Source organism: Pseudomonas sp. FYR_7 (assembly GCF_043106155.1).
GTDB classification, from domain to species: Bacteria; Pseudomonadota; Gammaproteobacteria; order Pseudomonadales; family Pseudomonadaceae; genus Aquipseudomonas; species Aquipseudomonas parafulva_B.
Genome location: NZ_JBICMI010000014.1, coordinates 1 through 57671 on the forward strand (window position 1 = coordinate 1; position 57671 = coordinate 57671).

Sequence of the window (57671 nt, forward strand, 5' to 3'; positions counted from 1 at the left end):
ATAGTGGGGCTCCTTGAAGGCAGCGCCGTTCCTGTGGGAGCGGCCTTGTGCCGCGAAACGAGGGCGAAGCCCTCGCTGGTCAGGTCAGCATTGTCAGGTTACAGCGCTGCAATCCGCGCATGCTGCTCGGTGAAGTTCGCCAACGCCTGCTCGGACTCGGCCAGCTTGGCACGTTCCTTCTCGATGACGGCAGGCGGTGCCTTGTCGACAAATGCGGCGTTGGACAGCTTGCCACCCACGCGCGCCACTTCGCCTTGCAGGCGCTGGATTTCCTTGTTCAGGCGGGCCAGTTCGGCATTTTTGTCGATCAGCCCGGCCATCGGTACCAGCACCTGCAGGTCGCCCACCAACGCCGTGGCGGACAATGGCGCCTCGTCGTTGTCGCCCAGCACGGTGAACGATTCGACCTTGGCCAATTTCTTGAGCAAGGCTTCGTTTTCCTGCAGGCGACGCTGGTCGTCGGCGCTGGCGTTCTTCAGGTACAGCGGCAGGGGCTTGCCGGGGCCGATGTTCATTTCGGCGCGAATGTTGCGCAAGCCGACCATCAGCTCCTTGAGCCACTCGATGTCGCCTTCGGCAGCCACGTCGATGCGTGCATCATTGGCCTGGGGCCAGGGCTGCAGCATGATGGTCTTGCCTTCGACGCCGGCCAGGGGCGCGATGCGCTGCCAGATCTCTTCGGTGATGAACGGCATGAACGGGTGGGCCAGGCGCAATGCCACTTCCAGCACGCGAACCAAGGTACGGCGCGTGCCACGGGCGCGCTCCACAGGGGCCTGCTCGTCCCACAACACCGGCTTGGAAAGCTCCAGGTACCAGTCGCAGTACTGGTTCCAGATGAATTCGTACAGCGCCTGGCTGGCCAGGTCGAAGCGGAACTGCTCAAGCTGACGGGTCACTTCGGCTTCGGTGCGCTGCAGCTGCGAGATGATCCAGCGGTCGGCCAGCGACAGCTCGTAGGCTTCGCCGTTCTGGCCGCAGTCCTCACCCTTGTCCAGCACGTAGCGGGCAGCGTTCCAGATCTTGTTGCAGAAGTTGCGGTAGCCTTCGACGCGGCCCATGTCGAACTTGATGTCGCGACCGGTCGAGGCCAAGGAGCAGAACGTGAAGCGCAGGGCGTCGGTGCCGTAGCTGGCAATGCCCTCGGGGAACTCGGCCTTGGTCTGCTTGGCGATCTTCTCGGCCAGCTTGGGCTGCATCATGCCGCTGGTGCGTTTTTCCAGCAGGGCATCGAGGGTGATGCCGTCGACGATGTCCAGCGGGTCCAGCACGTTGCCCTTGGACTTGGACATCTTCTGGCCCTGGCCGTCACGCACCAGGCCGTGCACGTACACGGTCTTGAACGGAACCTGGGGCGTGCCGTCCTCGTTCTTGATCAGGTGCATGGTCAACATGATCATGCGCGCAACCCAGAAGAAGATGATGTCGAACCCGGTCACCAGTACATCGGTGGAGTGGAATTTCTTGAGGAACTCGGTTTGCTCCGGCCAGCCCAGGGTCGAGAAGGTCCACAGGCCCGAGCTGAACCAAGTATCGAGTACGTCGTCATCCTGACGCAGGTTCACGTCCGCGCCGAGGCCGTGCTTGCTGCGCACTTCCTCTTCGTTGCGCCCGACGTAGACCCGGCCCGCCTCGTCGTACCAGGCCGGGATACGATGGCCCCACCACAGCTGACGGCTGATGCACCAGTCCTGGATGTCGCGCATCCAGGAGAAGTACATGTTCTCGTACTGCTTGGGCACGAACTGGATACGACCATCTTCGACCGCAGCAATGGCAGGCTCGGCCAGTGGCTTGGTGGAAACGTACCACTGGTCGGTCAGCCACGGTTCGATGATGGTGCCCGAGCGGTCACCCTTGGGCACTTTCAAGGCATGGTCGTCGATGCCGACCAGCAGGCCCTGGGCTTCCAGGTCGGCAACGATCTGCTTGCGTGCAACGAAGCGATCAAGGCCGGCATACTGGGACGGCAGGGCGGTGTCTACCTGGTCATTGAGCGAACCATCGAGGTTGAACGCCTGAGCCGCCGGCAGCACCACGGCATTCTTGTCGAAAATGTTCAGCAGCGGCAGGTTGTGACGCTTGCCGACTTCATAGTCGTTGAAGTCGTGGGCCGGGGTGATCTTGACGCAACCGGTGCCGAACTCAGGGTCGCAGTAGTCATCGGCGACGATGGGGATGCGACGGCCAACCAGCGGCAACTCGACGAACTTGCCGATCAGGGCCTGGTAGCGTTCGTCGGTGGGGTTAACCGCGACGGCAGCGTCACCCAGCAGGGTTTCCGGACGCGTGGTGGCGACCACCAGGTAATCCAGCCCCTCGGCGGTGGTGGCACCGTCGGCCAGCGGGTAGCGCAGGTTCCACAGGTGGCCTTTCTCGTCGTGGCTTTCCACTTCCAGGTCGGAAATGGCGGTGTGCAGCTTGGTGTCCCAGTTGACCAGGCGCTTGCCCCGGTAGATCAGGCCGTCTTCGTGCAGGCGCACGAACGCTTCCTTGACCGCTTCGGACAGGCCATCGTCCATGGTGAAGCGCTCGCGGCTCCAGTCTACGGAGGAGCCAAGGCGACGAATCTGCCGGCTGATGTTGCCGCCCGACTGGTCCTTCCACTCCCAGATTTTTTCCAGGAACTGTTCGCGGCCCAGGTCATGACGGTTCAGGCCCTTGGCTTCAAGCTGGCGCTCGACCAGCATCTGCGTGGCGATGCCCGCGTGGTCGGTACCCGGCTGCCAGAGGGTGTCGCGACCCTGCATGCGACGGAAGCGGATCAGGGCGTCCATGATCGCGTTGTTGAAGCCATGACCCATGTGCAGGCTGCCGGTCACGTTTGGCGGCGGGATCATGATGGTGTAGGACTCGCCTGCACCTTGTGGGGCGAAATAGTTCTCGGCTTCCCAGGTGTTGTACCAGGAAGTTTCGATGGCGTGCGGCTGGTAGGTCTTATCCATGCGCGGCGGGACCCTGTGCATTTATTCGGGAAAGCCGGGAAGTATAACCAAGCCGAAGGGCGCAGGCGACAAGCGGCTGCTGGGTGGGCAAGCGGTCTTCATCGCAGTTGGCGTTAGCGATTGGCGCGTTGGAGCGGCCTCGTGCCGCGATGGGCCGCGAAGCGGCCCCAGTATTTGAATCACATCTTATAAAATAGGGCCGCTGCGCGGCCCATCGCGGCACGAGGCCGCTCCTACCAGAGGGGCGTAGCTTGCAGGGGTTGTAAAGGCCAGGTGCTCAGCAGCCCTTTCACTCCGAACGCTTGATCAACCGCTCGATGCGCGCATCGAGGCGACGCTTGATCTCGTTTTCGATGTGCGGGGTAAAGTCGTTGATCACATCCTGCATGATCATCTGCGCTGCAGCGCGCAGTTCGCTTTCAAGGTGCAGCAGGGTGTCCTGGCGACGTGCTTGCGGGTCATCAAGGGGGTTGTCGCTGGCAGCCGGGTCGGCAGCGCTGTCAACGGGCGAGGGCGCCTGTTCCACCGTGTCGGTGAGCAAAGGCGGTTGCAGGTCGGCATCGCCAAGCAGTTGGCGGATCGACTCGAGGTCGTCGAGCAGGTGGGTGGAGCCGGGCAGGGGAGCGTGCTTGTCCATCGTTATCAAAATCGCTGTAAGCGGTGGTCTTGCAGAGCATAGCCTTGTTCACGGTAGAAACGGAATCGCTCACGCGCTGATTGGCGGATGGCGGCCTCTTCAACCACGATCTCGGCAACCCGCTCGAACTGGCTGACAAAACCGGGAACATTGGCGCCCAGGTTGATCAACAAGTCCTGGTGCCCCTGTGCATGATCCCCGACACCAAGCGCCACGCGCGCATCGGCGTGGTCTTCGGCCAGGTCATGGGGCACGAAGGCTTCGCCCCTGAATGCCCACAAACGCCTGTCCAAGGCGGCACGCTGATCGTCATCCTGGCAATGCAGGTAGACGCGATGGCCTAGACGCCAGGCTTTGTCGCACAGCTTGCAGGCGAAATCCAGGCGCGCCTCCAGCGAATCGGTGGGCAGTATGTAGAAGTCGACTTTGCTCATGTGAGTTCCGTTGGCCGGCAGTGCCCGAGGCGCTGCCGGCGCTCGCCGTCAGGCGCCGGCACGGTCCAGCAGGTACTGGGTCAACAGGGGCACTGGCCGACCGGAGGCACCCTTGTCCTTGCCACCGCTGATCCAGGCGGTACCGGCAATATCCAGGTGCGCCCAGTCATAGGCCTTGGCGAATCGCGACAGGAAGCAACCGGCGGTGATGGTGCCGGCTTTCGGCCCGCCAATGTTGCCCATGTCGGCGAACGGACTGTCCAGTTGTTCCTGGTACTCATCGAACAGCGGCAATTGCCAGGCGCGGTCATCGGCGCGCTTGCCCGCTTCGAGCAGTTGGCTGACCAGCTCGTCGTTGTTGCCCATCAGGCCGCTGGTGTGGCTGCCCAGGGCGACGATGCAGGCGCCGGTGAGCGTGGCGATATCGATCACTGCCTGGGGCTTGAAACGCTCGGCGTAGGTGAGGGTATCGCACAGCACCAGGCGACCTTCGGCGTCGGTGTTGAGAATCTCCACGGTCTGGCCGCTCATGGTGGTGACGATGTCACCGGGGCGAGTGGCGCCGCCGCTGGGCATGTTCTCGGCACAGGCGAGCAGGCACACCAGGTTGATGGGCAGCTGCAGTTCCAGCACCGCACGCAGGGTACCGAACACGCTGGCTGCGCCGCACATGTCGTATTTCATCTCGTCCATGCCGGCACCGGGCTTGAGGCTGATGCCGCCGGTGTCGAAGGTGATGCCCTTGCCCACCAGCACGTAGGGCTTGTCACCTTTCTTGCCGCCTTGGTAGTTAAGCACGATCAGACGCGGAGGTTGATCGCTGCCCTGGCCGACGGCGTAGAACGCGCCCATGCCCAGGTCCTTGATCTTCTTCTCGTCCAGCACATCGACTTTCAGGCCCTTGTGCGCCTTGCCCAGCTCCTTGGCCTGCTCGGCCAGGTAGCTTGGATGGCACAGGTTGGGAGGCAGGTTGCCCAGGTCACGGGTATAGGCCATGCCGGTGGCAATGGCACTGGCGTGGCGCACGGCGCGCTCCACGTCGGCCTGGTTGAGTTTGGTGGTGAGCAGGGTGACTTTCTTCAGCGCCCGAGGCTCGGCCTTCTGGCTTTTGAAACGATCGAATACGTACTCGCCATCGAGTAGGGTTTCGCCCAGCAGGCGATATTTGCCGTAGCCTGTATCGCGGTTGCTCAGCGCAATGTCATCGAGTGCCAGAACGGCGTCGGCGCCGTTGAGGCCCTTGAGCACACCGGCAACGCTGGCCACCAGCTTGCGCCAGGTGCGATCACCCAGCGCCTCGTCCTTGCCGCTACCCACCAGCAGCACACGCTCGGCCTTCAGGCCCGCAACGGCGTGCAGCAGCAGCGTCTGGCCAGGCTTGCCGACCAGGTCGCCACGCTTGAGCGCAGCGCTGATGGCGCCCTCGCTTGCCAGGTCCACGGCCTGGGCCACGGTGCCCAAGGCACGTTTTTCACCGACTGGGATGACCAGCGTTGCGGTCTTGACCGATGCAGCGGCTACGCTTTTTACAACCAGTTCCATCTCAGGGTCCCCGAATGATCGATACGTGTGGCGCCGTGCTGGCCGGCGCTTGGAACGCGACTGGCTGCGCGGTGGCAGGCCAGTGGAAAAGCTGCCAGTTTGAGCCTGCGGCCGGCGTGCTGACAACCCCGGCGTGCTGTGCGATGTGCGGCCAAGTGACAGGCGCGGTCAATCACAGGATAATGCGCGCACTTTATATGGAGGTTCGCCTTGGGCGAACCAGCATTGGCCTTGGATGTACTAAGTCATCGTCTGGTGCCATCGATTGGCAGTCCGTGCTGACAACCCAGGAGTGTCTGGTTTGATCGTCTTTCGTTATCTATCCCGCGAGGTCCTGGTGACCTTGAGCGCCGTCAGCGCCGTGCTGCTGGTGATCATCATGAGCGGGCGCTTCATCAAATACCTGGCCCAGGCTGCACAGGGGGTGCTCGACCCTGGCGTCCTGTTCCTGATCATGGGGTTCCGCCTGCCGGGCTTCCTGCAACTGATCCTGCCGCTGGGGTTGTTCCTGGGTATTCTGCTGGCCTATGGCCGGCTGTACCTGGAAAGCGAAATGACCGTGCTGTCGGCCACCGGCATGAGCCAGCAGCGCCTGCTGGCCATGACCATGGCGCCCGCGGCACTGGTGGCGCTGCTGGTGGCGTGGCTGAGCCTGAGCCTGGCACCCCTGGGCGTGGCCCAGGTGCAGAAGATCATCAGCCAGCAGGATGCCCTGACCGAATTCGACACTTTGGTGCCGGGCCGCTTCCAGACCCTGCGCGATGGTTCGCGGGTGACCTACACCGAGCAGCTTTCCGATGACCGGGTAAACCTGGGCGGCGTGTTCATCTCGGAAAAACGCTTCAACCAGGACAAGACCAAGGACCGCGCCCCGTCGGTGCTGGTGGCCGAGCGCGGGCACCAGGAAATCCAGGCTGACGGCAACCGTTACCTGGTGCTCGAAAACGGCTACCGCTACGACGGCAACCCAGGCCAGGCCGACTACCGCGCCATCAAGTACGACACGTATGGCGTGTTGTTGCCCAAGCCTGAAGTCAGCGAGGAGGTCACCGAGCGCGAGGCGATCCCCACCACCGATCTGTTCGGTGCCCAGGATTTGCGAGAGCGCGCCGAACTGCAATGGCGCCTGTCCCTGCCGATCCTGGTGTTCATCGTGACCCTGCTTGCCGTGCCGCTGTCGCGGGCCAACCCCCGGCAGGGGCGGTTCCTCAAGCTGCTGCCAGCCATCCTCCTGTACATGGCGTACCTGACAATGCTGATTTCCGTGCGCGGTGCACTCGAGAAGGGCAAGTTGCCCATCGCCCTTGGCATGTGGTGGGTGCATGGGCTGTTCCTGCTCATCGGCTTGGGCCTGATGTACTGGGAACCCCTTCGCCTCAAGCGCGCAGCCCGTCGTGCGGAGGTGGCCCGTGGCTAAGCTCGATCGTTATATCGGCCAGAGCGTGCTGGTGGCTATCCTGGCTGTGCTGGGCATCATCCTGGGGCTGGCCTCGCTGTTTGCCTTCATCGACGAAATGGGCGACCTGAGCGATACCTACACGGTGCTCGAAGCAGGCAAGTATGTGCTACTTACCGCGCCGCGGCGGCTGTACGACATGCTGCCGATGGCGGCGCTGATCGGCTGCCTGATCGGCCTGGGTACGCTGGCCAGCAGCAGTGAGCTGACCATCATGCGCGCCGCTGGGGTGTCGATCGGTCGTATCGTCTGGGCGGTGATGAAACCGATGCTGGTGCTGATGCTGGTTGGTCTGCTGATCGGCGAATACGTGGCACCGGTCACCGAAAACAAAGCCCAGGCCGATCGCTCCCTGGCCCAGGGTGGCGGTGAAGCGCAAAGCTCCAAGCGTGGCATGTGGCACCGGCAGGGCGAGGAGTTCGTGCACATCAACTCCGTGCAGCCCAACGGCCTTCTGCTGGGTGTGACCCGCTACCGGTTCGACGACCAGCGCAAGATCATCAGCTCCAGCTTTGCGCGCCGGGCGCGTTACGAAAACGATCACTGGCTGCTGACCGATGTGCGCACCACACTGTTCCATGGCGACCGTACCGAAGTCGTGCAAAACCCTGAAGAACAATGGGATGTGTCGGTCACGCCGCAGTTGCTCAACACGGTGGTGCTGGCGCCTGAATCGCTGTCGATCACCGGCCTGTGGGACTACATCCACTACCTGTCCGACCAAGGGCTGAACAACGCCCGCTACTGGCTGGCCTTCTGGACCAAGGTCCTGCAACCGGCCATTACGGCAGCCCTGGTACTCATGGCCATTTCGTTCATTTTCGGGCCGCTGCGATCGGTGACGCTTGGCCAGCGTGTCTTCACCGGCGTGCTGGTGGGCTTCGTGTTCCGTATTGCCCAGGACCTGCTGGGCCCATCCAGCCAGGTGTTCGGCTTCCCGCCTTTGCTTGCGGTGGTGCTGCCAGCCGGCATCTGTGCTGTGGCAGGCTTGTGGTTGTTGCGCCGCGCTGGATAAACCCGCTGCGCAGCCGCATGGCTGCGTGCTTGACCCTAGGGGCCGCTATAGCGGCCCCTCGTGTTTCAGGGCCGCTGCCGCTTGAGTAGAGCGCTTCATTTCTTCGGCTTGGGGACTCGAACCAGTTGGCTCTCGGAGTAGATGTCGTGCCAGCTGCGTTTGCGCTTGTCGACCAGGGCCCAGAAGAAACCCAGCCCCAGGCATAGCCACGAGGCGATGGAAACGACAAACCGCAACAGCGCCTGCCAGAGCGTGATGGGCGAGCCATCGGCGTTCTGCACACGCACGCCCCAGACCTGCATGCCTAGTGTTTGCCCGCCATGGGTCCAGAACTTGGCGAAGAAACCGAATAGCACGAACAGCAGCACCGTGGACAGCAAAGGGTCGCCGTCCAGCGCGCCTGCTTCGGTGAGTTCGCGCATACGCTGCTGGCCGATGATCGCCATCTGGACCATCTTGTAGAGGCCTGCGGTGACGATCAGCAAGGCCGTGCACAGCAAAAAATCATAGAACACCGCAGCCAGACGCCTGCCGAGGCCGACCGGAGGGAAATCACCTTGGGGATGCAGCACAGGCTTGGACATGCAGAATAGCTCCATCACGCAAAGCCGCCATTCTACGGGCAAAAAAAAGCCCCTGCACTGAGCAGGGGCTTTTTTGGGGGTAACAAGGCTTATTCAGCTACCTGTACCTTGTCAGCCTGCATACCTTTCTGGCCTTGTACGGCTTCAAAAGTAACTTTCTGGCCTTCTTTCAGGCTCTTGAAGCCGTTGCCTTCGATGGCGCGGAAGTGCACGAAAAGATCAGCACCGCTTTCTGGGGTGATGAAGCCGAAACCTTTTTCGTCATTGAACCACTTGACGGTACCGTTCTGACGCTGAGACATGGTCTTATTTCCTATGAAACTTAGGTTTGGATGACAGTTTTCTTTCGCTTTCAAACAAGCAAAAGAGTACTGGGCTGGGTTGCAGGAAAGTAAGAGACGTCGAACGGGTTGTAGCAGATTGCGGCTACTGGCCCAGGTCACGAACTGTTGCGACCCATGCAAACACAGTGCGTTGACTCTACGCCAACTACCGAGCGAAAAACAAGCCTTGCAGCGGGTGTAAAAGTGACTGTTTTACAACCCTTGGTCAAATCGCCGAAAAGTGCATGGCGCCTGGCCTGGCGCCATGTTCGCAGTGGCGCGCGCCACGTTCGTAAACGAAGATACCGAGCACTGCCACGTCGTCGATGAAACTGCCTTAACCGCGATAGTAACGGGGCGCTACGAACGGCGTTTTACTGACTTTCAAGGCCACCTTCTTACCGCGCACAAGGGCATATAAAAGCGTGTCCAGGGCGGCATGTTCGGTGTCGACATACCCCATCGCCACAGGGGCGCTGAGTGTGGGCCCAAAGCCGCCACTGCAGATGGTGCCGACCAGGGTACCTTCTGCATCGACAATCTCGGCGCCTTCGCGCACAGGTGTGCGTTCCTGGGGCAGCAAACCAACCCGCTTGCGTTTTACACCCTCACGTTGCTGGCCGAAGATGGCCTGCGCGCCCGGAAAGCCGCCGGCACGGGCACCATCGGCCCGACGTGGCTTGGACATTGCCCACACCAGGTTGGCTTGCACGGGCGAGGTGTCGCTGCTCATGTCATGGCCATACAGGCACAGGCCAGCTTCCAGGCGCAACGAGTCACGGGCCCCTAGGCCGATCGGCTGGACCTCTGGCTGCTTGAGCAGCTCCCTGGCGAGCGTCTCTGCGCCCGCCACCGGCACGGAGATCTCATAACCATCCTCCCCGGTGTAACCCGACCGACTGACCCAGCACGGATGGCCCAGTAACGTGACAGGACGCACCTGCATGAACGTCATGTCAGCCACTTCATGCGCCAGACGCTGCAGAACCTTGACCGCTGCCGGCCCTTGCAAGGCGAGCAGGGCACGCTGGTCGAACAGCGGCTGGACCTCGCAACGTTGGCCGATATGCCGCTGCAGATGCGCCAGGTCCTGATCCTTGCAGGCGGCGTTCACCACCAGCAGCAGTGTTTCGTCACCCAGATTGGCGACCATCAGGTCGTCGAGGATGCCCCCGTGTTCGTTGGTGAACATGGCATAGCGCTGCATGCCAACGGGCAGGTCGATGATGTCGACCGGTACCAGCGTTTCCAGGGCACTGGCAGCGTCGCGACCTTTGAGCAGAACTTGCCCCATGTGCGAGACGTCGAACAACCCGGCTTGTTCACGGGTGTGCAGGTGCTCTTTGAGCACGCCCAGAGGGTACTGCACCGGCATGTCGTAGCCCGCGAAGGGCACCATGCGCGCACCCAGTTCCAGGTGCAGGGCATGCAGTGGGGTTTTGAGCAGTGTTTCGGACATCGATGACTCCTTGCATGGGTTTCGGTCAATGTCCGGGGACATTGACCGCCAGGCGAATGACACACTCAGGATCCGGCGCTGTCAGACGTCCTGGTAGCTTTCGATCGACGGGCAGGCACAGACCAGGTTGCGGTCGCCAAAGACGTTGTCGACCCGGCTCACAGGCGGCCAGTACTTGCTTTGCACCAGGCCAGGCAGCGGGTAGACCGCTTGCTCGCGGGAGTAGCCATGGGCCCATTCGCCCACCAGTTCCGCTGCGGTGTGCGGCGCGTTCTTGAGCGGGTTGTCGTCCTTGTCCAGCGTGCCGTCCTCTACCGCGCGGATTTCCTCGCGGATCTGGATCATGGCTTCGCAGAACCTGTCCAGCTCTTCCCGTGATTCGCTTTCGGTCGGCTCGATCATCAGTGTGCCTGCCACCGGGAACGACATGGTCGGGGCATGGAAGCCGTAGTCGATCAGGCGCTTGGCCACGTCGTCGACGCTGATGCCACTGCTGTCCTTGAGCGGGCGCAGGTCCAGGATGCACTCATGGGCGACCAGGCCATTGCTGCCGGTGTACAGCACCGGGTAGTGCTCCTCCAGGCGGCGAGCGATGTAGTTGGCATTGAGGATGGCCATCTGCGAAGCCCGCTTGAGCCCCGCGCCCCCCATCATGCGAATGTACATCCAGGTGATCGGCAGGATGCTGGCGCTGCCGAAGGGTGCGGCGCATACCGCGCCTTCGGCAGTGCCCAGGGCGGCATGGCCCGGCAGGAAGGGCGCCAGGTGCGATTTCACGCCGATCGGCCCTACGCCCGGCCCACCGCCGCCATGGGGAATGCAGAAGGTCTTGTGCAGGTTCAGGTGCGACACATCGCCCCCGAACTTGCCCGGCGCGCACAGGCCGACCATGGCGTTCATGTTGGCGCCGTCGATGTAAACCTGGCCGCCGTTGTCGTGGACGATGGCGCAAATCTCGCCGATCGCTTCCTCGAACACCCCATGGGTGGACGGGTAGGTGATCATCAGCGCCGCCAGGCGTTCGCGGTGCTCGATGGCCTTGGCACGCAGGTCGGCGACGTCAACGTTGCCGCGCGCGTCGCAGGCCGTGACCACCACCTGCATGCCGGCCATGTTGGCCGTTGCCGGGTTGGTGCCATGGGCTGAAGAAGGGATCAGGCAGATATCGCGATGCCCTTCGTTACGGCTGCGATGATAGGCGCGGATCGCCAATAGGCCCGCGTACTCGCCCTGAGAACCGGCGTTGGGTTGCAGCGATACGGCATCGTAGCCCGTGGCTGCGCAGAGCATGGCCTCCAACTCCGACGTCAATTGCAAGTAGCCCTGGCTCTGCTGCGCTGGGGCGAAGGGGTGCAGGTTGCCGAATTCTGCCCAGGTGACCGGGATCATTTCGCTGGCCGCGTTGAGCTTCATGGTGCACGAGCCCAGCGGGATCATGCTGCGGTCCAGGGCCAGGTCCTTGTCGGCCAGCTTGCGCAGGTAGCGCATCAACTCCGTTTCGCTGTGGTAGCGGTTGAACACGGGGTGTTCGAGGAACGTCGAACGACGCAGCAAGGCCTCGGGCAGTAGTGTACCGCTGCTGGCGGCCAGCGCCTGGAAGTCAGGCTGCGTTTGACCAGCGCCGAACAGCTGCCACAGCGCCTGCACATCGGCCGGAGTGGTGGTTTCGTCCAGCGATACACCTACATGGCCGGCATCGACCTGGCGCAGGTTGATGCCTTGGGCGCGCGCTTTCTCGTGCAGGCTGAGGGTGGCATCGCCGGTAGCCAGGGTCAGGGTATCGAATGCCGTGTCGCTCACGACCGGCACAGCCATTGCCCGCAGGCCCTGTGCCAGGATGGCGGTCAGGCTGTGGGTACGTTGGGCAATGCGCTTGAGGCCTTCAGGGCCGTGATAGACGGCGAACATGCTGGCAATATTGGCAAGCAGCACCTGGGCGGTGCAGATGTTGCTGGTGGCCTTTTCGCGGCGAATGTGCTGCTCACGTGTCTGCATGGCCAAGCGCAGGGCCGTCTTGCCGAAGCGGTCTATCGACACGCCGACCAGGCGCCCTGGCATGTCGCGCTTGAAGGCATCGCGGGTCGCGAAGTAGGCCGCATGCGGCCCGCCGAAGCCCAGGGGCACACCAAAGCGCTGGGCGCTGCCGATGGCCACGTCGGCCTCGAACTCGCCAGGTGGGGTCAACAGAGTCAAGGCCAGCAGGTCTGCCGCCACGGCCACCAACGCATTGGCGTGATGGAACCGCTGCACCACCTCCCGGTAATCGAAGATACCACCGGTGCTGGCGGGGTACTGCAGCAAAGCGCCGAAGAATGGGCTGGCATCATCGAGCGCCTGCTCGTCGCCCACCAGCACCTCGATGCCCAAGGGCTCTGCGCGGGTACGCAGTACATCGAGGGTCTGCGGGTGGCAATGCATCGAGGCAAAGAAGCGGTTGCTGGCCTTGTTCTTCGACAGGCGCTTGCAGAACGTCATGGCTTCGGCAGCCGCCGTGGCTTCATCGAGCAGCGAAGCATTGGCGATCGGTAACCCTGTGAGGTCGCTGATCAGGGTCTGGAAATTGAGCAAGGCTTCCAGCCGGCCCTGGGAAATTTCTGGCTGGTAGGGCGTGTACGCGGTGTACCAGGCCGGGTTTTCCAGCAGATTGCGCAGGATGGGCGCGGGCGTGTGGGTGTTGTAGTAACCCTGGCCTATGTAACTTTTGAAAAGCTGGTTCTTGCCGGCGATGGCCTTCAGGGCGGCGAGCGCATCCGCTTCGCTGTGCCCATCGTCCGTGCCCAGCACGCTGGTACCCTTGATGCTGGCGGGGATGACGGCGTCGGTCATGGCCTCCAGTGAATCGAAGCCCAGAGTGGCGAGCATGGCCTGCTCGTCTTCGCTGCGTGGCCCGATGTGACGGGCAATGAACTCATTGGCAGTGCCGAGGTTGATCGTCATGGCGTGGTTCCTCAGGCGTCGTCGTTGGCGTTGAGCAGGCGGTCGTAGGCACCCTGGTCGAGCAGGGCGCTCACAGCGCTGGCGTCGGCAGGCTTGAAGCGGAAGAACCAGCCTTCGCCCAGCGGGTCCTCGTTGACCAGCTCGGGGCTATCTTCAAGCTGGGCGTTGACCTCAATCACTTCGCCGGCCAGCGGCATGTACACGCCGCTGGCAGCCTTGACCGACTCGACGGTGGACGCTTCGCTGCCTTTGTCATAGTGCTGCAGCTCCGGCAGCTGCACGAACACCACATCGCCCAGTGCATTCTGGGCATAGGCGGTGATCCCTACGGTGACGCTGCCATCGGCTTCTACACGCAGCCATTCGTGGTCGTCGGTGAAACGCAACTCGCTCATGAAAAATCCTCGTGGACCGGGTGGCACGATTAGGTTCGCGCTCTGGTGGGTTTTCAGTAAGCAATAACGTGGCCAACTGGGCATGGACCCATGAAAGCGGGGGAGGGAGTGCTGGCTCGCTGATTACCGAATAGACTTCTGTAACGAAATCGATACGATCAAGTCCTGGTTATTCCTTTGGGCGCCGTTCATCTCTCAGCGCGGCGTGGGATGGGCGGTGTACCGTTTTTGATACGGTGTATTGAATTTGATACGGCTGATTTCATGTTCCAACTTGAGAAATGGATGACGCTGCACAGCAATAGTCAAACATTAAATCTGGCAAACAATAACCAGAGTTCCCTGACGGGGTCGACAACGTTTTAGCAGGATCTACTTCCTGTATAACTTTAGTTGTCGGGAACTTTGACCCTCTCATTGCCCGCATGGATCGCCTGTACGGTTCACGCGTGATCCTCTACATGCCTGAGTGACAAATCAGGCGGATCGCTCATGACGACCGTCAGGCATATTCATGATGCCTGGCTTGTTTGTAAGCTTGATTAAGGATGATGTATGACACGCAAGCGCAGGCAAGTTGAATTGCCTCCTACCTATGTGGGAGGTACACCCTCAGGGCCCAATCTTCTTCCTCCCGGCTATTCAGGGCCATTGTTTCCCGCCGACCAGTATCACCCAGGCAGTACAATAATTGAACATTTCCGGTATGTGATAAACAGTGAACCGCAGATTCTGGAAACTGTAAATGACCATGCCAGTGCAGTATTTACCCAAGCGCTGGGACGTGTGGCTCAAACCCTCGAGCATGATGTCGCTTTGGTAAAACAGACGCTAGGGCCGCCACCCGCGTCTACCGCCGGCATGCTCGCACACGACATTGCCGCGCGTAACCTGTTGATCGCGCGTAAAGTTGAAGACCGTCATGTTCAGACTGAAGTAGCAGACCGATATTTTGGATCGACGCCACTGGGCAAGACGCGAAAAGACTATATCGACGCCACCTACAGATGGTTTGAAAAAGGTGTCGTGCGAAAGGACGATTTGCGCACGCTGATCCAGGAATCGTTCACGGCTGCCTATCAAACGCAACTGCGCGATGCCGAAATTCAAATGCTCCAGGGTCAAATCGGCGCATTGCAGCACGCGCTTGCACAAGCCGAGGCGCAGGCGCTCGCTGACGCGCAGGCGCAGCGGATAGCCGAGGCTCAGGCACGCGCCCAGGCTGAGGCACAGGCACGTGCCGAGGCTCAAGCACGGGCACGTGCTGAGGCCCAAGCCCAGGCACGCGCTCAGGAGCAGGCCCTCAAACAAGCACAGGCCCTGGCAAAAGCAAAAGCCGAGGCCGAGGCTATTGCGCGTGAAGCCGCCGCCAAAGCCGCCGCTGAAAAAGCCCTGGCCGAGCAAACCCTCAAACAGGCCAATACCTACCCAGTGCCGCTGGCCATCGCAAAGGCACAGGCGCATCTCAGCCTGTCCGCTGGCGCTACGCCGGTTAGCCTCGCTGCTGGCGTTTCGCTTGGAGCCGCTGTACGCGGTGCCATCTGCGCGTTGAACGCCGCCTCGTTGGAAGCGGTTGCCACCCCGTTCCTGATCGGCATTGCCGCACTGTTGCATGCGCCCAAGCTGGGTAATGGGGAGCGCAAGGCAAAGGTGTTGCCGCTTGGCAACTATCTGCTGAGTGTGCCCCTGACCGAATTGTCGATCGAGCTTGATTCCGCCGCTCAAACGCAGGCGGTCGAGCGGGCAGTGATCGACCTGCCGTTGCGCATGGGCGAGGTGCAGACGCTGGGCGGGCCAATCGAACTGTTCGTGGCCAATACCGATGGCCAGGTGATCCCTTCTGCAGTGCCCGTATTGAAGGCCGCTTACGACGCCCAGAGCGGTCAGTACACGGTCGTCACCGACGATGTGCCGCCCAGAACCCTGACCTGGACACCGGCGATCGAACCGACAGACAGTTCGACAAGCCTGCCACCTGCACTGCCGTCTCCTACCCACCTCATTGGCCCCATCCTCGAACCCCTTCAAGTCCGGTTGGACACGTATCCGGACTTGCCGGACTTCGGGTTCGATGACGTTGTCATCATATTCCCAAGCGACTCCGGGCTGCCACCGCTCTACGTGATGTTCAAGAGCCGTCGGAACATGCCGGGGGTGGTGAAAGGTAAAGGACAGCTGATCACAGGCACCTTTTTGACGGCGGGGAACCGCGAGGGGGTGCCGATTCCGCAGCAAGTTGCCAGTAAATTGAGGGGTAAGAAGTTTAGCAGTTGGGCGGCGTTCAGGCGTCGCCTGTGGCAGACTATTGGCCGAAGCCCGTTGTTCGAAAATGAATTTACGCCAGCTGAACTACAGATCATGCGCAGGGGCCTTGCACCCTTTGCAGAGCTTGATGAGGTTGTCGGTAAAAATATCAAGTATGAAATTCATCACGTGATACGTATTGCTGATGGTGGAGATGTGTATGACGTTGATAACCTGAGAATAATATCTCCAAAATTCCATCGAGCCTTGCATAAGCGGAAATGAGACTAATGCCTAAAGAAATAACTGATTATACCGAGCAAGAGTTTTTTCAATTGGTGTATGCCTTGTATCACGGTGACCCGAAATACTTTCCGAATGATAAAGAGCATACGCGCGGCGTACTCGAATTTGATCGTTTGGCGCAGCATCCTGCAAAGTGGAACTTAATATATCGACCCCATAGAGTCGGAATTGCAAGCTCCCCTCAAGCGGTAGTTGACGAAGTGAAACGGTGGCGCGCTGAGCAGGGGCTTCCAGGTTTCAAGCCATCCTGAATCCAAAACAGACGACTCCCGCAGCTCATCGTGCGGGAGTCTTTCAGCTTACCGGTTCGGCAACGCCATCACAGGTTCATTATTGAAAAAACGGCAGCGCCAGATACACCTTGATCACCACCACATTGATCAAGTCAATGAAGAACGCCCCCACCATCGGCACCACCAGAAATGCCACGTGCGAAGGCCCGAACCGCTGGGTCACCGCTTGCATGTTCGCGATTGCGGTAGGCGTTGCACCCAGTCCGAAGCCGCAATGGCCGGCGGACAGGACAGCCGCGTCGTAGGTGCGGCCCATGACCCGGAAGGTGATGAAGATGGCAAACAGCGCCATCAGCAGGGTCTGCGCCGCCAGCAGCACAAAGAAAGGCAGTGCCAGTGCAGCCAGGTCCCACAGTTTCAACGACATCAACGCAATGGCCAGAAACAACGACAGGCTCACATTACCCAGTACCGACACTTCCCGCTCGAACACCTGATAAAAGCCGAAGGCTGACAGGCCATTGCGCAGCAGTACGCCCACGAACAATACGCAGACGAAGTTTGGCAACTCGAAGGCAGTGCCCTTGAGCAGCTCATTTAGCACGGTACCGGTCAACAGGCTCACTGCAATCAGGGCAAGCGTCTCGATCACGGAAAACGAGGTGATCAGGCGTTCTTTCTCCGGCTGCTCGAAGCCTGAGGGCAACTGAGGCGTGTTGTTAGCCAAGCCAGGGGTCGCGACCCGCTTGATCAGTAGGCGGGCCACGGGGCCGCCAATCAAGCCGCCCAAGACCAGCCCGAACGTGGCGGAGGCCAATGCCAGCTCCGAGGCCGAGGCCAGGCCGAACTTTTCAGTGAAGGTGGCGCCCCACGCAGCACCGGTGCCATGGCCTCCCGACAGGGTGATCGAGCCGGCCAGCAGACCCATCAACGGGTCCAACCCCAGCGCCGTGGCCAGACCGATGCCCAAGGCGTTCTGCACCACCAGCAGGCCGGTCACCACCGCCAGGAACAGGACCACCGCACGCCCACCTTTTTTCAGGCTGGCAAAATCGGCGTTCAGGCCGATGGTGGCGAAGAATGCCAGCATCAAAGGTGTCTGCAGGGAGGTGTCGAAGTGAACTTGCACGTCGAAGGTGCGCAGCACCAGCAGGGCAATCGCGACCACCAGGCCACCGGCGACCGGTTCAGGGATGTTGTAGGCACGCAGAAAACCTATGCGTGCGACCAGACTGCGACCTAGCAGCAGCACCAGGGAAGCGGCCACCAGCGTGCCGTAAAAATCGAGTTCGAACATCAGGTACTCTCGTTGAATCCATAACGGACCGCTGACCGCTCTGGGGCGGTCTGGCGGGGTGACAGGCAGGATTGCACTGGCACCATTCTACGAGGCGTGACGAAAGACGTATCCGGGGAACGCCTAGGACAAGTCTGCTAAAACAGAGGGAATTGTCGTCAACCTCAGGTTTTTCCAGGAATTCCGTATTTGCGCAGGCGTTGGGCAATGGCGGTATGTGAGGTCTGCAGCCGGGCCGCCAGCAATCGGGTCGAGGGGTAGCTGGTATACAGCCGTTGCAACAGCTCACGCTCGAAATCACCCACGGCCTGTTCCAGGCTGGCCACGTCGCCCTCATGGGTGCGACTGACAGACGTGCCAGCGATGTCCAAATCGCCGATGTCCACCAGGTTGCTTTCGCAGATAGCGGCGGCGCGAAAGATCACGTTCTGCAATTGCCGCACATTGCCCGGCCAAGGGTTAGCCAGCATGGCGCTGTGGGTGGCGGGGGTGAGCCTGCAGGCAGGCCGCTGGATCTGTGTGCAGGCCTGCTGCATGAAGAAGTGCGCGAGCATCAGGATGTCCTGGCCGCGGTCACGCAGGGGGGGAACCTGCAGGTTCAGCACGTTGAGGCGGTAGAACAGGTCCTCGCGGAACGTGCCCTCGGCCACCATCTGCTCCAGGTTACGGTGGGTCGCGCTGATGATACGCACGTTGACCTTCACTTCCCGGTCGCCCCCCACGCGGCGGAAACTGCCGTCACTGAGAAAACGCAGCAGCTTGGCTTGCAGGTAGGGGGACATCTCGCCGATCTCATCGAGAAACACCGTGCCCTGGTTGGCCAGCTCCATCAGCCCTGGCTTGCCGCCGCGCTGAGCGCCAGTGAAGGCGCCTGGTGCATAACCGAACAGTTCGCTCTCGGCCAGGCTTTCAGGCAAGGCGGCGCAGTTCAGGGCCAGAAAGGGAGCCGCGTGACGGCTGCTGATCGCGTGGCAGGCGCGGGCCACCAGTTCCTTGCCGGTGCCGGTCTCGCCATGCACCAACAGCGGTGCATCCAGGGTAGCCACACGCAAGCCCCGAGCCTTCAGGGTACGGATGGCGGGTGATTCGCCCAACAGGGCGTCGAAACCCTCGGCATGATCGTGGCGCAGGGCTGATAGCCGCTCACCCAATCGCGTGGGCGGGTAAAGTGTCAGCAGGCCGCCGGTGTGGGTGATTGGCATGGCGTCGAGCAGCAGGCTCTGGCCATTGAGCTGCATTTCGCGCATGGGCAGGTGAAAGTTGCTGTCGAGCAACGCTTGCAGCAGGCCCGGGTCGCCAAACAACTCGCCTACGCAGCGCCCGGCCGACTCCCGACCACACAACGCCACCAGCGCAGGGTTGGCCAGCAACACCTTGCCGGCCCTGTCCACCGCCAGCACTGGGTCGCTCATGGCGGCCAGCAGTGCATCGAGCTGCAGGTGACGACGTTGCCCCGGCAGGATGTCGACCACCTCCACTGCCTTCACACCCTGTACGTCGAACAAGGCGTCATGCAGCTCTTCCAGCACGGCGGGGCTGAGGGTCGGTGCGTCGATGTAGACGTTCGGCGGCACCATCTCCACGGCATCGAGGTTGAGGTTGCGCGCACCGAGCAGCGCCAGGACTTCCTGAGTGATGCCGACGCGGTCGATGAAGCTGACATGGATACGCATGGGGCAATACGAAATGGCCGGGTAGGGCGCTAGTATGCCTCAAGCGGATCCTGCTCGTGACGGGTCGCGTCCTACTCCAGATGCTCAGGCTTGATGGGGTCACCGGACTTCACGTCCAGCTTGGCGCGGATGTCCTCGAACATCCAGTCGTAGATCCTGTGGGGTGAAGCCAGGCTTTCGAATTTCTTCGGTGGGGCCAGGTAAGCCTGGGCGCGGCGACTCAGTTGCATCAGAAAACTGGGCAGCACCTGATCCTTGGGCAGAAAGAAAGCCTCGTCGACAGGCTTGCCCTCGATACTGCCCTTCATGTGGAATTGAATACCCCTGCCCTCACGGGGGTCGGTAAAGGCCTCGTAGTCCACCTTGAGGTCATAGCTGTGGTCACTGCTGTTGAGCGCAGTGCGCTCGATGTGGACGTGACCGGGTTCATATTTGGCCATGGGCTCTCCTGTATGAGATTGAGCGGGCACATGGCCCGCCGACGGTATTCAACGGTAGCTGATCCCAGGGGCAGCGGTCGAAACCCGCGTGCCGGCGGTACCGGTCACGATGCGCTCGATATTGGCCAGCGAGCTGATCACCGCCACCTTGCCCGTGTGCCGGGCAAAGTCGCTGGCCGCCTGCACCTTGGGCCCCATCGAACCTGCCGCGAAACCTAGCGTGTCCAGCTCGTCAGGGTGGGCCTGGGCGATGGCGCGTTGGGTCGGCTTGCCAAAATCGATGTACGCCGCCTCCACATCGGTGGCAATGATCAGCAGGTCGGCCTCGAGCTGTTCGGCCAGCAGTGCAGAGCACAGGTCCTTGTCGATCACCGCCTCGATACCCTTGAGCTTACGGTGTTCATCGTAGAGGGTCGGGATGCCGCCGCCGCCGGCACAGATCACGATGCTGCCCTTTTCGAGCAGCCATTTGATAGGGCGGATTTCGAAGATGCGTTTGGGCCTGGGGCTTGCCACCACCCGGCGGTATTTGTCCCCGTCAGGCTTGACCACCCAGCCCTTTTCAGCGGCCAGGCGCTGGGCTTCATCCTTGCTGTAGACCGGGCCGATGAACTTGCTCGGGTCCTTGAACGCAGGGTCCTCGGCGTCCACTTCGACCTGGGTCAGCAGGGTGGCAAACGGCACGCCGACGTCCAGCAGGTTGCCCAGTTCCTGCTCGATCATGTAGCCGATCATGCCCTCGGTTTCGGCGCCCAACACGTCCAGCGGATAGGCCTCGTCGGGCTTGTACGACAGCCCTTGCAAGGCCAGCAGGCCCACTTGCGGGCCATTGCCATGGGCGATTACCAGCTCGTTACCGGGGTGGATCTTGGCAATCTGCTCGGCAGCGGTACGAATGTTGGCGCGCTGGTTTTGCGCGGTCATGGGCTCGCCACGGCGCAGCAGGGCATTGCCGCCTAGTGCAACAACGATACGCATGGAGAATGTCCTTTATCGAAAGTCGTGAGCGGCTGCAGGACGGCTAATGCGGCCCGCTAACAGCCGCAATGCCAAAGCAGGCGGCGATCTACAGATCGGCCAGTGTCGACACCAGAATCGCCTTGATCGTGTGCATGCGGTTTTCCGCTTGCTCGAACGCAATGCAGGCCGGGGACTCGAACACGTCATCGGTCACTTCGATGCCGTTAGTGAGGTCCGGGTACTGCTCGGCGATCTGCTTGCCCACCTTGGTCTCGCAGTTGTGAAACGCCGGCAGGCAGTGCATGAACTTGGTCCTGGGGTTGCCGCTGGCCTTCATCAGCTCGGCGTTGACCTGGTAGGGCTTGAGCAGCTTGATGCGTTCGCCCCAGGCTTCGATGGGTTCGCCCATCGATACCCACACGTCGGTATGAATGAAGTCCACGCCCTTGACGGCGGCCTTGGCATCTTCGGTGAGGGTGATGCGGGCACCGCTTTGCTCGGCGTACTGCTTGCAACGTTGCACCAGGTCATCGTGGGGCCAGAGGTCCTTGGGCGCAGCGATGCGCACGTCCATGCCCAGCTTGGCGCCGATCAACAGCAGCGAGTTGCCCATGTTGTTGCGCGCATCGCCCAGGTAGGCGTAGCTGATGTCATGCAGCGGCTTGTCGCTGTGTTCGCGCATGGTCAACACGTCGGCAATCATCTGGGTAGGGTGATATTCATCCGTCAGGCCATTGAATACTGGCACGCCGGCATACTTGGCCAGTTCTTCGACGATTTCCTGCTTGAAGCCGCGGTATTCGATTGCGTCGTACATGCGCCCGAGCACGCGAGCGGTGTCCTTCATGCTTTCCTTGTGGCCGATCTGCGAGGAGTTCGGGTCGATGTAGGTGACGTTGGCGCCTTGGTCGTAAGCGGCCACTTCGAAAGCACAACGGGTACGCGTGGAGGTTTTTTCAAAAATCAGCGCAATGTTGTTGCCCTTGAGGTGCTGCTGTTCGGTGCCGGTGTACTTGGCCCGCTTGAGGTCGCGGGACAGGTCCAGCAGGTAACGCAGCTCACGGGTGCTGTGGTGTTCCAGGCTGAGCAGGTTGCGGTTGTGGATGTTGAACGCCATGACTTTTCTCCTGGGTGTGGTGAACGCCGGGCCGCTACCGGGTAGGGGCGGCCTGGTTGATGGACGTCAGTAATCGATGGGGTCGCGAACGATAGGGCAGGTCATGCAGTGGCCTCCGCCGCGGCCGCGGCCCAGTTCGCCAGCACTGATGGTGATCACTTCGACCCCGGCCTTGCGCAGCAAGGTATTGGTGTAGGTGTTGCGGTCGTAACCAATGACCACGCCTGGCTCCAGCGCCACCACGTTGTTGCCGTCATCCCATTGCTCGCGTTCGGCGGCAAAGCTGTTGCCGCCGGTTTCGACCACCCGCAGGCGCACACCCAGCTGTTCGCCCACAACCTCGATGAACGACTTGTGCTCGCGGCGCACGTCCATGCCATAGGGCCGGCTTTCGTCGGGCTGGATGATGAACGGTACGATCTCGCTGACCACCTCGGGGAAGACCGTGACCAGGTCGCGGTCGCAGAAGCTGAACACGGTGTCCAGGTGCATGGCGGCGCGGGACTTGGGCAAGCCGGCGACGATGACCTTGTGCACGGCGCCCTTGGCGAACAGGCTCTGCGCCAACTGGCCGATGGCCTGGCGAGAGGTGCGCTCGCCCATGCCGATCAGCACGATGCCGTTGCCGATGGGCATGACATCACCGCCTTCGAGGGTGGACTGACCATGGTCCTTGTCCGGGTCACCGTACCAGACCTGGAAGTCGGCGCCTGTGAACTGCGGGTGGAACGTGTAGATGGCGGTGGTGAGCAGCGTTTCCTGGCGCCGTGCCGGCCAGTACATGGGGTTGAGCGTGACGCCCCCGTAGATCCAGCAGGTGGTGTCGCGGGTGAATTGGGTATTGGGCAACGGTGGCAGGATGAAACTCGAATGGCCCAGGTAGTCGTTGTACATCTTGACCACTTCGGCGCCTTCGCTTTGCGGCAGATCCTGGCCAGCCACACCGCCAATCAAAAATTCAGCCAGATGACGCGGCTCCATGCCTTCGAGCCAACTGCGCACCTCATTGGTCAGGCCTACCCCGACGGTGTCGGGGGTGATCTTGCGGTCCAGTATCCATTTGAGCGCTTCGGGTTGCTGCACGATGTCGGTCAGCAGGTTGTGCATTTCCAGCACATCGACACCCCGCTCGCGCATCTTGGTGACGAAATCGAAGTGGTCACGCTTGGCCTGATCCACCCAGATCACATCGTCAAACAACAGCTCGTCGCAGTTGGTCGGGGTCAGGCGCTTGTGCGCAAGGCCCGGCGCGCACACCATGACCTTGCGCAGCTTGCCGGCTTCGGAATGCACACCGTATTTCTGTTTTTCAGCGGACATGGTTTGAATCCTCCATTGAGTCGAAGAGGGATCACAGCGTCAGGAAGCCGTCGTACAGGCCGAAGGCTGCCACCAGGGCACCGACGACCACGGCTGCGAAAATCAGTTTTTCCACGGGGGTGAAGACGGGTTGGCCCACTTCACGCTTGGCCTTTGCAAACAGGATGGCGCCAGGGGCATACAGCAGCGCCGAGAGCAGCAGGTATTTCACTCCGCCGGCATACAGCAGCCAGATGGCATAGAGCAGGGCGACGCTGCCGATGAACAGGTCCTTGCGGCGTTCGGCCAGCGCCTGTTGGTAGGTTTCACTGCGCGCCGCCAGCAACACGGCGTAGGCCGCCGACCACAGGTAGGGCACCAGGATCATCGAAGTGGCCAGGTAGATCAGCGACAGGTAGGTACTGTTGGAGAACAGCGTGATCACCAGGAAGATCTGCACCATGGCGTTGGTCAGCCACAAGGCGTTGGCAGGCACCTGGTTGGCGTTCTCGCGGCGCAGGAAGGCCGGCATGGTGTGGTCCTTGGCAGCGGCGAACATGATCTCGGCGCACAACAGCACCCAGGACAGCAGCGCACCGAGCAGCGAGATGATCAGGCCGACACTGATCAGCACGGCGCCCCAGTGGCCGACCACGTGCTCGAGCACGGCCGCCATCGAGGGGTTCTGCAACCCTGCCAGTTCAGGCTGGGTCATGATGCCCAGCGACAGCACATTGACCAGCACCAGGAACAACAGCACGGTGATGAAGCCGATGACGGTGGCCTTGCCCACATCGGAGCGTTTTTCCGCACGGGATGAGAAGATGCTCGCGCCTTCGATGCCGATGAACACCCACACCGTCACCAGCATCATGTTGCGCACCTGATTCATCACGCCGCCCAGTTCAGGTGTACCGGTGCCCCATATATCGGCGGTGAAGACGTCCAGCCGGAAGGCGAACAGGCAGATCAGCGCGAACAGCACCAACGGCACCACCTTGGCCACCGTGGTAACCAGGTTGATGAACGCCGCTTCACGGATGCCTCGCAGCACCAGAAAATGCACTGCCCACAGCAGGATCGAGGCGCCGATGATCGCGGCCGGCGTGTTGCCCTCGCCAAATACCGGGAAGAAGTAGCCCAGGGTACTGAACAACAGCACGAAATAGCCGACGTTCCCCAGCCAGGCACTGATCCAGTAGCCCCAGGCCGAAGAAAAGCCCATGTAATCGCCGAAACCGGCCTTGGCATACGCATAGACTCCGCCGTCAAGGTCAGGCTTGCGGTTGGCCAGCGTCTGGAATACGAAAGCCAGGGTCAGCATGCCCACGGCGGTGATAGCCCAGCCAATCAACACTGCGCCTACGCCGGCGCTGGCGGCCATGTTCTGCGGAAGGGAAAAGATGCCGCCACCGATCATCGAGCCGACGACCAGCGCAACTAACGCACCGAGTTTTAGTTTTGCGGGAGAATCAGACATTTAACAACTCCTGCCAGGAGGAAGTTGGCCACAGATTAAATCTGATGCCGTGGCCATACGCTGATATGGATCAGTGCATTGCAAGGTAAGGGCGTTGAATTACCTTACCGAACTCCTGGAGATTGCCGACTGCCATGGCTGCAGGCCTTGTACGCTGGCACCTCCATGTCTTGCTACGCTTCATCCCTCTGCCCTGCGAAGGTTGAAACTAGTCGCTTCTGGGCAGAGCGCAAATTTTTTACCGGTATTTATGCTTTTATCGAAATAGTGTGAACCGGTTGGCACTCTGGAGTTCTTAACAACCGCACGCTTAGACGTTAATGGCTTAGTGGCTAAATGAGAGTACGGCTGTAATTGAGGTCAGCCTCTATTAATAAACAGCGTCTTGTTACAACTGCAACACTGTCAGGAAATATTTGGAGACCTATGGGCGAACAAGGACAGAAACTGCGTCTAGGGGCATTGGTGGCGCTGGTCGTGGGTTCGATGATCGGAGGCGGCATTTTCTCCTTGCCCCAGAACATGGCGGCCCGTGCCCAGGCCGGGGCGGTGCTGATTGGCTGGGGGATCACTGCCGTGGGCATGCTGGCCCTGGCCTTCGTCTTCCAGACGCTGGCCAACCGCAAGCCTGAACTGGATTCAGGCGTGTATGCCTATGCCAAGGCTGGGTTCGGCGACTACATGGGGTTTTCCTCTGCGTGGGGCTACTGGATCAGTGCCTGGCTGGGGAACGTCGGCTATTTCGTGCTGTTGTTCAGCACCCTTGGGTTCTATTTCCCGGTGTTCGGTGAAGGCAATACCCCAGTGGCCATCGGATGTGCCTCGGTGTTGCTGTGGGCGGTGCATTTTCTGGTATTGCGCGGGATTCGCGAGGCGGCGTTCATCAACCTGGTCACCACGGTGGCCAAAGTGGTGCCGCTGGTGCTGTTCGTCGTCATCGCGGCCTGCGCTTTTCGCCTGGATATCTTCACCCAGGACATCTGGGGGCTGGGCAATCCGGCGTTCGGCAGCGTGCTCGAGCAAGTGCGCAACATGATGCTGGTAACGGTGTTCGTCTTCATCGGTATCGAAGGCGCCAGTGTGTACTCAGGCAGGGCTCGGCGGCGGGCCGACGTGGGCAGGGCCACGGTCATCGGCTTCGTGGGTGTGCTGGCACTGCTGGTACTGGTCAACGTCCTCTCCCTAGGGGTCATGACGCAACCGGAGCTGGCCGGCTTGCAGAACCCTTCGCTGGCGGCGGTCCTGGCCCACATCGTCGGCCCTTGGGGCGCGTTGCTGATCAGCCTGGGGCTGGCGGTGTCGTTGCTGGGGGCGTTACTGTCGTGGGCGCTGTTGTGTGCCGAGATTCTCTACGCCACGGCGCGCGACCAGACCATGCCCCGTTTCCTTGCCCAGGAGAACGCCAACCAGGTACCTGCCAATGCACTGTGGCTGACCAACGGCATGATCCAGGGTTTTTTACTGATCACGCTGGTGTCCGCCGGTACCTATACCAGCCTGATCTACCTGGCCTCGTCCATGATTCTGGCGCCGTACCTGTGGTCCGCCGCCTACGCCATGTCGCTGGCCGTGCGGGGAGAGACTTACGAAGGCCAACCGGCCCAGCGGCGCAAGGACCTGCTCGTGGCCGCGCTCGCGGTTGGGTACGCCGTCTGGCTGCTGTATGCCGGTGGCCTGAAGTACCTGCTGCTCTCGGCACTGTTGTACGCGCCGGGGGTGATCCTGTTTGCCCGGGCCAAACATGAGCAAGGGCTTAAGCTTTTCACGCTGACAGAGAAGCTGATCTTCGCCGCCGTGCTATCGGGTGCGGCGCTGGCAGGCTATGCCCTCTGGTCAGGGTTGCTGAGCCTGTGAGCCGGCTGTGAACGGCCGTTCCGGTCGCGACCAGATCCACAGGTTGCCCAGGCTCATACCGGCAATGGCCAGGAATACCGGCCAGTGATGCTCAAGAAACACCAGCATCAAAACCGCGCAGAGCAACATGCTGACCGTCGCACTGACCTTGGCCCGCCGCTGGATCACCTTGCCGTTGCGCCAGTTGTACAGGATAGGGCCAAACAACCGGTGGCTTTCGAGCCAGGCGGACAGGCGAGGCGAGCTTCGCGTGGCCGCCCACGCCGACAACAGGATGAATTCGGTGGTCGGCAAGCCCGGAACGACAATGGCGACCAGGCCTACCCCCAGGCTTGCGTAAGCCAGGATCGCATACAGCAGACGGGCAATTTTGGAGCGGGCAGGTTGGGTCATGGGCTCACTGCTAGAACGAACGGCCCCCGGTCAGAGGGCCTTGAAAGTGTTTCAAGCCTGCTCGGCATTCATGGCATAGGCCTGTTTGAGCAAGACGGTGAAGCGCTCGAACGCTGCGACGGCGCCGTGTTCGGCAGCCGCCTCTTCTTCAGCTGACAGTATCAGGCCATCGAGTGTTCGCGTGAACTGCTTCCAGCCTTCGGCGCGCCCACCGGCGGGCTCGCCCAGGTGACGGGCGCCGAAGGTCTCCGACAAGCCCAGCGCCGCGGCCCGCTTGATCAGAAACGCGGCGCCCAGTTTGGAGCCTTCGGACACGAAGATCCAGCCTAGTGCCTCTGCCATGCTTGGACGTTGCACCGCCCCCGGTAGCTCGGCAGGCGCCTGCATGTCCAGGTCCGCCAGGTCCTGACGCGCCTGACGGGCTCGACAGCGCTCGGCAAGGTCGGGTAGGAGGGCGATCAATTGCGGGTCGTTGTAAAGCGGCTGCAGTTCGGCCTGGAATAGGTACTGGGCAACCACGAAGCGGGCAAAACTTTCGCGGCTATCGAATGGCGCATGGGATTTGACCAGGGCGTCGAGTGCGGCATGGGGCGCCTGGGTCACCAGGTTCAGGCGTTGGGTAAGCGAAGAAGCGCGGTTGTTCATGATGCAGTCCTTGGAAAGCAAAGCGTTTCAATACAAGACGAATCAACAGGAGCGGGGGCGTAAAAAGCCTGCAGGAGCAGGCGTGGGTGCTGGGAGCCAAGCCGGGTGCACAGCGGCCCGGCCGGCCCCAGCTGCGCCAGCGCCTCAGATATCCCACACCACGTTGATGGCGAAGTTACGGCCCGGCATGCTCAGGCGGTCGATGTTGGCCGGCTGGGTCACCGCGGCCTCCCCCTGGCCGTCGTAGCTGCGCACCGAGTCCCACTGCCAGTATTTCTTGTCGGTGAGGTTGTACAGGCCAGCGTTCACCGTGATGTCATCGGTGACGTTGTAGAAGCCGGTCAGGTCCAGTACGCCATAGCCGGGCGTGCGGAACTTCGACGCCGAGCCATCGGGCGAATAGAAGGTGCTGTCGTCGACCCGCGTCTTGCGCTTGACCAGCGTCCAGCTCAGCAGCCCACCCATGTCGCCCTGCGTGTAGCCCAGGCCCACGACGCCCTTGAGCGGGTTGACGGTGTTGAGCGGCTGGCCGCTGTCGTCGTTGCGCCCGTAGGTGTACGCCAGGGAGCCTTGTGCATACAGCCCCGCTGGCGCGCCAAACCGGTCGAGTTCCAGCTGGCCTCTTACCTCGGCACCTTTGATGGTCGCGCGCTTGATGTTGTTGGCCTGGAATGTCTGCTCGAGGTTGGCGCCTTGCACGGCGTCTTCGTCAATGAAGTCGCGGTACTTGTTGTAGTAGACCGCCACATCGAAGCTGCCCGCGTCGAAGCGGCCGCGCAGGCCGGTTTCCAGGCCCTTGCTGCGCTCAGGCTGCAGGCCAGGGTTACCCTCCACGCGGTAGCCTTGCTCCAGGTTCACGAACTTGCCGTACATGGACTTGGCCGTGGGCGTGCGGAAGCCCTGGGCGTATTGCGCGTATCCGGTGTAGTGGTCGTTGAAGGCATAGGTCACCCCCAGCTTGGGCGACACGCGGTGCCACTTTTTGTCCGAATCATCCTGGAAAGCCGGGGCCGTACCGCTGGCGTCAAGCCCGCGCAGGAAGGCGTCGGTAAAGTGAGGCGCCATGCGTGTGTAGTCGTAGCGCGCACCTGGCAGGAACGTCCAGTTGCCCCAGCGAACCTCGTCCTGAACGAACAAACTGTAGGTATTGACGGTCGGGTCCGGGAAGTCGCTGACCAGCGCCTGGCCGTCGCGCGGGCTGTCCTGGCCGATACCCCGGCAAGTGCCGCCGATGTTCACGCACGTGCCAGTACCGCTGCGCGCCCCGGTGACGTTCTGGTGCTTGAGGGTGGTGCCATAGGTCAGCGAGTGATCGGTCTGGCCAAGGCTGAAGGCCTTCTCCAGCTGGGCATCGAAGATCCACTGGCGTTCCTTGTAGGTGGTCTGGCGGTCGCGCAGTACCTGACGCCCCGAAGCGACGTACAGCTCGTCGGTGCGCTGATCGGTCTTGGCGATCTGGTAGTTCAGGCTCCACTTGACCTCGTCCGCGAAAAGGCTGTCCAGGCCGAAACGGTGGTTCAGGCCGAAGCGCTCGCGGGTGATGGTGTCGTTGCCCTGGCGCATGCGGTACGAATTCCTGGCACCAAAACCCGGGATGAACGGCCCGCCTACTGCGCTGAGCAGGTTCTGGTCGCGGTCGTCCTTGAAGCGTTCGTAGGTCACGCCCAGCCGGGCGTCGTCGGCGTAATCCCAGCCCAGCTTGGCCAGCACGTTGGTGGTGCGCGCATCCACCGGGTTGGCGCGGGTGCGTGCAAGGCCCACGCCGCCGTGATCGGCATGGCTCTGGGTTTCGTGACCGTTGCGCTGGCTCAGGTGCAGCAGGCCGTCCAGGCTGCCCTCACGACCAGCTACGGTGGCGGACGTCAGCCAACTGTCATCGGCTGAGCTGTAGCCGGTTTTCAGTCGTGCACCAGCGTCTCGGCCGGGCTTGATGATGTCTTCAGGATCAAGGGTGAAATAGCTCACCGCACCGCCGATGGCATTGCTGCCGTAGAGCACCGAGGCTGGGCCGCGCAGGATTTCCACACGCTTGATGATTTCCGGGTCGACGTAATTGCGCTGGGTCTGGGCGTAGGGCCCGTAGAAGAAGCTGTCCGGGATGGCCACACCGTCGATTTGGGTGAGTATCCGTTCGCCGTCGATGCCGCGAATGTTGTAGCCGTTCAGGCCGCTACGCTGCCCGGTCCCCGCCACCGAGACGCCCGGCTCGTAGCGCACCAGGTCCTGGAGGGTGTTGACGTTCTGCCGGTCGAGTTGTTCTCGGGTCTGCACGCTGACCGTACTGGGGACCTGGCTCACGTCCTGGGCGCTGCGGGTAGCGCTGACGGTCACCTGTTGCAGGTCTATGGCCCCGCGACCTGACTGGCGCTCGAGCACCACGTTGCCGCGGCTGATGGTGCGCGGGACCAGGCCAGTACCCTGTAGCAGGTGTTTGAGTGCCTGCTCCGGGGGCAGTGCACCTTGTATGCCGGGGGAGGCGACCCCTTCGGCCAGGCGGGCGTCGAAGCCCACCTGCCAGCCCGTGACCTGGCTGAACGCATTGATGGCCGATACCAGCGGCTGTTGGGCGATGCCGAAGTGGTAAGCGCCCACGCGCGAGGTGCTCACCGACGCTGGCTCGGCCGCCAGCGTGGGGAGGGAGTAGGCGCCTGTGGTGAGCAAGGCGAGTGATAACAGGGACAGTTGCCCCTTCAGGCGGGGACGTAGGGTCGAACGGATAGGACTGGTGGGCATCGAAAGCGCTCCCTGACGCGCGAACTGTTCATAGGGTGTGCGTTCTTGATTGAACAAGAATCAATTGCATTGGCTATGACGAGACGGACAGGGGGGTGCTATCGCGTAAAAATAAATCGCCTGCGCCCAGCTGGGCGTGTGGCGCGCTGCCGCGCGTGGGCAGGCGCCTTAGTTCAGGATGACCAGCGCCGGATACTCATGCAGTTGTGCCGAGGTGATGTGGGCCAACGCACGTAGCGCCTCAAGCGGCTGGTCGAGGCGGTAGTTGCCGGTGACGGCGATCTTCTCCAGCCGCTCATTGCGATTGATGATCCAGCCGGGGTAATAGCGGCGCAGCTCGGCCAGCACCTGGCTCAAGGGGCAGTTTTCGAAGACCAGGCGCCCATCGACCCAGGCCAGGTCCTTGCGCATGTCCAGTTGCCTGCGTGCACCGAACCCGTCGGGCCCGACGCGAATACTCTCGCCGGCCTGCAAACGGATACGCTGATCGCGACCTCCTTGTACGTCGACGTCGCCGCGCTGCACCTTGACCCAAGCTTGGCCATCGAGCAGGCGGACGGCAAAATCAGTGTCGCGTGCCTGGGCGCGCAGTGGGCCGGCCTGCACCTCAAGCGGGGCCGGCGCGCCCTTGGGGACCTGGAAGTATGCCTCGCCTTGCAGCAGGCGGGCGACCTGTTGCCCGTCGCCGCGGTCGCTGGCTAACGCTGATTGGGTATTGAGCAGCACCCGGGCATCGTCCTGCAGTTCCACCCGGTGACGTTCACCCACGACCGTCAGGTGATCAGCTTGTAGGCGCACTGGCACGTTGCCGAACATGAACAGGCCTACCAGCAGCGCGGCGGCGGTGGCCAGCGGTTTCCAATGGCGACGCAGACGACCGGCGCGAGGGCGTAGTGGGTGGCCCTGCAGCTGTGCAGCGGCCTGCTTGAGCGCTGCACCGTTCCACAAGGCCTCGGCCTGCACGAACGCTTCAGCATTCTCAGGATTGGCGTGCAGCCAGGTTTCGAAGGCAAGGTGGTCGGCAGGCTCGGCGGTTTCAAGACGCACCAGCCATGCCAAGGCCTCGTCCGTGGCGCGACGACGCGCATCGGGCGTGGCAGGTGATGGAGGATGTTCGGGGCTGTCGGTCACGGTGAATCCTTGAGCGGGCGTGCGCAGATGATCAGGGCGCTGGCGTGATGTGGCAAGCAGGCCTCATCGCGGCGGCCCGTCAATCGTCCAGGCGCTGGGCAACACCCAGGCAGATACCCATGATCAACTTCAGTTCCTTTTGCACCGTGCTCGCAGAAACCCCCAGCTGCTGGGCGATTTCAAGATAGGTGGCGCCGTGCAGCCGGCTTAGCGTGAAGATCCTTTGCTGGCGCTGGGTCAGTTGCTTCAGGCTTTCGCTCAGGTGACGGAGCAGGTGCTCGGCATGCGCAGCCTCTTCGTTGCTGCTGGCGGGCACGGCGACATTGTTTACCACCTCGTCAGAGACGTCTTCGACCAGGGTTCGGGCCTGTACGCGGCGGGCACGCAAATGGTCGAGCGCAAGATTGCGCGCGGTCTGAAAGACGAAAGGTTCGATGTGCTGGACCGAACGCTCGCCCAGTGCGCGTGAGACGCGCAGGTAGGTTTCCTGGAGCAGGTCTTCGGCGGTACAAGGGTTGCCGACCATACGCTGGAGCGTGCGCAGCAAGATGGGCCTCTGGCTGAGGAATACGGAATTGAACCGGGACTGACTCACGGAGCGACCTGACCTGACAAGCGGCCAATGATAATGCTTATCATCCCTGCTTGAGGTCAAGCTGCACTCTGTAGGCAAATCGTAACGGCGCCGCGGGTCTTGCCGAAGCCGCGAAGCGGCTACGACGATACGGGCTATATACCCCAGCATTGAGTGCCAGCCGTGTGGCCCTTTCCAGTGGCCAGCACGTGCTGGCACAGCCGTTACTGCGCGCGACAGAGCGCCAGGCAGTTGTCCAGCATGCGGTTGGAGAAGCCCCACTCGTTGTCGTACCAGGCCAGCACCTTGAGCATGCGCCCGTTGGCCCGCGTGTGATTGGCATCGAAGATAGACGACAGCGGGTTGTGGTTGAAGTCGCACGAGACCAGGGGCAGGGCGTTGTAGCCCAGTACCCGCGAATGCTTGCTGGCCTCCAGGAACAGCTGGTTGACCTGTTCGGCCGTGGCTTCGCGCTTGAGGTTGACGGTGAGGTCCACCAGCGACACGTTGATCACCGGTACCCGCACGGCCATGCCGGTGAGCTTGCCAGCCAGTTCCGGCAATACCAGGCCCACGGCTTCGGCGGCGCCGGTCTTGCTCGGGATCATCGACTGGGTGGCCGAACGGGCGCGATAAGGGTCGCTGTGGTACACGTCGGTCAGCACCTGGTCGTTGGTGTAGGCGTGGATGGTGGTCATCAGGCCTTGCTCGATACCGAACTCGCGGTGCAGCACCTGGGCAATGGGCGCCAGGCAGTTGGTGGTGCAGGAAGCGTTGGAGATGACCTGGTGCGAGGCGCGCAGCACGTCGTGGTTGACGCCATACACCACGGTGGCATCAGCGCCCTTGGCTGGCGCCGAGACGATCACCTTGCCTGCGCCGGCGGCGATGTGCGCAGCAGCCTTGTCGCGCTCGGTGAACAGCCCCGTACATTCGAAGACCACATCGATCGCCAGGGCTTTCCAGGGCAGTTCAGCCGGGTTGCGAATGGCGCTGACCGCGATGCGGTCGCCGTTGACGGTGAGGCTTTCGTGGTCGGCTTCGACGCTGGCCTCGAAGGTGCCGTGCACGCTGTCGTACTTGAGCAGGTGGGCGTTCATGGTGCTGTCGCCCAGGTCGTTGATGGCGACGACCTGCATGTCCTGGCGGTAGCCCTGGGTATAGAGTGCGCGCAGGACATTGCGCCCGATGCGGCCGAATCCGTTGATGGCGATGCGAAGGGTCATGGCGATACCTCTGGCAGTCCGAGTCAAACCTGTGGCACAAAGGTGCTTCACTGAAACGGTTTTGTTGTTGGAATTACAAGATTATTCAGTTGCAGATAGAAAACAAGCCTTTTTAGTGGCAGTATTTTGTTTAAACCTACAACGAGCGGTTCGATCGTGAGCCTTCCGAAGCAGTGCGCGCCTGTCCCTTTGAGCCTAGGCGGCAATCGGCAGGGCACGGTCACTTGGTAAACCGCCCTTACAATTAGCCTGGAGTCCAGTACATGCACCCGCGCATCCTTGAGGTCACCCAACGGCTGGTCGAGCGTAGTCGCGCCACCCGCGAACGCTACCTGCAGCTGATCCGCGGGGCCGCCAGCGAGGGCCCGATGCGTGCCAGCCTGCAATGCGCCAACTTCGCCCATGGCGTGGCCGGTTGCGGCAGCGAGGACAAACAGACCCTGCGCCTGATGAACGCGGCCAACGTGGCCATCGTCTCGGCCTACAACGACATGCTGTCGGCCCATCAGCCCTACCTGCATTTTCCCGAACAGATCAAGCATGCCCTGCGCGAAGTCGGCTCGGTGGGCCAGTTCGCCGGCGGTGTGCCGGCCATGTGCGATGGCGTCACCCAGGGCGAGCCGGGCATGGAACTGGCAATTGCCAGCCGTGAAGTGATCGCCATGTCCACTGCCGTGGCGTTGTCCCACAACATGTTCGATGCGGCCCTGATGCTGGGCATTTGCGACAAGATAGTGCCAGGCCTGATGATGGGAGCCTTGCGCTTTGGCCACTTGCCCACGGTGTTCGTACCGGGCGGGCCGATGGTCTCGGGTATTTCCAACAAGCAGAAAGCCGATGTGCGCCAGCGTTATGCCGAAGGCAAGGCCAGCCGGGAGGAACTGCTGGAATCGGAAATGCAGTCCTACCACGGCCCTGGCACCTGCACCTTCTACGGCACGGCCAACACCAACCAGCTGGTGATGGAAGTGATGGGGCTGCACCTGCCGGGTGCCTCCTTCGTCAACCCCTACACGCCGCTGCGCGACGCACTGACCGCCGAGGCTGCACAACAGGTCACGCGCATGACGAAGGCCAGCGGCACCTTCATGCCCCTGGGCGAGATCGTCGACGAGAAGGCGCTGGTCAACTCGATCGTGGCCCTGCATGCCACAGGCGGCTCCACCAACCATACCCTGCACATTCCGGCCATCGCCCAGGCCGCCGGTATCCAACTGACCTGGCAGGACATGGCCGATCTGTCCGACGTGGTGCCGACCCTGTCCCACGTCTACCCCAACGGCAAGGCCGACATCAACCACTTCCAGGCCGCCGGCGGCATGGCCTTCCTGATCCGCGAGCTGCTCGATGCCGGCTTGCTGCACGAGGACGTCAACACCGTCGCCGGCCGCGGCCTGCGTCGTTATACCCAGGAGCCGTTCCTGGAGGACGGCAAGCTGGTCTGGCGCGAAGGGCCGCAGCAGAGCCTGGACGAAAGCATCCTGCGGCCCGTGGCGCGGCCATTCTCCGCCGAAGGGGGATTGCGGGTGATGGAAGGCAACCTGGGGCGTGGCGTGATGAAAGTCTCCGCCGTGGCACCGGAGCACCGTGTAGTCGAGGCGCCGGCGCGCATCTTCCACGATCAGCAGTCATTGGCCGATGCCTTCAAGGCAGGCGAGCTGGAGCGGGACTTCGTCGCGGTGGTGCGCTTCCAGGGCCCGCGCTGCAACGGCATGCCTGAACTGCACAAACTCACCCCATTCCTTGGCGTGTTGCAGGATCGCGGTTACAAGGTAGCCCTGGTGACCGATGGGCGCATGTCCGGTGCATCGGGCAAGATACCCGCCGCCATTCATGTGTGCCCCGAAGCCTATGATGGCGGCCCGCTGGCACGGCTGCGCGATGGTGATATCGTGCGGGTCGATGGCGCTGAAGGTACGTTGCGGGTGATGGTACCGGCCGACGAGCTGGCCCAGCGTGACCTGGCGACCGCGCCCCAGGGCAATGACCTGGGTTGCGGGCGCGAGCTGTTCGGTTTCATGCGCATGGCGTTCAGCCCGGCAGAGCAGGGCGCCAGCGCCTTTACCTCTGCCCTGGAGAACCTGAAATGAATGACCTGCTGGTTGGCGACATCGGCGGCACCAATGCCCGTTTTGCGTTATGGCGTGACAACCAGCTGCACGAGGTGAAGGTTTTCGCCACCGAGGACTACACAAGCCCCGAACAGGCCATCGAGGCGTATCTAGAAGCCCTGGCCATCCCCCGTGGTGGTATAGCCGCCGCTTGCCTGGCCGTAGCCGGCCCGGTCGATGGCGATGAGTTTCGCTTCACCAACAACCACTGGCGCCTGAGCCGGACCGCCTTTTGCCAGCGGTTACAGATCGGGCACCTGTTGCTGATCAATGACTTCACCGCAATGGCCCTTGGCATGACCCGCCTGCGCGAAGGTGAGTTTCGGGAAGTATGCCCAGGGCAGGCCGATCCGCTGCGCCCGGCGCTGGTCATCGGCCCGGGTACAGGCCTGGGTGTCGGCTCGCTGTTGCGCCTGGGGGGCAAGCACTGGCATGCCTTGCCAGGCGAGGGCGGGCACGTCGATCTGCCCGTGGGCAATGCCCGAGAGGCGGCGATCCACCAATACATCCATGGCCAGATCGGCCACGTCAGTGCCGAGACCGTGCTCAGCGGCGGCGGGCTCGTGCGCCTGTACCAGGCCATCTGCGCCCTGGATGGCGAAAACCCGCGGCACACTTCACCGGCGCAGATCACCGATGCAGCCCTGGGCGGCGAGCCGCGGGCGCGAGCGGTGATCGAGCAGTTCTGCCGGTTCCTGGGGCGGGTGGCGGGCAACAACGTGCTTACCCTGGGCGCGCGCGGTGGGGTATATATCGTCGGCGGCGTGATCCCGCGTTTTGCCGAGCTGTTCCTGCGCAGCGGTTTCACCGCCAGCTTCGGCGACAAAGGCTGCATGAGCGGTTACTTCGAAGGCGTGCCCGTGTGGCTGGTGACGGCCGAGTTTTCCGGGCTGCTGGGCGCTGGCGTGGCCTTGCAGCAAGCCTTGGATCAAGGCTAACCGCACGGGTACCCCTGCAAGGCGACACAGATCAGCGGGCAACAAGACCCGCCAGCACAAAAGGACATACCCTTGAGCACTGCCGGCAAATCCATCCTGATGGTTGACGACGATCAGGAAATTCGCGAATTGTTGCAAACCTACCTCAGCCGTTCGGGCTTTCAGGTCAATGCCCAGGCCGATGGTGCCGGGTTTCGTCATGCCCTTGACACCACAGCGTGTGACCTGGTGATCCTGGACGTCATGCTGCCGGACGAGGACGGTTTCAGCCTGTGCCGCTGGGTACGCCAGCACCCGCGCCAGGCGAGGGTACCCATCATCATGTTGACGGCAAGCTCGGACGAGACCGATCGGGTCATCGGGCTTGAGCTTGGCGCCGATGACTACCTGGGCAAGCCGTTCAGCCCGCGCGAGCTGCAGGCCCGCATCAAAGCCTTGCTACGCCGCGCCGAGTTCGGGCAGGCAGCGCCGGGCGGGGCGGTGCTGGCATTCGACGACTGGCGGCTCGACACGGTCAGCCATCGCCTGTTCCACCGCGATGGAGAGGAGGTGATTCTTTCGGGTGCGGACTTTGCGCTGCTCAAGCTATTCTTGGACCACCCCCAGCAGATTCTCGACCGCGATACCATCGGCAACGCCACCCGAGGGCGAGAGCCGATGCCACTGGACCGCATCGTGGACATGGCCGTCAGCCGTCTGCGCCAGCGCTTGCGCGACACCGAAAAGCCACCCCGGCTGATCCGCACCGTGCGCGGCAGCGGCTACCTGCTGGCGACCCATGTCTGCACTGCACCCTGAGCGGCGCTGGCGCCTGCTGCCACGCTCGCTGCTGGGGCGCATGCTGCTGCTGACCTTGCTGGTGGTTCTGCTGGCGCAAGGATTGTCGAGCATCATCTGGGTGGCCCAGCTGCGCGCCAGCCAGTTGCAAGGGCTGCGTGCCAGTGCCAGCAGCCTGGCCCACTCCATGAGCGCCAGCGTCAGTTACTTTCGTTCACTGCCCGTGGCTTACCGGCCGATGGTGCTCGACCAGTTGCGCAGCATGGGGGGCACGCGGTTTTTTGTTTCGCTGAACGCCAAGCCGTTGGATATGCAGGTACTGCCTGTCACGCCGCGCAAGCAGGCCGTGGTGGAGGTGTTCCAGCAGGTGCTGCATGAGCGTCTCGGGCCGCAGATGGACATCTCCGTCGAATTCGTCGACCCCGATGAACTGCGCATCTTCAACAGTGGGCTCAAGCTCGACGAGTTGCCAAGGTCATGGGCGCATTACTCACTCACCCTCGAACCGCTCAACCCGCCGGTGCTGGTCACCCAGATTCGTCTGGCCGAAGGCGAATGGCTGTACATCGCCTCGTTGTTGCCCGAGCCCTACACCAGCTTGGAAGCCGAGCGTCTGCCGCGTCAGCAGATCGGCTTCATCGTCCTGACCACGGCATTGTTGTTGCTGTTCATCGGGCTGCTGGTGCATTGGCAGAGCTGGCCGCTCAAGCGCCTGGCCCGTGCAGCGCGCGAGCTGTCACTGGGCGCCGATGTAGCGCCAGTGGCCGAAGGCGGCGGCAGCGAGGTGGTGGAGGTGGGCCGGGCCTTCAACAGCATGCGCGAACGCATCAGCCGTTACCTCACCGAGCGTAGCCAACTGTTCAGCGCCATCTCCCATGATCTGCGCACGCCCATCACCCGGCTTCGCCTGCGTGTCGAGCTGCTTGAAGACGAACACCTGCAAGCCAAGTTCAGCCAGGACCTGGACGAACTGGAGCTGCTGGTAAAGGGCGCGCTGCAATGCGTGAAGGACACCGACATTCACGAGAACATCGAGCTGGTGGACCTCAATCAGGTCCTCGAACTGCTGGCTGAGCCGTACCTGCGAGACGGTCGAATCACCCTCGAAGGGCATGCCCTGGCGCCGTATCCAGGCAAGCCGCTGGCATTGCGGCGCTGCATCGGCAACCTGATCGACAACGCCATCAAGTACGGCGAGCGAGCGCGGCTGCGCATCATCGACGGTGCGGCAGGCTTCGTGCTGCAGGTCGATGATCAAGGGCCGGGGGTGCCGCAACAGCAGATGGAGCAGGTGTTCGAGCCCCATGTGCGGCTGGCTGGTCATCAGCAAGGCTACGGGCTGGGGTTGGGCATTGCCCGCAATATCGCCCACAGCCACGGCGGCGAGGTCAGCCTGCTCAACCTGCGCGAAGGCGGCTTGCGGGTGACCTTGTACCTGCCACGGGGCGTGGATTGACGCACCTGCACGCGTTGAACGTGCAGCTGCGCGCAGATGGTCGAACGTCACAGGCACGTGACAATCATACCCGCGTTCGTGACATCCCCCGTGGCCTGGCTGGCTAGAATCGCCACACGACTGCCAAGGACCTCGCTGGCGATGAACAATGATCTTTCTTCACAGGTGTCCTGGCTCCAAGCGCCTGGGCACACTGCATGGCGCCTGGCCGAGGGGCAGCGGTTACTGGCCTTCGCCAGGGCTGCAAAGCTGGCAGAAGGGTTTGGTGACCTGGATGCGGCAGGCAGGCTTGCCGATGATGCAAGCGCCCAGACCCTGACCACTGCCCGGATGACCCACTGTTTCGCCCTGGCTCACCTTCAGGGCATACCGGGCTGTCTGGGGCTGGCTGCCCACGGTGTGACTGCCCTGCGTGGCCCCCTGAGGGATGCGCGCTACGGCGGCTGGTTTGCCAAGGCGGGCGGCTGCGAGGGAAGCGGCAAGGCAGCGTATCTGCATGCTTTCGTCGCCTTGGCGGCCAGCTCTGCCGTCGTGGCGGGCGTCGAGGGCGCCGAGGCATTGCTGACCGACGCCATCGGCGTCATCGAGCGGCATTTCTGGAGCGAAGAGGAAGGTGCGCTTCGCGAAGCCTATGATCGCACCTGGCAGACGCCTGAGCCCTACCGCGGCGCCAACAGCAACATGCACGCGACCGAGGCGTTCCTGGCCCTGGCCGATGTAACCGGCAACCCTGTGTGGCTGCAACGCGCCCTGCGCATTGCCGAGCGCATCATCCATACCCACGCCGCTGCCAACGGCTATCGAGTGGTGGAACACTTCGACGTTGCCTGGCAGCCGCTCAAGGATTACAACCAAGCACACCCGGCCGACCACTTTCGCCCCTATGGCACGACGCCAGGGCATGCTTTCGAGTGGGCGAGGCTTTTGCTTCACCTGGAGGCCAGCCTGGCCCACTGCGGGCACGCGCCCCCGCCCTGGCTGGTCGACAGTGCCCGCACCCTGTTCGACACCGCCTGCGAACAGGCGTGGGGCGTTGATGGCCAGCCTGGCCTCGTCTACACCCTTGGCTGGGATGACCGGCCGCGGGTTCGCGCGCGGCTGCACTGGGTTCACGCTGAAGCCTGCGCATGCGCAGCGGCCCTGTTGCAGCGCACGGGGCAGGCGCGCTTCGAGCAGTGGTACCGGCGCTGCTGGGACTTCATATCCGAGCATTTCATCGACCTTGCAGGCGGCAGCTGGCACCACGAACTCGATGTCGACAACCGTCCAGCCGGCACGATCTGGCCCGGCAAGCCCGACCTGTACCATGCCTACCAGGCCCTGGTGCTACCCGGCCTGCCCTTGGCACGCAGCCTGGCGACCGGTGTGGCCTTGAATGTAACCAAACGATGACATTCGCGCATCGCTTCGTTACCTGGCGGTGCGCGCACGCTGTTTAGACTCCATGCAACGCAAGCGCACGACTTGCACGGCATAACAACAATAAGGTGTAGAAATGACTTCCTACCTTCGTCTCGCTGCCGCGATCTCCCTGGCTTCCCTGTTCCCCCTGACTGCGCACGCTGCCGATGCCAAGGGCACCGTCGAAGTGGTGCACTGGTGGACGTCCGGTGGTGAAAAAGCGGCCGTCGATGTGCTCAAGGCTCAGGTCGAGAAAGACGGTTTCACCTGGAAGGACGGGGCCGTGGCCGGCGGTGGCGGCGCTACCGCCATGACCGTGCTCAAAAGCCGAGCGGTGGCTGGCAATCCGCCAGGCGTCGCGCAGATCAAGGGCCCCGACATCCAGGACTGGGCCGCGACCGGCCTGCTCGACAGCGACGTGCTCAAGGAGGTGGCCAAGCAGGAAAAGTGGGATGCACTGCTGGACAAGAAAGTCGCCGACACCGTGAAGTACGACGGCGACTATGTAGCCGTTCCCGTCAACATCCACCGTACCAACTGGCTGTGGATCAACCCTGAAGCCTTCAAGAAGGCCGGCATCGACAAGGCACCCGCCACCCTCGATGAGTTCTATGCCGCTGCCGACAAGCTCAAGGCCGCAGGCATCATCCCGCTCGCCCACGGTGGCCAGCCGTGGCAGGACAGCACGGTCTTTGAAAGCGTCGTGCTGTCGGTGATGGGTGTCGACGGTTACAAGAAAGCCCTGGTCGACCTGGACAACGACGCCCTGACCGGCCCCGACATGATCAGGGCCCTGACCGAACTCAAGCGAGTCGCCACGTACATGGACCCTGATGGCAAAGGCCAGGACTGGAACCTGGAAGCTGCCAAGGTCATCAACGGCAAGGCCGGCATGCAGATCATGGGCGACTGGGCCAAGAGCGAATGGACCTTGGCCAAGAAAACCGCCGGCAAGGACTACCAGTGCGTGCCGTTCCCCGGCACCGAGAAGGCCTTCCTGTACAACATCGATTCGCTGGTGGTGTTCAAGCAGAGCAATGAGGGCACTGCTGCCGGCCAGCAGGATATCGCCCGCAAGGTGCTGGGTGAGGAGTTCCAGAAGGTGTTCAGCACCAACAAGGGCTCGATCCCGGTGCGCAACGACATGCTCGCCGACATGGGCAAGTATGGGTTCGATGCGTGTGCCCAGACCTCGGCCAAGGACTTCCTCGCCGACGCCAAGACCGGCGGCCTGCAACCGAGCATGGCGCACAACATGGCCACGACGCTGGCCGTGCAGGGCGCTTTCTTCGATGTGGTGACCAACTACATCAACGACCCCAAGGCCGATCCGGCTGACGCTGCGAAGAAGCTGGCAGCCGCCATCCGAGCAGCCAAGTAGCCCACGGGCGGGCTAGTGCGGCTCGGTGCCGGGCGTGCCTGACGGGGTGCTGCGCCATCGGGCCCGACGTGAAAAGCAGGCTGCGGGGCCCTCCAAACGTTGGCTGCGTCACTCTCCCGCTGCCACCGACACGGCACCACGCAGCGCCCGAGGCGACCTTCAAACCTGAGCAAGACAGTCGCTGCCGCGCCATGCGCAGCAGCGCCTTCGAGGTGAACCATGACCACTACCACCGCCCGTCTGCGGGCCTCTCCCATGGATGCGCTACAGCGCTGGCTGCCCAAGCTGGTGCTGGCGCCGAGCATGTTCATCGTGCTGGTGGGCTTCTACGGCTACATCCTCTGGACCTTCGTGCTGTCCTTCACCACGTCCACGTTCCTGCCCACCTACAAATGGGCGGGGCTGGCGCAGTACATGCGTTTGTTCGACAACGACCGCTGGTGGGTGGCGAGCAAGAACCTGCTGGTGTTCGGCGGGCTGTTCATCACCATCAGCCTGGCGATCGGCGTGTTGCTGGCGGTGCTGCTGGACCAGCGCATTCGTCGCGAGGGGTTCATCCGCACCATCTACCTGTATCCCATGGCCCTGTCGATGATCGTGACCGGCACGGCCTGGAAGTGGCTGCTCAACCCAGGCATGGGGCTGGACAAACTGCTGCGTGACTGGGGCTGGGAGGGCTTTCGCCTGGACTGGCTGCTGGATCCGGACCGGGTGGTGTACTGCCTGGTGATCGCGGCGGTGTGGCAAGCATCGGGGTTCATCATGGCGATGTTCCTCGCCGGCCTGCGGGGCGTCGATCCATCGATCATCCGCGCCGCCCAGATCGACGGTGCCAGCCTGCCGCGCATCTACTGGCGCGTGGTGCTGCCCAGCTTGCGCCCGGTGTTCTTCAGCTCGGTGATGATCCTTTCGCACATTGCCATCAAGAGTTTCGACCTGGTCGCCGCGATGACGGCAGGCGGGCCTGGCTACTCGTCCGACCTGCCGGCGATGTTCATGTATGCCTTCACCTTCAGCCGGGGGCAAATGGGCATGGGCTCGGCCAGTGCCATCCTCATGCTGGGGGCGATCTTGGCCATCCTAGTGCCTTACCTGTATTCGGAGCTGCGGAGCAAACGCCATGCATAGCCCTGTCGACAAACCCGCGCTCAGCCCCAGCCGGCTTGCCATTCATGCCGTGCTGCTGATCGCCGTGGTGCTGTACCTGGTGCCACTGGTGGTCATGCTGCTGACCAGCTTCAAGACCCCTGAGGACATCAGTACCGGCAACCTGCTCAGCTGGCCGACAGCGATCACCGCCATTGGCTGGGTCAAGGCCTGGGGCACCGTCAGCGGCTACTTCTGGAACTCGATTCTGATCACCGTGCCTGCGGTGCTGATTTCTACCACCATTGGCGCGCTCAATGGCTACGTGCTGTCGATGTGGCGCTTCCGTGGCTCGCAGCTGTTCTTCGGTCTGCTGTTGTTCGGCTGCTTCCTGCCTTTCCAGACGGTGCTGCTGCCGGCCTCGTTCACCCTGGGCAAGCTGGGGCTGGCCAGTACCACCACTGGCCTGGTGCTGGTGCATGTGGTCTACGGCCTGGCCTTCACCACACTTTTCTTTCGCAACTTCTACGTCAGCATCCCCGATGCCCTGGTCAAGGCCGCACGGCTTGACGGGGCAGGGTTCTTCACCATCTTCCGGCGCATCATCCTGCCGATGTCCACGCCGATCATCATGGTCTGCCTGATCTGGCAGTTCACCCAGATCTGGAACGACTTCCTGTTTGGCGTGGTGTTCTCCAGTGGCGACTCGCAACCGATCACGGTGGCCTTGAACAACCTGGTCAATACCAGCACCGGGGCCAAGGAATACAACGTCGACATGGCCGCTGCGATGATCGCTGGCCTGCCGACCCTGCTGGTGTACGTAGTGGCAGGCAAATATTTCGTGCGCGGGCTCACAGCCGGCGCGGTAAAGGGGTAAGTCATGGCAACGCTCGAACTTCGCAACGTGAACAAAACCTACGGTGCCGGGCTGCCGGATACCCTCAAGGACATCCAGCTGTCGATCAAGGACGGTGAGTTCCTGATCCTGGTCGGCCCTTCGGGCTGCGGCAAGTCGACATTGATGAACTGCATCGCCGGCCTCGAGCAGATCACCGGCGGCGCTATTCTGATCGACCAGCAGGACGTCAGCGGCATGAGCCCCAAGGACCGTGACATCGCCATGGTGTTCCAGTCCTATGCGCTGTACCCGACCATGACCGTGCGCGAGAACATCGAATTTGGCCTGAAAATCCGCAAGATGCCCCAGGCCGCCATCGACGAGGAGGTGGCGCGGGTGGCCAAGCTGCTGCAGATCGAGCACCTGCTGGCGCGCAAGCCGGCGCAGCTGTCTGGCGGTCAGCAGCAGCGCGTGGCCATGGGCAGGGCGCTCGCGCGCCGACCGAAGATCTACCTGTTCGATGAACCCTTGTCCAACCTCGATGCCAAGTTGCGGGTCGAGATGCGGACCGAAATGAAACTGATGCACCAGCGCCTGAAAACCACCACCGTCTACGTCACCCATGATCAGATCGAGGCCATGACCCTGGGTGACAAGGTGGCGGTCATGAAAGACGGCATCATCCAGCAGTTCGGTACGCCACAGCAGATCTACAACGACCCGGCCAACCAGTTCGTCGCAAGCTTCATCGGCTCGCCGCCCATGAACTTCGTGCCGGCGCGGCTAGTGGCCCAGGGCGGTCAGCTGCATGCCGTGCTCGACAGTGGCCAGGCACGCTGCGAGCTGCCCCTGCCCGGCGCCGACCTGGGTCTGGAAGGGCGCGAAATCGTCCTGGGCATTCGACCCGAGCAGATTGCCCTGGGCGCGGGAGGCGGCAGCGGCGGGCCAAGCATTCGCGCGCAGGTACAGGTCACCGAGCCCACTGGTCCGGACATGCTGGTGTTCGTGACCCTCAACCAGACCAAAGTGTGCTGCCGACTGGCCCCTGACGTGGCCTGCCAGGTGGGCGACACCCTGGCCCTGCAATTGGACCCGGCACGGGTGCTGCTGTTCGATGCCCAGAGCGGCGAGCGCCTGCAGGCAAACCGTATCGCCACCACCGTCAAGGACAACATGGCCGCCCTCGGTGGCCGTTGAACCGTCTACACCATCAATAAGAAAAAGAGGACGCAACGCAATGGAACAGCGCAATCGTACTACCACCTGGGGCTCACTGGCGTTGCTTGCGCCGCTGGCGATGGCCGCCAGCAGTGGCCTACAGGCTGCCGAAGCTTTCTCCAGCGAGTCGAAATGGATGACCGGTGACTGGGGCGGTACCCGCACCGAGCTGCTGGAAAAAGGCTACGACTTCACCGTCGATTATGTCGGCGAAGTGGCCGGCAACCTTCATGGTGGCTACAACCACGACAAGACCGCCCGCTACAGCGACCAGTTCGCCCTGGGCGCGCACCTGGACCTGCAGAAGATCTTCGGCTGGCACGATGCCGAATTCAAGCTGGCCATCACCGAGCGAAGCGGTCGCAACCTGTCCAACGACCGCATCAGCGACCCACGCGCCGGGCAGTTCAGTTCGGTGCAAGAAGTGTGGGGGCGTGGCCAGACCTGGCGCCTGACCCAGATGTGGTTCAAGCAGAAGTATTTCGACGGCGCGCTGGACGTGAAATTCGGCCGCTTCGGGCCAGGCGAGGACTTCAACAGTTTCCCCTGTGACTTCCAGAACCTGGCGTTCTGCGGCTCGCAAGTAGGTAACTGGGTGGGTGGCATCTGGTACAACTGGCCCGTCAGCCAGTGGGCAACGCGGGTCAAGTACAACGTCACCCCCGAATTCTATGTACAAGTCGGTGCCTATGAGCAGAACCCGTCCAACCTGGAAACCGGCAATGGCTTCAAGCTGAGCGGCAGCGGCACCAAGGGCGCGATCCTGCCGGTGGAAATGGTCTGGACGCCGAAGCTCAATGGCCTGCCGGGCGAATACCGCCTGGGCTACTACTACAGCACCGCCGATGCCGAGGATGTATACAAGGACGTCAACGGCAACGCCCAGGGGCTCAGTGGTTCGGGCTTCAAATCCCACTCCAGCAAGCATGGCTGGTGGGTGGTGGCGCAACAGCAGGTCACGGCCCAGGCAGGCGACGTCAACCGCGGGCTGAGCCTGTTCGCCAACTTCACGGTGCACGACAAGGCCACCAACGTAGTGGACAACTACCAGCAGGTGGGCATGGTCTACAAAGGTGCCTTCGACGCCCGGCCAAAGGATGACATCGGTTTCGGCATCGCCCGCATCCATGTCAATGACGATGTGCGCAAGCGTGCGCGCCAACTCAACGACATGAGCGGGATCAACGACTACGACAACCCAGGCTTCGTCCCGCTGCAACGTACTGAGTACAACGCCGAGCTGTACTATGGTTTCCACGTCACCAATTGGCTGACCGTGCGGCCGAACCTTCAGTACATCAAGAGCCCCGGCGGCGTGGATGAAGTGGACAATGCCCTGGTGGCGGGCTTGAAGATTCAGTCGTCTTTCTAAGCCCATTTGTTGTAAATTTACGCCAATCCCGTTTGGCGCCCGGCAACCACTGACCTGCAGTGGTTGCCGTGGACAGGCCAAGACAGCGCTATCTCAAACAACAAGAGCCCTGCACCATGCCTGAGCATCCGCTCCATCGCTTCTTCGCCGCACGGCGGCCCCGGCCGACGTTCGAATGGGAACGCTACCAGCAGCGCGATGTGCTGATCATCGATCACCCTCTGTGCCAGGCGGCGTTCAGTCGCCAGGGCGCGCAGTTGCTGCATTTCCAACCCACAGGTGAGCGGCCCTGGCTGTGGTGCGCCGAACAATGGCCACAGGTGGGCGCCATTCGCGGCGGCGTGCCGGTCTGCTGGCCCTGGTACGGGCGCCATCCCAGCGAAGACCTGTGGCCTGCCCATGGTTGGGCCCGCCTGCTGGACTGGAAGCTGATGGACAGCCATGAAGACGCGCAGGGCGTGGTGCTCAAGTGGCGCCTGGAACTGTGCGACTGGCAGGTCGACCTGGAGGCGCGGCTCGGCAGCCGCATGGAGTTGAGCCTGAGCACCGAGCACCAGGACAGCGAACCGTGCCAGTTGAGTCACGCCTTGTTGGCCTACTGGCGCATCAGTGACGTCTCGGAGGTAGCGCTGTCTGGCCTTGAAGACATCGAGGGGTACGACCACCTCAACCGTCAGGCATGCCGCCAGGAAGGAGCGCTCAAGCCCAAGGGCGGCTGTCAGCGGGTCTATTCAGGCATTCCCGGTGTGCAACTGCATGATCCGGCCTGGCAGCGCCAACTATGTATCGACACCGGCGACAGCGACGACACGGTCGTGTGGCACCCCGGCAGCCGACCGCTACTGGGGGTTACCGGGCGCGAATGCCAGCGTTTCGTGTGTGTGGAGGCCGCCAGCGGCAGCGACGACGGCCTGAGCCTGGCACCGGGGCAGCGCGCGCATCTGAGTCTGCAGGCGCACCGGCTCAGCTGAGTTCGTCGTCCTCGATGGGGTAGCGACTGGCGTTGAGGCTTTCCTTGATCTTGCGCAGGTGTGGCTGGAAATCCACACCCCGGCGCAGGGTCATGCCGGTCGCCAGCACATCGAGCACGGTCAGCTGGATGATGCGCGAGGTCATCGGCATGTAGATATCGGTGTCTTCGGGCAGAGGAATGTGCAGGCTAAGGCTGCAGGCGTTGGCCAGCGGCGACCCGGCCGCTGTCAGACCCAGCACCGAGGCGCCGTTTTCCCTGGCCAGGCGAGCCACTTCCACCAGCTCGCGTGTACGCCCGGTGTAGGAAATGATCACGAACAGGTCGCCGGTATGGGCCACCGACGCCAGCATGCGTTGCATCAGTACGTCGGCGTGCGCTGACACGGCCAGGTTGAAGCGGAAGAACTTGTGCTGGGCATCCAGCGCTACCGGTGCAGAGGCGCCCAGGCCAAAGAAATGAATCTGGCGGGCCTGGATCATCATGTCGACCGCGCGGCTGACCTGCTGGGGGTCGAGCTGCTGGCAGGCACTGTCGAGCGAGGCGATGGCGCTGGCGAAGATCTTCTGGGTGTAGGCCGCCGGATCGTCGTCGGCCTCCACCGCGCGGCTCACGTAGGCCGCGCCGCTGGCCAGGCTCTGCGCCAGTTGCAGTTTCAGCTCTGGGTAACCGCTCACGCCGAAGGAGCGGCAGAAGCGGTTGACGGTCGGTTCGCTGACCTTGGCCGCCTGGGCCAGCGCCGCGATGCTGAAGCGTGTGGCTTGTTGCGGGTTGAGCAGGATGACTTCGGCGACTTTGCGTTCGGCCTTGTTCAGCTCGTCGAGGCGTCCCTGGATTTGTTCCAGGAGGTTTCTCACGCGGTCCATGGGGTGTCCTTGGGTCGGGAAGGCAGCCGGCTGAGGGAGCAGCAGGCCTGTTTACAGGGTCGTCTATCGTACTGGCGGCGCCGGTTGCGCACCACTTGTCTGTCATACATCCGACTAATGTTATGGTTTTTACTACATTTGTCCTTGAAAACCCTAACTGAAAACGGTATTTCTAAATCAACTTTAGGAAAGAACCAACATCATGGCTGCAATCAGTGTCGAACCTTGCACATTTGCCCTGTTTGGCGCCCTGGGCGACCTGGCCTTGCGCAAGCTGTTCCCTGCGCTCTACCAGCTCGACCGCGCCGGGCTATTGCACGCACAGACGCGCCTGCTGGCGCTGGCGCGGGAGGCCGGCAGTGCCCAGGAGCACCTGAACAGCATCGAGGCCCATTTGCGTAAGCATGTGCCCGAGGCTGACATCGAGGCCGCGGCCCTCGAGCGCTTCCTGGCAAGGCTCGATTACCAGCATCTGGATTTTCTGCAGCCAGAAGGCTACCAGGCACTGGCCGCGCAAGTGCCCGACGGGCACCCCCTGATCGCCTATTTCGCCACGGCCGCCGCCGTGTATGGTGCCATCAGCGAAAACCTCGACAAGGTGGGCCTGAGCGAGCGCACCCGTGTAGTGCTGGAAAAGCCGATCGGTCATGACCTTGAGTCTTCACGCCGGGTCAACGATGCCGTGGCGCGATTCTTTCCCGAAAGCCGCGTCTATCGCATCGACCACTACCTGGGCAAGGAGACGGTGCAGAACCTGATCGCCCTGCGCTTTGCCAACAGCCTGTTCGAAACCCAATGGAACCAGAACTCCATCTCCCACGTGGAAATCACGGTGGCGGAGAAGGTGGGTATCGAGGGTCGCTGGGGCTACTTCGACAAGGCCGGTCAGTTGCGCGACATGATCCAGAACCACCTGTTGCAGTTGCTGTGCCTGATTGCCATGGACCCGCCGAGCGAGCTGTCGGCCGACGCCATCCGCGACGAGAAGGTCAAGGTACTCAAGGCGCTGGCCCCGATCACCGGAGACGGGCTGAGCACGCGGGTGGTGCGCGGGCAGTACATTGCCGGCTACAGCGATGGCAAGCCGGTTCCGGGTTACCTTGAAGAAGACAATGCCAATAGCCAGAGCGACACCGAGACCTTCGTCGCCCTGCGCGCCGACATCCGCAACTGGCGCTGGTCGGGTGTGCCTTTCTACTTGCGCACCGGCAAGCGCATGCCGCAAAAGCTGTCGCAGATCGTCATTCACTTCAAGGAAACGCCGCATTACATCTTTGCCCCGGAACAGCGTCTGCAAGTGGGCAACAAGCTGATCATTCGCCTGCAGCCGGACGAAGGTATCTCCTTGCGCGTGATGACCAAGGAGCAAGGCCTGGACAAGGGCATGCAACTGCGCAGTGGCCCGCTGCAACTGAATTTTTCCGACGCCTGGCGTAGCGCGCGGATTCCGGATGCCTATGAACGCTTGCTGCTCGAAGTGATGCGGGGCAACCAGAACCTGTTCGTGCGCAAGGACGAAATCGAGTACGCCTGGAAGTGGTGTGACCAGCTGATTGCCGGTTGGCGCAACACGGGCGACGCCCCCAAGCCCTATGCTGCGGGCAGCTGGGGGCCAATGAGCTCGATTGCATTGATCACCCGCGATGGGAGGGCCTGGTATGGCGACATCTGAAGCATTGTCCGAATTGCAGTTTCCGGCGAGCACCGAGGTGCATCAACTGCCCGATGCCAGCACGTTGGCTGGTACATTGGCCAAGGATGTGAGTGAGCGCCTGCGTGCAGCCATCGACGATAAAGGCCAGGCCTGCGTCGTGCTGTCCGGTGGGCGCAGCCCGGTGCCTTTTCTCGAGCAACTGGCCAAGCAGGACCTGGACTGGAGCAAGGTGACGGTCAGTCTTGCCGATGAGCGCTGGGTGCCGGTGGAGCACGCCGACAGCAATGCCGGTCTGTTGGCTCAGCATCTGCTCAAAGGGCAGGCCGCCAAGGCGCGTTTCATCGGGTTGTACCAGCAGGCGCCTTCGCTGAAAGAGGCCGCCGAAGAAGCTGACCGCGCCCTGGCCGATCTGCCGCCCATCGACGTGCTGGTACTGGGCATGGGTGACGATGGCCACACGGCCTCACTGTTCCCAGCCAGTCCTAACCTGGCCGAGGGCCTGGATCCGAACACGCCTCGCCGTTGCCTACCGCTAATGGCGCCAACCGTTCCCCATCAGCGCCTTTCCATGACCCGAGCGCTGCTGGCCACCGCAGGGTTCACCGCATTGTCCGTGCAAGGGCCAGGCAAACTCGCTACTCTGCGCGCCGCGCTGGCGGATGACGACCTCGCCGAAATGCCCATTCGCGCTTTTCTTCACGCACCCCTGGACATCTACTGGTGCCCATGAGCCAAGGATCCACAGCAATGATCACCCTCGAACGTCCACAGCCCAAGCTCTCGATGGCCGACAAGGCCGCCCGGGTCGACGCCATCTGCGAAGCGGCGCGCATCCTGCCGGTGATCACCATCGCCCGCGAACAGGACATCCTGCCCCTGGCCGACGCCCTGGCGGCCGGCGGCATCCGCACGCTGGAAGTGACCCTGCGTTCACAGCATGGCCTGAAGGCCATTGAAGTGCTGCGTGAGCAGCGCCCCGAGCTGTGCGTAGGCGCCGGGACAGTGCTCGACCGCACCATGTTCGCAGCCGTCGAGGCCGCAGGCGCCCAGTTCGTCGTCACACCCGGCATTACCCAGGATGTGCTGCAAGCGGGCGTGGAGAGCGAGATCCCCTTGCTGCCGGGTATCAGCACCCCATCCGAAATCATGATGGGCTACGCGCTGGGTTACCGCCGTTTCAAGCTGTTCCCCGCCGAAATCAGCGGAGGCGTGGCGGCGATCAAAGCGTTTGCTGGCCCGTTCGGCGACATCCGTTTCTGCCCAACCGGCGGCGTCAACCCGGCCAACGTGCGCAACTACATGGCACTGGCCAATGTGATGTGTGTAGGGGGCACCTGGATGCTCGACAGCAGCTGGATCAAGAATGGCGACTGGGCCCGCATCGAGGCCTGCAGTGCCGAGGCCATGGCGCTGGTGGACGGTCACTGAATTTCGTTGTGTGCTTTACGGCTTTTTGGGCGCTTGGTCGGCGCCCATTTTTTTGCCTGGTGATTGGCGTTTGCGGGTTATGTGCGCGTATACGAAGGGTAAGCGCGCCCTTAGGTCGTTGGGGCCGCTTTGCGGCCCATCGCGGCGCGAGGCCGCTCCCACAAATGACCGCGTGAGGCCTGGGCTGACAGGCTCAAGCAGTGTGGGAGCGGCCTTGCGCCGCGATGGGCCGCAAGGCGGCCCCAACAATCTCAAGTCAACAGCATCAGCTAAAGAGGCCGCTTTCTCCCTAACGGTACTCAGGCCGCCTTGGCCTCTTGCTGGCTCAGCGAACGGTTCAACGCACTGAACAGGGCCTTGAAGCTGGCTGTGGTGATGTTTTCATCGATGCCCACACCGTGCACAGGACGCCCGCCGGCTACACGCAGTTCAATATAGGCCGCTGCCTTGGCGTTGGTGCCCGCGCCGATGGCGTGTTCGTTGTAGTCCATGATTTCGACGGCAACCGGCAGGCCGGCCACCAAGGCTTCCAGGGCGCCATTGCCCTTGCCGCGCCAGTGCAGCGTGGTCTCGCCTTCGCCGGCTACTTCCACTTCCACGGCACTGTGACCGTTTTCTTCCTGCAGGCGATGGCTGACCAGCGCGTACGGTGCGTTGGCTTGCAGGTATTCCTTGTGCAGCAAGCTGTAGATCTGCTGGGCAGTCATTTCCAGGCCCAGGCGGTCGGTTTCGCCCTGTACGACCTGGCTGAATTCGATTTGCATGCGGCGCGGCAGGCTGATGCCGTATTCCTGCTCGAGCAGGTAGGTGATGCCGCCTTTGCCGGACTGGCTGTTGACGCGAATCACGGCCTCGTAGCTGCGGCCGATGTCGGCCGGATCGATCGGCAGGTACGGCACTTCCCACAACTCGCCTTCCTGCTGTTTGGCCAGGCCCTTGCGAATGGCATCCTGGTGCGAGCCGGAGAAGGCTGTGTGTACCAAGTCACCTACGTACGGGTGGCGCGGGTGCACCGGCAGCTGATTGCATTCTTCGACGACCTTGCGCACACCGTCGATGTCGGAGAAATCCAGGCCCGGGTCGATGCCCTGGGTGTACAGGTTCAAGGCCAGGGTCACCAGGTCGACGTTACCAGTACGCTCACCATTGCCGAACAGGCAGCCCTCAGCACGGTCGGCGCCGGCCATCAGGCCCAGCTCGGTGGCGGCGATGCCGGTTCCCCGGTCGTTGTGGCAGTGCAGGCTGATGATCACGCTGTCACGGCGATTGATGTTACGGCAGAACCATTCGATCTGGTCGGCGTACACGTTGGGCGTGGCGACCTCGACGGTGGCCGGCAGGTTGAGGATGATCTTGTGCTCGGGCGTGGGGTTCCACACCTCGATGACCGCATCGCACACTTCCTTGGCGAATTCCATCTCGGTAGCGCTGAAGGTTTCGGGCGAGTACTGGAATGTCCAGTGCGTATCGGGCTGCTGTGCGGCGTATTTGACGAACAGCTTGGCTGCATTGACCGCGATGTCCTTGACGCCCTGCTTGTCCTGGTTGAAGACGATGCGGCGGAAGGCCGGGCAGGTGGCGTTGTACAGGTGAACGATGGCGTTCTTGGCCCCGCGCAGGGACTCGAAGGTCCGGGCGATCAGGTCTTCACGCGCCTGGGTCAGCACCTGGATGGTGGTGTCCTCTGGAATATGACCGTCTTCGATCAAGGTGCGGACAAAGTCGAAGTCGGTTTGCGAGGCCGAAGGGAAGGAGGCTTCGATTTCCTTCACGCCCACTTGCACCAAGGTCTTCCAGAACCGCAGCTTCTTCTGCGCATCCATCGGCTCGATCAGCGACTGGTTGCCGTCACGCAGGTCCGAGCTGCACCAGATCGGCGCCTCGGTGATGGTCTTGGACGGCCAGGTACGGTCAGGCAGATCGATGGTAGGGAAGGCGCGGTATTTCTTCGACGGGTCTTTGAGCATGGTCATGGAAGCAATCCTTTTATGTGCGGCCGAGATCGGGCCTGCCGAGCAGTAACGAGGTGGGGGCGAGGCGACGCGATTCAGCCTGGTAGTCGAGCGCTGACCAGGCAGAGGCTGCGATGTTGTCGGAGCAAGATGAGGGTGCTGAAGGTTTTCATGGCCTCAACCCTAACCAGTGGACTGTGGGTTGGCAAGCGTTGAAAAAAAATTGAGAGGAATGCTTAAAAAAAGTGATATAGCGAGATCTACTTGTTGATACCAGTAAAATACTTAGGTTTTGTTGCGCGGTATTTTTCTTTGGCGCAATGGTGTGTCAGTCGCGTGAGGACCTCCTGGGCCCTGCGTTGTGGCAAGCGCCGCCCGTATTGCGGGGCGGCCCAAACGTCACTCAACGAAGTGTCAACCCTGCCTCAGGGCTGAAAGGCACCGATGAAGATCGCCGGGTCAACACGCGCATCGTTCAAGCTGACGTTCCAGTGCATGTGCGGCCCGGTAGCGCGCCCCGTTGAGCCCACGCGCCCGACCACATCACCACGGCGCAGCGACTGCCCGTTCTGCACGTCGATACGGGACATATGGCAGAACATGCTGATAAAGCCCTGCCCGTGATCGACGAACACCGTGCGGCCATTGAAGAAGTAATCGCCCACCAGAATCACCTTGCCGTTGGCAGGCGTCTTGATCGGCGTCCCCGCCGGTACGGCAAAATCCAGCCCCGCATGGGGGTTGCGTTCCTCGCCATTGAAGAACCGGCGCACGCCGAACTTGCTCGACAGCGGCCCGTTGACCGGCTTGTCGAGGATCAGGTTGCTCGGCAATGCCGGGCTGAAGCTGCGGTAGGCCTTGATCTGCTCGGCCAGTTCGCGATCGATGCGCTTGAGGTCGGCCGGATTGGGGTTGACCTGGCGGGTGTTCTTCAAGGTGATGCGCTGTTCGGGGTACTGCTTGTGCCCCACGGTGAAAGGCAGGCTTCGGCTGCCCTGCTGCACCACCGCCTGCCCAGGCTTCTGAGTCAGGGGGATGCCAACGATGGCCAGCCAGTTGTCCTGTTCCTTGACCACCAGCACGGGCTTGCCATCGAAGCGTGCGCTGGGAGCACTGGCTGCCGGCCCCAGGTCGACCACGGCAACGCCGCCAGGCACCGGTTTGTTCAGCGTGCGCGTGATGTAGCTGGCCTGGGCTGTGGCGCTCAGGACGGTGAAGGCGAGGGCGAGCAGTGACGCGAGCAAGCGGGGCATGTGTCAGTCCAGAAGTGAGAGCGTGACCGGAGTCAGGTGATTGTCTTCGACCCGCACCTGCAGCTCGCCTTCGTTCAGGCGTGCAGTCAGGCGCTGGCCGTTGCGCGTCTGTTCGGCGCTGCGGATGGCCTGGCCTTGTTCGTCGAGCAGGATGCTGTAGCCGCGCGCCAGCGTCGCCAGCGGGCTGACGATCTGCAGGGTCTGCAACTGGGCCTGGAAGCGCTGGCGCCGGTCCTTGAGCACGTCACGCATGGCCCGGGGCAGTCGCTCGGCCAGGCTGTCCAGGCGCTGGCCCAGCAAAGCCAGAGTACGCCCGGGATGTTGCGCGGCCAGACGTGTCTCCAGGCGCACCAGGCGCTCGCGGCGTTGATTGAGGTTATGCAGGAAGGCACGGCGCAGGCGCATGTCCAGGTCATCCAGGCGCTGAGCCTGCTGACGCAGGCGCTCGCCCGGATGGCGCAGGCGGCGAATCAGGGACTCCAGGCGCAGGCGATCATGCACCAACCGGTTCTGCATGCGCAGGGTCAGGCGCCGTTGCAGGCCGTCCAGGCGATGCTGCAGGCCGCTGTTGTCGGGCGCAAGCAGCTCGGCCGCAGCAGACGGGGTAGGGGCCCGCACATCGGCCACGAAGTCGCTGATCGACACGTCGGTTTCATGGCCCACGGCGCTCACGATCGGCGTCTTGCACGCGGCCACGGCACGCGCCACGGCTTCCTCGTTGAAGCACCACAGGTCTTCCAGTGAACCGCCGCCGCGGGCCAGTATCAAGGCGTCGAAACCGCGGCTGTCGGCCAGGCGAATGGCCCGCACGATCTGGGCGATGGCTTCGCGGCCCTGCACGGCGGTGGGGATCAGGTTCAACTCCACCTGGGGCGCACGGCGGGCGAACACACTGATGATGTCGCGGATCACGGCCCCGGTCGGGGAGGTGATGATGCCGATACGCTGGGGGTGCGCAGGCAGCGCTCGCTTGCTGTCGGTGCTGAACAGGCCCTCGGCGCCAAGCTTTTCCTTGAGCGCCTCGAAGGCCAGGCGCAGCGCACCATCGCCGGCAGGCTCCACGGAATCGAGGATCAGCTGGTAGTCGCCACGGCCTTCGAACAGGGATACCTTGCCACGCACCCGTACCGCCAGGCCGTCACGCAGCGCCTGGCGCACCCGCGTGGCGCTCTGCCGGAAGAGGGCGCAGCGCACCTGGGCACCGCTGTCCTTGAGGGTGAAGTACATGTGGCCGGAGGCCGGCCGGGCCAGGTTGGAAATCTCGCCCTCCACCCATACGCTGCGGAACACGTCTTCCAGCAGCACCCGGGCGCGGCCATTGAGTTGGCTGACGGTGAGCACATCACGGTCAAGGCCGAGGCGTTCGAAAGGGTCTTTGATCATGGGAAGGCACTATAAAGGATGAGGGGGCCGGGTGTCGTGCCCGGTCGATCAGGAGCTGGCCTGGGTCGCCGGTGCCTGCCCTGGCGTACCGATTGCCGACGCTGCGCAGGTCATGTGCTCGATGAACTGACTCACCAGTGGCCCGGCATCGCGGCGGTGGGCGATGGCGACGGTGCTGACGCAGCCGGGGTCCATCAGCGGGATGAACCGCAGCGCCGCAGGGGCGATGTCCTGCATGCAGCGTGGCAGCAAGGCCACCCCGAACCCCGCCTGGATCAGCTGCAACTGGGTGGTCTTGCGCGACACCACCCGCGCAGGCTGGGGAAAGAACCCCGCCGCCATGCACAGCTCGGCAGACAGGTAGCTCAGGCCACCGCGTTGGTGGTGGGGAATGGAGATGAACGGCTGGCTGGAAAGCTCCGCCAAGGCAATGCAATCACGCTCCGCCAGTTCATGGGTAGGGGCGAGCGCCAACAGCAGGGGCTCTTCGAACAACGGCTCGATGCTCAACCCATCGTGCTGGCGCAGCACCGGCAGCCTCAGCAGCCCGATGTCCAGGCGACCTTCGGCCAGTGCTGCAAGCTGCCCTTCGGAGGACAACTGGGCGATCTCCATGCTCACATCAGGGTTTGTCCGCAGGTAATCACCCAGGTGCTCGAGCAGCCGACCGGTCAGCGGCACCGTGCTGGAGTGGCTGATGTTCAGGCTGCCGCACAGGCCCTGGCCGACGGCTCGGGCCAGCTCGCCAGCCTTGTCCAGGTCCAGCAGCAGGTTGCGCGCGCGCGGCAGGAACGCCCGGCCCGCATCGGTCAGGCGAGGCAACCTGGCCGTGCGCTCGAACAACGCGGTGTCCAGCTGCAGTTCGAGCTCGCGCACCTGGCGACTGAGGGCGGACTGGGCGACATACAGTCGTTCGGCGGCGGCGCTGAAGCTGCCACATTCGGCGATTTCCACGAAGTAACGCAGCTGGCGGGTCGAGATCATGAGCGATGCCATTTCGAGATGGATCAGGGCGAGATTGCATATTAGCCGGGATAGCGCGGGTTTGGTTATGGTGCGCTGAACCTTCAAGGACAATGCGCCAATGCTCGCTGACCTCGCTATACCGTTCTCGGGGCTTGACTGGCTACCCATCGTGTTGGGTACCGCGGCGGCCTATGTGGTGTTCGGCATCGCCGGCTTCGGCACGGCGTTGGTGGCAGGCCCGGTGCTGATCCATTTCATGCCGCTGTCGCAGATCATTCCCTTGCTGGTGTTACTCGATTTCGTAGCGGCGTTCGGCAACCTGTTGCCCTCACGGCGCGATGTGGTACGGGGCGAACTGCTGCGCCTGCTGCCGTTCATGGCGCTGGGGTGCACCCTGGGCGTTGCGTTCCTGCTGCAGCTCAAGTCGGACCTGCTGATGCTGCTGATGGGCCTGTTCATCACGGCCTATGCCCTCTATAGCCTGGCGCTGAAGGTACGCCCGGCGTCGCTTGCCGGGTGGTGGGCGGCACCGATGGGTACCGTGGGCGGGTTGTTCGGCGCCTTGTTCGGCAGCGGCGGGTTTCTCTACGCCCTTTACCTGAGCGCTCGCCTGCCCGACAAGGAGCAGGTACGCGCCACCCAGAGCGCGTTGATCAGTTGCAGCACCTTGGTGCGCCTGACGCTGTTCCTTGTTGCCGGTGTCTACGCCGATCGACAACTGCTGCTGATGGCGGCCTGCCTGCTGCCGGTGATGGTCATCGGTCTATGGGCTGGGCGCAGGCTCACGCACAGGCTGTCACGCGAGGCCTTCGTCCGGTTGGTCACCTGGTTGGTGTTGGCCAGCGGCCTGGCGCTCATCGCTCGCTATGTGAGCGCTTGAGCAGGGGTTAGAATTGGCCGACTACCCGATCCAAGGCTTGTCCGCTCATGAATACCCAAAGCATCATCGTTCCCAGGCAGTCCACCGTCCCGGTGCACGAGGCCCGCGCCCGCGCCATCCTGCGCTGGCTGGTCCGCGAAAAGATCGTGCAAGAGCAGCTGACCACCTGCGGGCGTACCGGCAACCGTATGGCCCATGCCCTTGGGCCAGGTGCCCGCCAAGTGGCGCTGCACCCCGAAAAACTGCCCTTCGATACGCCGGTCAACGGCCTTGAGGTGATGCTCAAGCGCTGCATCTATACGCCCACCGAAGGCTTCAAGGAAGAGGCGGGCTGCCCGCAGTGCCGGCGGGAAGTGGGCGAGCCGTTGTTCGATAGCCTGGAAGAGTGGATGCCCGGGGTCAGTGA

At 62.5% G+C, this 57671-nt stretch carries 48 protein-coding genes (1 of these 48 running past the window's edge); 21 read left to right on the forward strand and 27 right to left on the reverse strand.

The features are described 5' to 3' along the window. Positions 1–98: 98 nt before the first annotated feature. From ACF8R3_RS03160 to ACF8R3_RS03175, 4 genes are all read right to left on the reverse strand, one after another. Positions 99–2945: a valine--tRNA ligase gene (locus ACF8R3_RS03160; RefSeq protein WP_196124871.1), complete on the reverse strand. Its 2847-nt coding sequence runs from the start codon at positions 2943–2945 to the stop codon at positions 99–101. A gap of 289 nt (positions 2946–3234) precedes the next feature. Continuing rightward, the gene (locus ACF8R3_RS03165; RefSeq protein WP_058637516.1) at positions 3235–3582 is read right to left on the reverse strand and encodes a hypothetical protein; all 348 of its coding nucleotides are present in this window, start codon (positions 3580–3582) and stop codon (positions 3235–3237) included. 5 nt (positions 3583–3587) lie between these two features. After that, a complete protein-coding gene (locus ACF8R3_RS03170) occupies positions 3588–4016 on the reverse strand; it encodes a DNA polymerase III subunit chi (protein WP_196142820.1) in 429 nt (142 codons plus the stop codon). A 48-nt stretch (positions 4017–4064) separates the two neighbouring features. Next, the gene (locus ACF8R3_RS03175; RefSeq protein ID WP_078479044.1) at positions 4065–5558 is read right to left on the reverse strand and encodes a leucyl aminopeptidase; all 1494 of its coding nucleotides are present in this window, start codon (positions 5556–5558) and stop codon (positions 4065–4067) included. Between the two features lie 301 nt (positions 5559–5859). Between ACF8R3_RS03175 and lptF the strand changes: the two genes are divergently transcribed. Then, positions 5860–6975 (forward strand): LPS export ABC transporter permease LptF, encoded by a 1116-nt coding sequence (gene lptF / locus ACF8R3_RS03180; protein WP_058604428.1) that lies wholly within the window; start codon positions 5860–5862, stop codon positions 6973–6975. Further along, entirely contained in the window at positions 6968–8029 is a 1062-nt protein-coding gene (lptG, locus tag ACF8R3_RS03185; RefSeq protein ID WP_023533306.1) for an LPS export ABC transporter permease LptG, read from the forward strand. Before lptF ends, lptG begins: the two co-directional genes overlap by 8 nt. A 95-nt stretch (positions 8030–8124) precedes the next feature. Here the strand turns inward: lptG and ACF8R3_RS03190 are convergent, their stop codons facing one another. From ACF8R3_RS03190 to gcvH, 5 genes are all read right to left on the reverse strand, one after another. After that, positions 8125–8613: an RDD family protein gene (locus tag ACF8R3_RS03190; RefSeq protein WP_058637520.1), complete on the reverse strand. Its 489-nt coding sequence runs from the start codon at positions 8611–8613 to the stop codon at positions 8125–8127. Between the two features lie 89 nt (positions 8614–8702). Further along, complete coding sequence (locus ACF8R3_RS03195; RefSeq protein ID WP_058637521.1) at positions 8703–8915, reverse strand: cold-shock protein; 213 nt, start codon at positions 8913–8915, stop codon at positions 8703–8705. Between the two features lie 358 nt (positions 8916–9273). Next, complete coding sequence (gene gcvT, locus ACF8R3_RS03200) at positions 9274–10395, reverse strand: glycine cleavage system aminomethyltransferase GcvT (protein ID WP_196126950.1); 1122 nt, start codon at positions 10393–10395, stop codon at positions 9274–9276. A gap of 81 nt (positions 10396–10476) precedes the next feature. Further along, positions 10477–13332, reverse strand: a complete 2856-nt coding sequence (gcvP, locus tag ACF8R3_RS03205; protein WP_196124868.1) for an aminomethyl-transferring glycine dehydrogenase — start codon at positions 13330–13332, stop codon at positions 10477–10479. A gap of 11 nt (positions 13333–13343) precedes the next feature. After that, positions 13344–13727, reverse strand: coding sequence for a glycine cleavage system protein GcvH (gene gcvH, locus ACF8R3_RS03210; protein WP_100852164.1), 384 nt, complete (start codon positions 13725–13727; stop codon positions 13344–13346). 555 nt (positions 13728–14282) lie between these two features. Between gcvH and ACF8R3_RS03215 the strand changes: the two genes are divergently transcribed. Together ACF8R3_RS03215 and ACF8R3_RS03220 are read left to right on the forward strand one after the other, a co-directional pair. Next, entirely contained in the window at positions 14283–16256 is a 1974-nt protein-coding gene (locus ACF8R3_RS03215) for an S-type pyocin domain-containing protein (RefSeq protein WP_392514946.1), read from the forward strand. Between the two features lie 5 nt (positions 16257–16261). Further along, positions 16262–16528 carry a bacteriocin immunity protein gene (locus tag ACF8R3_RS03220; protein ID WP_196126953.1) on the forward strand — a complete coding sequence of 89 codons (267 nt, stop codon included), beginning with the start codon at positions 16262–16264 and terminating at the stop codon, positions 16526–16528. 79 nt (positions 16529–16607) lie between these two features. Here the strand turns inward: ACF8R3_RS03220 and gltS are convergent, their stop codons facing one another. The 7 genes from gltS to arcD (ACF8R3_RS03255) form a co-directional block, all read right to left on the reverse strand. After that, positions 16608–17807 (reverse strand): sodium/glutamate symporter, encoded by a 1200-nt coding sequence (gltS, locus tag ACF8R3_RS03225; RefSeq protein ID WP_058637526.1) that lies wholly within the window; start codon positions 17805–17807, stop codon positions 16608–16610. Positions 17808–17971: 164 nt separating this feature from the next. After that, the gene (locus ACF8R3_RS03230) at positions 17972–19480 is read right to left on the reverse strand and encodes a sigma-54-dependent transcriptional regulator (protein WP_058637527.1); all 1509 of its coding nucleotides are present in this window, start codon (positions 19478–19480) and stop codon (positions 17972–17974) included. 71 nt (positions 19481–19551) lie between these two features. Then, on the reverse strand, positions 19552–19920 hold the full coding sequence (locus ACF8R3_RS03235) for a DUF5064 family protein (protein ID WP_078479036.1): 369 nt from the start codon (positions 19918–19920) through the stop codon (positions 19552–19554). Positions 19921–19968: 48 nt separating this feature from the next. After that, positions 19969–20898 carry a carbamate kinase gene (arcC, locus tag ACF8R3_RS03240; RefSeq protein ID WP_078479035.1) on the reverse strand — a complete coding sequence of 310 codons (930 nt, stop codon included), beginning with the start codon at positions 20896–20898 and terminating at the stop codon, positions 19969–19971. A gap of 88 nt (positions 20899–20986) precedes the next feature. Then, positions 20987–21997, reverse strand: a complete 1011-nt coding sequence (locus ACF8R3_RS03245) for an ornithine carbamoyltransferase (protein WP_058604437.1) — start codon at positions 21995–21997, stop codon at positions 20987–20989. Positions 21998–22063: 66 nt separating this feature from the next. Beyond that, on the reverse strand, positions 22064–23317 hold the full coding sequence (gene arcA / locus ACF8R3_RS03250) for an arginine deiminase (RefSeq protein WP_058604438.1): 1254 nt from the start codon (positions 23315–23317) through the stop codon (positions 22064–22066). 31 nt (positions 23318–23348) lie between these two features. Next, complete coding sequence (gene arcD / locus ACF8R3_RS03255; RefSeq protein ID WP_392514948.1) at positions 23349–24776, reverse strand: arginine-ornithine antiporter; 1428 nt, start codon at positions 24774–24776, stop codon at positions 23349–23351. 426 nt (positions 24777–25202) lie between these two features. Here arcD (ACF8R3_RS03255) and arcD (ACF8R3_RS03260) point away from each other — a divergent pair, with 426 nt between their 5' ends. After that, positions 25203–26630, forward strand: coding sequence for an arginine-ornithine antiporter (gene arcD / locus ACF8R3_RS03260; protein WP_196142812.1), 1428 nt, complete (start codon positions 25203–25205; stop codon positions 26628–26630). Here the strand turns inward: arcD (ACF8R3_RS03260) and ACF8R3_RS03265 are convergent. The 6 genes from ACF8R3_RS03265 to gap all read right to left on the reverse strand — a co-directional run bounded on the left by ACF8R3_RS03265 (position 26610) and on the right by gap (position 33332). Further along, positions 26610–27023 (reverse strand): YbaN family protein, encoded by a 414-nt coding sequence (locus tag ACF8R3_RS03265; RefSeq protein ID WP_058637531.1) that lies wholly within the window; start codon positions 27021–27023, stop codon positions 26610–26612. The genes arcD (ACF8R3_RS03260) and ACF8R3_RS03265 overlap by 21 nt on opposite strands. A gap of 51 nt (positions 27024–27074) precedes the next feature. Then, positions 27075–27668, reverse strand: coding sequence for a biliverdin-producing heme oxygenase (locus tag ACF8R3_RS03270; RefSeq protein WP_058604442.1), 594 nt, complete (start codon positions 27666–27668; stop codon positions 27075–27077). A gap of 144 nt (positions 27669–27812) precedes the next feature. Continuing rightward, a complete protein-coding gene (locus ACF8R3_RS03275) occupies positions 27813–30401 on the reverse strand; it encodes a TonB-dependent receptor (protein ID WP_392514950.1) in 2589 nt (862 codons plus the stop codon). A 168-nt stretch (positions 30402–30569) separates the two neighbouring features. After that, complete coding sequence (locus ACF8R3_RS03280) at positions 30570–31532, reverse strand: FecR family protein (protein ID WP_392514952.1); 963 nt, start codon at positions 31530–31532, stop codon at positions 30570–30572. A 79-nt stretch (positions 31533–31611) separates the two neighbouring features. Then, positions 31612–32127: an RNA polymerase sigma factor gene (locus tag ACF8R3_RS03285; RefSeq protein WP_058604445.1), complete on the reverse strand. Its 516-nt coding sequence runs from the start codon at positions 32125–32127 to the stop codon at positions 31612–31614. A 203-nt stretch (positions 32128–32330) separates the two neighbouring features. Further along, positions 32331–33332, reverse strand: coding sequence for a type I glyceraldehyde-3-phosphate dehydrogenase (gap, locus tag ACF8R3_RS03290; protein WP_027913781.1), 1002 nt, complete (start codon positions 33330–33332; stop codon positions 32331–32333). Between the two features lie 263 nt (positions 33333–33595). Here gap and edd point away from each other — a divergent pair, with 263 nt between their 5' ends. From edd to ACF8R3_RS03345, 11 genes are all read left to right on the forward strand, one after another. Further along, positions 33596–35422: a phosphogluconate dehydratase gene (gene edd / locus ACF8R3_RS03295; protein ID WP_196124856.1), complete on the forward strand. Its 1827-nt coding sequence runs from the start codon at positions 33596–33598 to the stop codon at positions 35420–35422. Continuing rightward, on the forward strand, positions 35419–36381 hold the full coding sequence (locus ACF8R3_RS03300; RefSeq protein ID WP_145255695.1) for a glucokinase: 963 nt from the start codon (positions 35419–35421) through the stop codon (positions 36379–36381). The genes edd and ACF8R3_RS03300 overlap by 4 nt, the downstream gene beginning before the upstream one ends. Positions 36382–36453: 72 nt before the next feature. Next, the gene (gene gltR, locus ACF8R3_RS03305) at positions 36454–37179 is read left to right on the forward strand and encodes a two-component system response regulator GltR (RefSeq protein WP_058604449.1); all 726 of its coding nucleotides are present in this window, start codon (positions 36454–36456) and stop codon (positions 37177–37179) included. Beyond that, positions 37160–38614: an ATP-binding protein gene (locus ACF8R3_RS03310; protein ID WP_392514955.1), complete on the forward strand. Its 1455-nt coding sequence runs from the start codon at positions 37160–37162 to the stop codon at positions 38612–38614. The genes gltR and ACF8R3_RS03310 overlap by 20 nt, the downstream gene beginning before the upstream one ends. Before the next feature lie 141 nt (positions 38615–38755). Then, positions 38756–40006: an AGE family epimerase/isomerase gene (locus ACF8R3_RS03315; RefSeq protein WP_392514957.1), complete on the forward strand. Its 1251-nt coding sequence runs from the start codon at positions 38756–38758 to the stop codon at positions 40004–40006. Positions 40007–40109: 103 nt separating this feature from the next. Then, positions 40110–41396 carry an ABC transporter substrate-binding protein gene (locus ACF8R3_RS03320; RefSeq protein WP_058637541.1) on the forward strand — a complete coding sequence of 429 codons (1287 nt, stop codon included), beginning with the start codon at positions 40110–40112 and terminating at the stop codon, positions 41394–41396. A 219-nt stretch (positions 41397–41615) separates the two neighbouring features. Further along, positions 41616–42524 (forward strand): carbohydrate ABC transporter permease, encoded by a 909-nt coding sequence (locus tag ACF8R3_RS03325; RefSeq protein WP_058604453.1) that lies wholly within the window; start codon positions 41616–41618, stop codon positions 42522–42524. Next, entirely contained in the window at positions 42517–43362 is an 846-nt protein-coding gene (locus ACF8R3_RS03330; protein ID WP_023533435.1) for a carbohydrate ABC transporter permease, read from the forward strand. The genes ACF8R3_RS03325 and ACF8R3_RS03330 overlap by 8 nt, the downstream gene beginning before the upstream one ends. 3 nt (positions 43363–43365) lie before the next feature. After that, entirely contained in the window at positions 43366–44520 is a 1155-nt protein-coding gene (locus ACF8R3_RS03335) for an ABC transporter ATP-binding protein (protein ID WP_058637543.1), read from the forward strand. Positions 44521–44620: 100 nt separating this feature from the next. Then, positions 44621–45913, forward strand: coding sequence for a carbohydrate porin (locus ACF8R3_RS03340; protein ID WP_228385197.1), 1293 nt, complete (start codon positions 44621–44623; stop codon positions 45911–45913). A gap of 116 nt (positions 45914–46029) precedes the next feature. After that, positions 46030–46884: a D-hexose-6-phosphate mutarotase gene (locus tag ACF8R3_RS03345; protein ID WP_058637544.1), complete on the forward strand. Its 855-nt coding sequence runs from the start codon at positions 46030–46032 to the stop codon at positions 46882–46884. On the opposite strand, the gene hexR is transcribed toward ACF8R3_RS03345, so the two are convergent. Next, positions 46877–47740 carry a DNA-binding transcriptional regulator HexR gene (gene hexR, locus ACF8R3_RS03350; RefSeq protein WP_178091267.1) on the reverse strand — a complete coding sequence of 288 codons (864 nt, stop codon included), beginning with the start codon at positions 47738–47740 and terminating at the stop codon, positions 46877–46879. The two genes, ACF8R3_RS03345 and hexR, sit on opposite strands and share 8 nt — an antisense overlap. Before the next feature lie 211 nt (positions 47741–47951). On the opposite strand from hexR, the gene zwf reads away from it, so the two are divergent. From zwf to ACF8R3_RS03365, 3 genes are read left to right on the forward strand one after another with little or no spacing between them, the layout of a single operon-like run. Continuing rightward, a complete protein-coding gene (gene zwf, locus ACF8R3_RS03355; protein ID WP_058637545.1) occupies positions 47952–49421 on the forward strand; it encodes a glucose-6-phosphate dehydrogenase in 1470 nt (489 codons plus the stop codon). Next, positions 49393–50133, forward strand: coding sequence for a 6-phosphogluconolactonase (pgl, locus tag ACF8R3_RS03360; RefSeq protein WP_058637546.1), 741 nt, complete (start codon positions 49393–49395; stop codon positions 50131–50133). The genes zwf and pgl overlap by 29 nt, the downstream gene beginning before the upstream one ends. Positions 50134–50150: 17 nt before the next feature. Continuing rightward, positions 50151–50831, forward strand: coding sequence for a bifunctional 4-hydroxy-2-oxoglutarate aldolase/2-dehydro-3-deoxy-phosphogluconate aldolase (locus tag ACF8R3_RS03365; protein WP_058637547.1), 681 nt, complete (start codon positions 50151–50153; stop codon positions 50829–50831). Positions 50832–51130: 299 nt separating this feature from the next. On the opposite strand, the gene leuA is transcribed toward ACF8R3_RS03365, so the two are convergent. The 4 genes from leuA to ACF8R3_RS03385 form a co-directional block, all read right to left on the reverse strand. Continuing rightward, positions 51131–52804 (reverse strand): 2-isopropylmalate synthase, encoded by a 1674-nt coding sequence (gene leuA / locus ACF8R3_RS03370; RefSeq protein ID WP_392514959.1) that lies wholly within the window; start codon positions 52802–52804, stop codon positions 51131–51133. Positions 52805–53208: 404 nt separating this feature from the next. Further along, positions 53209–54036 carry a M23 family metallopeptidase gene (locus ACF8R3_RS03375; protein WP_058604462.1) on the reverse strand — a complete coding sequence of 276 codons (828 nt, stop codon included), beginning with the start codon at positions 54034–54036 and terminating at the stop codon, positions 53209–53211. 3 nt (positions 54037–54039) lie between these two features. Further along, the gene (xseA, locus tag ACF8R3_RS03380) at positions 54040–55419 is read right to left on the reverse strand and encodes an exodeoxyribonuclease VII large subunit (RefSeq protein WP_392514961.1); all 1380 of its coding nucleotides are present in this window, start codon (positions 55417–55419) and stop codon (positions 54040–54042) included. A 48-nt stretch (positions 55420–55467) separates the two neighbouring features. Continuing rightward, entirely contained in the window at positions 55468–56403 is a 936-nt protein-coding gene (locus ACF8R3_RS03385; protein WP_196186784.1) for a LysR family transcriptional regulator, read from the reverse strand. 100 nt (positions 56404–56503) lie between these two features. On the opposite strand from ACF8R3_RS03385, the gene ACF8R3_RS03390 reads away from it, so the two are divergent. Both ACF8R3_RS03390 and ACF8R3_RS03395 read left to right on the forward strand, forming a co-directional pair. After that, the gene (locus ACF8R3_RS03390; protein ID WP_058638593.1) at positions 56504–57265 is read left to right on the forward strand and encodes a sulfite exporter TauE/SafE family protein; all 762 of its coding nucleotides are present in this window, start codon (positions 56504–56506) and stop codon (positions 57263–57265) included. A 47-nt stretch (positions 57266–57312) separates the two neighbouring features. Then, a protein-coding gene (locus ACF8R3_RS03395; RefSeq protein WP_078479025.1) for a sugar ABC transporter ATPase crosses the window boundary here: on the forward strand, positions 57313–57671 show its 5' portion. 193 nt of this gene lie beyond the right edge of the window; only the first 359 of its 552 coding nucleotides appear in the window; its start codon is at positions 57313–57315; its stop codon lies off the right edge, out of view.

Bases quoted from the DNA above. Each gene is read 5' to 3' on its own strand.
- ACF8R3_RS03160 (WP_196124871.1), bottom strand. From the start codon at position 2,945: ATGGATAAGACCTACCAGCCGCACGCCATCGAAACTTCCTGGTACAAC.
- ACF8R3_RS03165 (WP_058637516.1), bottom strand. From the start codon at position 3,582: ATGGACAAGCACGCTCCCCTGCCCGGCTCCACCCACCTGCTCGACGAC.
- ACF8R3_RS03170 (WP_196142820.1), bottom strand. From the start codon at position 4,016: ATGAGCAAAGTCGACTTCTACATACTGCCCACCGATTCGCTGGAGGCG.
- ACF8R3_RS03175 (WP_078479044.1), bottom strand. From the start codon at position 5,558: ATGGAACTGGTTGTAAAAAGCGTAGCCGCTGCATCGGTCAAGACCGCA.
- ACF8R3_RS03190 (WP_058637520.1), bottom strand. From the start codon at position 8,613: ATGTCCAAGCCTGTGCTGCATCCCCAAGGTGATTTCCCTCCGGTCGGC.
- ACF8R3_RS03195 (WP_058637521.1), bottom strand. From the start codon at position 8,915: ATGTCTCAGCGTCAGAACGGTACCGTCAAGTGGTTCAATGACGAAAAA.
- gcvT (WP_196126950.1), bottom strand. From the start codon at position 10,395: ATGTCCGAAACACTGCTCAAAACCCCACTGCATGCCCTGCACCTGGAA.
- gcvP (WP_196124868.1), bottom strand. From the start codon at position 13,332: ATGACGATCAACCTCGGCACTGCCAATGAGTTCATTGCCCGTCACATC.
- gcvH (WP_100852164.1), bottom strand. From the start codon at position 13,727: ATGAGCGAGTTGCGTTTCACCGACGACCACGAATGGCTGCGTGTAGAA.
- ACF8R3_RS03215 (WP_392514946.1), top strand. From the start codon at position 14,283: ATGACACGCAAGCGCAGGCAAGTTGAATTGCCTCCTACCTATGTGGGA.
- ACF8R3_RS03220 (WP_196126953.1), top strand. From the start codon at position 16,262: ATGCCTAAAGAAATAACTGATTATACCGAGCAAGAGTTTTTTCAATTG.
- gltS (WP_058637526.1), bottom strand. From the start codon at position 17,807: ATGTTCGAACTCGATTTTTACGGCACGCTGGTGGCCGCTTCCCTGGTG.
- ACF8R3_RS03230 (WP_058637527.1), bottom strand. From the start codon at position 19,480: ATGCGTATCCATGTCAGCTTCATCGACCGCGTCGGCATCACTCAGGAA.
- ACF8R3_RS03235 (WP_078479036.1), bottom strand. From the start codon at position 19,920: ATGGCCAAATATGAACCCGGTCACGTCCACATCGAGCGCACTGCGCTC.
- arcC (WP_078479035.1), bottom strand. From the start codon at position 20,898: ATGCGTATCGTTGTTGCACTAGGCGGCAATGCCCTGCTGCGCCGTGGC.
- ACF8R3_RS03245 (WP_058604437.1), bottom strand. From the start codon at position 21,997: ATGGCGTTCAACATCCACAACCGCAACCTGCTCAGCCTGGAACACCAC.
- arcA (WP_058604438.1), bottom strand. From the start codon at position 23,317: ATGTCCGCTGAAAAACAGAAATACGGTGTGCATTCCGAAGCCGGCAAG.
- arcD (WP_392514948.1), bottom strand. From the start codon at position 24,776: ATGTCTGATTCTCCCGCAAAACTAAAACTCGGTGCGTTAGTTGCGCTG.
- arcD (WP_196142812.1), top strand. From the start codon at position 25,203: ATGGGCGAACAAGGACAGAAACTGCGTCTAGGGGCATTGGTGGCGCTG.
- ACF8R3_RS03265 (WP_058637531.1), bottom strand. From the start codon at position 27,023: ATGACCCAACCTGCCCGCTCCAAAATTGCCCGTCTGCTGTATGCGATC.
- ACF8R3_RS03270 (WP_058604442.1), bottom strand. From the start codon at position 27,668: ATGAACAACCGCGCTTCTTCGCTTACCCAACGCCTGAACCTGGTGACC.
- ACF8R3_RS03275 (WP_392514950.1), bottom strand. From the start codon at position 30,401: ATGCCCACCAGTCCTATCCGTTCGACCCTACGTCCCCGCCTGAAGGGG.
- gap (WP_027913781.1), bottom strand. From the start codon at position 33,332: ATGACCCTTCGCATCGCCATCAACGGATTCGGCCGCATCGGGCGCAAT.
- edd (WP_196124856.1), top strand. From the start codon at position 33,596: ATGCACCCGCGCATCCTTGAGGTCACCCAACGGCTGGTCGAGCGTAGT.
- ACF8R3_RS03300 (WP_145255695.1), top strand. From the start codon at position 35,419: ATGAATGACCTGCTGGTTGGCGACATCGGCGGCACCAATGCCCGTTTT.
- ACF8R3_RS03310 (WP_392514955.1), top strand. From the start codon at position 37,160: ATGTCTGCACTGCACCCTGAGCGGCGCTGGCGCCTGCTGCCACGCTCG.
- ACF8R3_RS03315 (WP_392514957.1), top strand. From the start codon at position 38,756: ATGAACAATGATCTTTCTTCACAGGTGTCCTGGCTCCAAGCGCCTGGG.
- ACF8R3_RS03320 (WP_058637541.1), top strand. From the start codon at position 40,110: ATGACTTCCTACCTTCGTCTCGCTGCCGCGATCTCCCTGGCTTCCCTG.
- ACF8R3_RS03325 (WP_058604453.1), top strand. From the start codon at position 41,616: ATGACCACTACCACCGCCCGTCTGCGGGCCTCTCCCATGGATGCGCTA.
- ACF8R3_RS03330 (WP_023533435.1), top strand. From the start codon at position 42,517: ATGCATAGCCCTGTCGACAAACCCGCGCTCAGCCCCAGCCGGCTTGCC.
- ACF8R3_RS03335 (WP_058637543.1), top strand. From the start codon at position 43,366: ATGGCAACGCTCGAACTTCGCAACGTGAACAAAACCTACGGTGCCGGG.
- ACF8R3_RS03340 (WP_228385197.1), top strand. From the start codon at position 44,621: ATGGCCGCCAGCAGTGGCCTACAGGCTGCCGAAGCTTTCTCCAGCGAG.
- ACF8R3_RS03345 (WP_058637544.1), top strand. From the start codon at position 46,030: ATGCCTGAGCATCCGCTCCATCGCTTCTTCGCCGCACGGCGGCCCCGG.
- zwf (WP_058637545.1), top strand. From the start codon at position 47,952: ATGGCTGCAATCAGTGTCGAACCTTGCACATTTGCCCTGTTTGGCGCC.
- pgl (WP_058637546.1), top strand. From the start codon at position 49,393: ATGGGAGGGCCTGGTATGGCGACATCTGAAGCATTGTCCGAATTGCAG.
- ACF8R3_RS03365 (WP_058637547.1), top strand. From the start codon at position 50,151: ATGATCACCCTCGAACGTCCACAGCCCAAGCTCTCGATGGCCGACAAG.
- leuA (WP_392514959.1), bottom strand. From the start codon at position 52,804: ATGACCATGCTCAAAGACCCGTCGAAGAAATACCGCGCCTTCCCTACC.
- ACF8R3_RS03375 (WP_058604462.1), bottom strand. From the start codon at position 54,036: ATGCCCCGCTTGCTCGCGTCACTGCTCGCCCTCGCCTTCACCGTCCTG.
- xseA (WP_392514961.1), bottom strand. From the start codon at position 55,419: ATGATCAAAGACCCTTTCGAACGCCTCGGCCTTGACCGTGATGTGCTC.
- ACF8R3_RS03385 (WP_196186784.1), bottom strand. From the start codon at position 56,403: ATGATCTCGACCCGCCAGCTGCGTTACTTCGTGGAAATCGCCGAATGT.
- ACF8R3_RS03390 (WP_058638593.1), top strand. From the start codon at position 56,504: ATGCTCGCTGACCTCGCTATACCGTTCTCGGGGCTTGACTGGCTACCC.